36 protein-coding genes, 11 tRNA genes and 1 rRNA gene (1 of these 48 running past the window's edge) are annotated in these 57,671 nt (G+C 50.7%); all 48 read right to left on the bottom strand.

Going from position 1 to position 57,671, the window contains the following annotated elements:
• Positions 1 to 764 carry the 5' portion of an RNA polymerase sigma factor gene (locus tag K7P76_RS28500; RefSeq protein WP_232189468.1) on the bottom strand. The gene continues 502 nt to the left of window position 1, outside the view, so 764 of the gene's 1,266 nt are visible here — the first part of the coding sequence; it begins with the start codon at positions 762 to 764; the stop codon falls past the left edge of the window.
• Complete coding sequence (locus K7P76_RS28495; RefSeq protein WP_232189467.1) at positions 761 to 1,195, bottom strand: YciI family protein; 435 nt, start codon at positions 1,193 to 1,195, stop codon at positions 761 to 763. The genes K7P76_RS28500 and K7P76_RS28495 overlap by 4 nt, the downstream gene beginning before the upstream one ends.
• A gap of 319 nt (positions 1,196 to 1,514) precedes the next feature.
• Positions 1,515 to 2,990 carry a protein adenylyltransferase SelO gene (locus tag K7P76_RS28490; RefSeq protein WP_232189466.1) on the bottom strand — a complete coding sequence of 492 codons (1,476 nt, stop codon included), beginning with the start codon at positions 2,988 to 2,990 and terminating at the stop codon, positions 1,515 to 1,517.
• A 150-nt stretch (positions 2,991 to 3,140) separates the two neighbouring features.
• On the bottom strand, positions 3,141 to 4,769 hold the full coding sequence (locus K7P76_RS28485; protein WP_232189465.1) for a response regulator transcription factor: 1,629 nt from the start codon (positions 4,767 to 4,769) through the stop codon (positions 3,141 to 3,143).
• Entirely contained in the window at positions 4,750 to 6,531 is a 1,782-nt protein-coding gene (locus K7P76_RS28480; RefSeq protein ID WP_232189464.1) for a sensor histidine kinase, read from the bottom strand. The genes K7P76_RS28485 and K7P76_RS28480 overlap by 20 nt, the downstream gene beginning before the upstream one ends.
• 129 nt (positions 6,532 to 6,660) lie before the next feature.
• Positions 6,661 to 8,037 (bottom strand): ABC transporter substrate-binding protein, encoded by a 1,377-nt coding sequence (locus tag K7P76_RS28475; protein WP_232189463.1) that lies wholly within the window; start codon positions 8,035 to 8,037, stop codon positions 6,661 to 6,663.
• Between the two features lie 110 nt (positions 8,038 to 8,147).
• The gene (locus K7P76_RS28470; RefSeq protein ID WP_232189462.1) at positions 8,148 to 8,966 is read right to left on the bottom strand and encodes a carbohydrate ABC transporter permease; all 819 of its coding nucleotides are present in this window, start codon (positions 8,964 to 8,966) and stop codon (positions 8,148 to 8,150) included.
• On the bottom strand, positions 8,963 to 9,883 hold the full coding sequence (locus tag K7P76_RS28465) for a carbohydrate ABC transporter permease (RefSeq protein WP_232189461.1): 921 nt from the start codon (positions 9,881 to 9,883) through the stop codon (positions 8,963 to 8,965). The genes K7P76_RS28470 and K7P76_RS28465 overlap by 4 nt, the downstream gene beginning before the upstream one ends.
• A 186-nt stretch (positions 9,884 to 10,069) precedes the next feature.
• Positions 10,070 to 10,246, bottom strand: coding sequence for a hypothetical protein (locus K7P76_RS28460; RefSeq protein WP_232189460.1), 177 nt, complete (start codon positions 10,244 to 10,246; stop codon positions 10,070 to 10,072).
• A 31-nt stretch (positions 10,247 to 10,277) separates the two neighbouring features.
• Positions 10,278 to 11,999 carry a sensor histidine kinase gene (locus K7P76_RS28455; RefSeq protein WP_232189459.1) on the bottom strand — a complete coding sequence of 574 codons (1,722 nt, stop codon included), beginning with the start codon at positions 11,997 to 11,999 and terminating at the stop codon, positions 10,278 to 10,280.
• Positions 11,999 to 13,561 carry a response regulator transcription factor gene (locus K7P76_RS28450; RefSeq protein WP_232189458.1) on the bottom strand — a complete coding sequence of 521 codons (1,563 nt, stop codon included), beginning with the start codon at positions 13,559 to 13,561 and terminating at the stop codon, positions 11,999 to 12,001. The genes K7P76_RS28455 and K7P76_RS28450 overlap by 1 nt, the downstream gene beginning before the upstream one ends.
• A gap of 14 nt (positions 13,562 to 13,575) precedes the next feature.
• Positions 13,576 to 15,744, bottom strand: a complete 2,169-nt coding sequence (locus tag K7P76_RS28445) for a DUF5054 domain-containing protein (protein WP_232189457.1) — start codon at positions 15,742 to 15,744, stop codon at positions 13,576 to 13,578.
• Positions 15,728 to 16,819, bottom strand: a complete 1,092-nt coding sequence (locus K7P76_RS28440; protein ID WP_232189456.1) for a response regulator transcription factor — start codon at positions 16,817 to 16,819, stop codon at positions 15,728 to 15,730. Before K7P76_RS28440 ends, K7P76_RS28445 begins: the two co-directional genes overlap by 17 nt.
• Positions 16,816 to 18,546: a sensor histidine kinase gene (locus K7P76_RS28435; protein ID WP_232189455.1), complete on the bottom strand. Its 1,731-nt coding sequence runs from the start codon at positions 18,544 to 18,546 to the stop codon at positions 16,816 to 16,818. The genes K7P76_RS28440 and K7P76_RS28435 overlap by 4 nt, the downstream gene beginning before the upstream one ends.
• 44 nt (positions 18,547 to 18,590) lie before the next feature.
• On the bottom strand, positions 18,591 to 19,478 hold the full coding sequence (locus tag K7P76_RS28430; RefSeq protein WP_232189454.1) for a carbohydrate ABC transporter permease: 888 nt from the start codon (positions 19,476 to 19,478) through the stop codon (positions 18,591 to 18,593).
• A 21-nt stretch (positions 19,479 to 19,499) separates the two neighbouring features.
• The gene (locus K7P76_RS28425; RefSeq protein ID WP_232189453.1) at positions 19,500 to 20,390 is read right to left on the bottom strand and encodes an ABC transporter permease; all 891 of its coding nucleotides are present in this window, start codon (positions 20,388 to 20,390) and stop codon (positions 19,500 to 19,502) included.
• An 80-nt stretch (positions 20,391 to 20,470) separates the two neighbouring features.
• On the bottom strand, positions 20,471 to 22,162 hold the full coding sequence (locus K7P76_RS28420; protein ID WP_232189452.1) for an extracellular solute-binding protein: 1,692 nt from the start codon (positions 22,160 to 22,162) through the stop codon (positions 20,471 to 20,473).
• Between the two features lie 22 nt (positions 22,163 to 22,184).
• Positions 22,185 to 27,530: a discoidin domain-containing protein gene (locus K7P76_RS28415; RefSeq protein ID WP_232189451.1), complete on the bottom strand. Its 5,346-nt coding sequence runs from the start codon at positions 27,528 to 27,530 to the stop codon at positions 22,185 to 22,187.
• A gap of 172 nt (positions 27,531 to 27,702) precedes the next feature.
• Positions 27,703 to 30,939 carry a discoidin domain-containing protein gene (locus K7P76_RS28410; protein ID WP_232189450.1) on the bottom strand — a complete coding sequence of 1,079 codons (3,237 nt, stop codon included), beginning with the start codon at positions 30,937 to 30,939 and terminating at the stop codon, positions 27,703 to 27,705.
• A gap of 70 nt (positions 30,940 to 31,009) precedes the next feature.
• Positions 31,010 to 32,524 carry a DUF4978 domain-containing protein gene (locus K7P76_RS28405; protein WP_232189449.1) on the bottom strand — a complete coding sequence of 505 codons (1,515 nt, stop codon included), beginning with the start codon at positions 32,522 to 32,524 and terminating at the stop codon, positions 31,010 to 31,012.
• A gap of 30 nt (positions 32,525 to 32,554) precedes the next feature.
• Positions 32,555 to 33,436 (bottom strand): carbohydrate ABC transporter permease, encoded by an 882-nt coding sequence (locus tag K7P76_RS28400; protein ID WP_232189448.1) that lies wholly within the window; start codon positions 33,434 to 33,436, stop codon positions 32,555 to 32,557.
• A gap of 22 nt (positions 33,437 to 33,458) precedes the next feature.
• Positions 33,459 to 34,349 carry an ABC transporter permease gene (locus K7P76_RS28395; protein WP_232189447.1) on the bottom strand — a complete coding sequence of 297 codons (891 nt, stop codon included), beginning with the start codon at positions 34,347 to 34,349 and terminating at the stop codon, positions 33,459 to 33,461.
• Positions 34,350 to 34,360: 11 nt separating this feature from the next.
• Positions 34,361 to 36,058 carry an extracellular solute-binding protein gene (locus K7P76_RS28390; protein WP_232189446.1) on the bottom strand — a complete coding sequence of 566 codons (1,698 nt, stop codon included), beginning with the start codon at positions 36,056 to 36,058 and terminating at the stop codon, positions 34,361 to 34,363.
• Between the two features lie 349 nt (positions 36,059 to 36,407).
• Positions 36,408 to 39,146, bottom strand: a complete 2,739-nt coding sequence (locus tag K7P76_RS28385; protein WP_232189445.1) for a beta-galactosidase — start codon at positions 39,144 to 39,146, stop codon at positions 36,408 to 36,410.
• A gap of 72 nt (positions 39,147 to 39,218) precedes the next feature.
• Positions 39,219 to 41,351 (bottom strand): hypothetical protein, encoded by a 2,133-nt coding sequence (locus K7P76_RS28380; protein WP_232189444.1) that lies wholly within the window; start codon positions 41,349 to 41,351, stop codon positions 39,219 to 39,221.
• A gap of 96 nt (positions 41,352 to 41,447) precedes the next feature.
• A complete protein-coding gene (locus tag K7P76_RS28375; protein WP_232189443.1) occupies positions 41,448 to 43,532 on the bottom strand; it encodes a glucosidase family protein in 2,085 nt (694 codons plus the stop codon).
• A gap of 964 nt (positions 43,533 to 44,496) precedes the next feature.
• Complete coding sequence (locus tag K7P76_RS33805) at positions 44,497 to 44,667, bottom strand: helix-turn-helix domain-containing protein (RefSeq protein ID WP_373692542.1); 171 nt, start codon at positions 44,665 to 44,667, stop codon at positions 44,497 to 44,499.
• Between the two features lie 230 nt (positions 44,668 to 44,897).
• Positions 44,898 to 46,730: a glutamine--fructose-6-phosphate transaminase (isomerizing) gene (glmS, locus tag K7P76_RS28370; protein ID WP_232189442.1), complete on the bottom strand. Its 1,833-nt coding sequence runs from the start codon at positions 46,728 to 46,730 to the stop codon at positions 44,898 to 44,900.
• A gap of 176 nt (positions 46,731 to 46,906) precedes the next feature.
• Complete coding sequence (locus K7P76_RS28365) at positions 46,907 to 47,125, bottom strand: hypothetical protein (protein ID WP_232189441.1); 219 nt, start codon at positions 47,123 to 47,125, stop codon at positions 46,907 to 46,909.
• A 206-nt stretch (positions 47,126 to 47,331) separates the two neighbouring features.
• Positions 47,332 to 48,672: a phosphoglucosamine mutase gene (gene glmM, locus K7P76_RS28360; RefSeq protein ID WP_232189440.1), complete on the bottom strand. Its 1,341-nt coding sequence runs from the start codon at positions 48,670 to 48,672 to the stop codon at positions 47,332 to 47,334.
• Between the two features lie 74 nt (positions 48,673 to 48,746).
• Positions 48,747 to 50,084: a CdaR family protein gene (locus K7P76_RS28355; protein ID WP_232189439.1), complete on the bottom strand. Its 1,338-nt coding sequence runs from the start codon at positions 50,082 to 50,084 to the stop codon at positions 48,747 to 48,749.
• A complete protein-coding gene (gene cdaA / locus K7P76_RS28350; RefSeq protein ID WP_232189438.1) occupies positions 50,077 to 50,910 on the bottom strand; it encodes a diadenylate cyclase CdaA in 834 nt (277 codons plus the stop codon). The genes K7P76_RS28355 and cdaA overlap by 8 nt, the downstream gene beginning before the upstream one ends.
• Before the next feature lie 200 nt (positions 50,911 to 51,110).
• The gene (locus tag K7P76_RS28345; RefSeq protein ID WP_232189437.1) at positions 51,111 to 51,725 is read right to left on the bottom strand and encodes a zf-HC2 domain-containing protein; all 615 of its coding nucleotides are present in this window, start codon (positions 51,723 to 51,725) and stop codon (positions 51,111 to 51,113) included.
• A 97-nt stretch (positions 51,726 to 51,822) separates the two neighbouring features.
• On the bottom strand, positions 51,823 to 52,389 hold the full coding sequence (sigW, locus tag K7P76_RS28340) for an RNA polymerase sigma factor SigW (protein WP_232189436.1): 567 nt from the start codon (positions 52,387 to 52,389) through the stop codon (positions 51,823 to 51,825).
• A 9-nt stretch (positions 52,390 to 52,398) separates the two neighbouring features.
• The gene (locus tag K7P76_RS28335; RefSeq protein WP_232189435.1) at positions 52,399 to 53,319 is read right to left on the bottom strand and encodes an EamA family transporter; all 921 of its coding nucleotides are present in this window, start codon (positions 53,317 to 53,319) and stop codon (positions 52,399 to 52,401) included.
• Positions 53,320 to 53,395: 76 nt separating this feature from the next.
• Entirely contained in the window at positions 53,396 to 56,191 is a 2,796-nt protein-coding gene (gene ppc, locus K7P76_RS28330) for a phosphoenolpyruvate carboxylase (RefSeq protein ID WP_232189434.1), read from the bottom strand.
• A gap of 265 nt (positions 56,192 to 56,456) precedes the next feature.
• Positions 56,457 to 56,533, bottom strand: a tRNA-Pro gene (locus K7P76_RS28325).
• 63 nt (positions 56,534 to 56,596) lie between these two features.
• Positions 56,597 to 56,670, bottom strand: a tRNA-Gly gene (locus tag K7P76_RS28320).
• A gap of 14 nt (positions 56,671 to 56,684) precedes the next feature.
• A tRNA-Pro gene (locus K7P76_RS28315) sits at positions 56,685 to 56,761 on the bottom strand.
• Between the two features lie 26 nt (positions 56,762 to 56,787).
• Positions 56,788 to 56,864 (bottom strand) — tRNA-Arg (locus tag K7P76_RS28310).
• A 5-nt stretch (positions 56,865 to 56,869) separates the two neighbouring features.
• Positions 56,870 to 56,944: transfer RNA gene (locus K7P76_RS28305), tRNA-Gly, on the bottom strand.
• A 16-nt stretch (positions 56,945 to 56,960) separates the two neighbouring features.
• Positions 56,961 to 57,043, bottom strand: a tRNA-Leu gene (locus K7P76_RS28300).
• A 29-nt stretch (positions 57,044 to 57,072) separates the two neighbouring features.
• A tRNA-Lys gene (locus K7P76_RS28295) sits at positions 57,073 to 57,148 on the bottom strand.
• Positions 57,149 to 57,154: 6 nt separating this feature from the next.
• Positions 57,155 to 57,228: transfer RNA gene (locus K7P76_RS28290), tRNA-Gln, on the bottom strand.
• A gap of 24 nt (positions 57,229 to 57,252) precedes the next feature.
• Positions 57,253 to 57,328 (bottom strand) — tRNA-Val (locus K7P76_RS28285).
• A gap of 7 nt (positions 57,329 to 57,335) precedes the next feature.
• A tRNA-Glu gene (locus tag K7P76_RS28280) sits at positions 57,336 to 57,410 on the bottom strand.
• A 17-nt stretch (positions 57,411 to 57,427) separates the two neighbouring features.
• Positions 57,428 to 57,503 (bottom strand) — tRNA-Thr (locus tag K7P76_RS28275).
• Between the two features lie 41 nt (positions 57,504 to 57,544).
• Positions 57,545 to 57,661 (bottom strand): 5S ribosomal RNA (rrf, locus tag K7P76_RS28270).
• Positions 57,662 to 57,671: the final 10 nt, after the last annotated feature.

Below are 57,671 nucleotides of genomic sequence, written 5' to 3'. Positions count from 1 at the left end.
GGGCTCACCCGGGTTTTGAACCGAGACGATTGAATCTCCATCAGGGCAACCAGTCCATGAACTTCCGGCTCCGCGGTAGCGATTTCCGCCAAAATACGCCCAAGACGGAGCGCTTCTTGGCAGAGCAAAGGGCGTATCCAGTTTTCCCCAGCCGTCGCTGTATATCCCTCGTTGAACATAAGATAGATAACTTCGAGCACCGACGACAGACGATCCTTAAGCTCATCGCCCACAGGAACTTCAAAGGGAACCCGCGCGGCGGACAAAGTCTTCTTGGCCCGAACGATCCGCTGCGCAACGGTCGATTCGGCGACGAGGAAGGCATGCGCGATTTCATCGGTCGTGAGTCCCCCGAGCAAACGCAGCGTCAGGGCTACACGCGCTTCCTGGGAAAGAACCGGATGGCAGGTCGTAAAGATCAGACGGAGGAGATCGTCGCCGATCTCCCCATCCATCACCGATTCCAGATCGGGCTCGGTATACAAATCGCTGCCGCGCCCAATCTCTTCATATTTCCGGTCGCGCATCTTGTTCCTTCGCAGCAAATCGATCGCGCGGCGTTTCGCGGTCGCCATCAACCAGGCGCCGGGGTTGTCCGGAATACCGGTGTCCGGCCACTTCTCAAGCGCGATGACAAGCGCATCCTGAGCAAGATCTTCGGCTATGCCGACGTCGCGCACCATCCGCGCAAGGCCGGCAATGAGCTTGGCCGATTCGATACGCCAGATCGCATCGATCGTACGGTGTGCAGCGGTGTCCGTCATGATTTCTTCTTATACTCCATCCGTTCACGCTGCGTAGCTACCTGCGCCAGCGTTTCAGGATTCTGTGTCAATTCGGGCATCTCGAACACCTGCCTAAGTTCGATTTGGCCTTCGCCGAAACCGTTCGGATCCGGCATGCGCATCGCCCATTCGATGGCTTCTTCCCTTGATTTGACCTCGATGAGCGTATATCCGGCAATTAACTCTTTCGCCTCCGTGAACGGTCCATCGATGACCTTCGCCTTGCCGCCTGGTTCCGGATACGAAACACGGATGGCACTCGAGCTCGGATGAAGCCCGTCGGCAGCAAGCAGCACACCGGCTTTGGCCAATTCCTCATTGTACCGTATCATCGCTGCAAATAATTCCTCGCTGGGCTTATTGCCCGCCTCTGAATCCTGGGTAGCCTTGACAATCATCATAAACCGCATACTTATTCTCCTCCTGAATTTCGTATTGGAGCCCCGTTCTCGCGTTCTTGTATGATTCGCAAAAACTTGCCTCTGTTTAGGCGACGAACGGAATCGGGCAAAATCGACAAACTGATTAAGTTTTTCAATTCCCCCTCATTTAGGTTGCTTTCTGTAAAGTTCGGTATTGGATTTTAAAATCCTTCGGCTTTGAGTCACGCCGAAGGAATTTGTTTTATGTAAGAAAAAGAGCCGAGCCAAATCAGGATGAAATACCTGAATGTTACTCGACTCATGGCATTAAACTTGGTCTCATGAAGTAATCCCACTAACCGCTAAGTCAGGTTCCGCAAAAGGTTCGGTAAGGGCGGGTTGATAGCTCAGGCGGCGTGGAGTAATCAATCTGTTCAGGGGAGTGCTCGTAGGGCCTTGAAAGAACATCAAGAAGCCGCTCCATCACACTGTCGTCTCCATTTTCTACCGCAGCTTCTAGTGCTTCTTCTACCCGGTGGTTGCGAGGGATTACCGCAGGATTGCTGTTGCGCATCAACTGATGCAAGGAAGCTTGTGGTTCCTCCTGCCTGCCTAGTCTCGCCTGCCACAGCTCATTCCACTGAGCAAAATCCGTGGTGCCAAACAGGACCGTATCCTCCGGTTTATCAAAAGTTAACGCGCGGAAGGTATTGGTGTAGTCCGCACGATGCTTCTGCATCATACTGAGCAGGCCTTCAATAAGGGATTTATCCTCCAGCTCTTCGTTAAAGATTCCCAGCTTTGCCCTCATTCCCCTGAGCCAATTGCGGTTAAACAACTCGGAAAAATCCGAAAGCGCATCCTCTGCCAGTTTGATAGCCTGCGCCTCTTCGTCATGCAGCAGCGGTAACAGGGTTTCAGCAAATCTCGCGAGATTCCACCCAGCAATATGCGGTTGATTGCCATAAGCATACCGGCCATGAATGTCAATGGAACTGAATACCGTTGCCGGGTCATAGGCATCCATGAAAGCGCAAGGACCATAATCAATAGTCTCTCCGCTTATGGCCATGTTATCGGTGTTCATCACCCCGTGAATAAAACCAACAAGCTGCCATTTGGCGATCAGCGAAGCCTGACGCTTGATCACTTCCTGAAGCAGGATAAGATAGCGGTTCTCATCAGCATCCACTTCTGGAAAATGTCTTTGCAATGTGTAATCGGCCAGAGCCCGGAGATCCTCATCAGTGCCCCATTGTGCAACGTATTGAAAGGTGCCGACGCGCAGATGACTGGCAGCCACCCGAGTCAGAATTGCACCAGGTTGCTCGGTTTCGCGGATTATTGACTCACCGGTTGTCACCACCGCTAGGCTGCGTGTGGTAGCAATTCCAAGCGCATGCATGGCTTCGCTGATGATATATTCGCGCAGCATAGGCCCAAGAGCAGCTCGACCATCGCCTCGGCGGGAGTACGGCGTTGCACCCGAACCTTTAAGCTGAATGTCAACCCTCCCACCTAGAGGAGTGATCTGTTCGCCAAGCAGCAGAGCACGGCCGTCCCCTAACATGTTAAAATGTCCGAATTGATGCCCCGCGTAAGCTTGAGCAAGAGGCAAAGCGCCTTCGGGAATCTGGTTGCCCGCAAACACCGCTACGCCATCATTGCTTTGCAGCGCTTGGACGTTCAACCCCAGGGAAGTTGCCAACTTACCATTAAGAATGATCAACTTCGGTGACTGTACAGGGGTTGGGTCGAGTTTTGTAAAAAGGGATTTCGGCAGACGAGCATAACTGTTGTCGAAGTTCCATCCAGTTTCTATTATTGCTTTTTTCTCCGTCATTGTATCTCCTTCTTCTTTAGTTATCTGCTTTCTATATCAACACAAGGTAGACCCTTTTAGTGTTTACTTCTGCCATTTATTATACCCTTTCCCCACAAAAATGGCACCGATTGACTCTCAGCACGCGTTTTAAGGTAAGAAAGCCCTACACTAGGTTTTGACTCGTTCCCGTTCGCGGAACTCAAGCGGGGTGCATCCGATCCACTTTTTGAACACCTTGGAGAAATGCGCTGCAGTCGAGTAACCGACTTGCTCGCAAATTTCGTATACAGGCTCGTCGCTCTTCACGAGACGTACCTTAGCCTTGTCTAATCTCACCTTCGTAATATAATCGATGAAGGTAATATGCATATGCTTCTTGAATTGCTCGCTGAAATAAGTCGGATTCATCGCGTTCAGCTCGGCAACCTCGCGAAGAGAAATATCGGAAGCGTAATGGAAGCCGATGTACTCCACCGCATCGATGATGAACCTCGGCTTCTGCTGAACGCGGTGCTCTTGAATGGCTACCGATGCCCGCGTTAACCTCGACAACGTATAGGATTGCAGCAGTTCCCAGGTCGGGCACATCTCCAATTCTTTGCCGATCGAGAGCCAATCCGTCAGCTCGGCAGCCTCCGGCGACACCCCCATCTCCTCCATCATGGTGGACACTCGCATGAGCAATCTAACGATAAGCTCAAGGGAAGAGCCGGGTAATAGCTCCGCCTTCAGCATATCTCCGAAGAAACCTTTTACCTCATGGTTTAATCGATCCGGCGCCTCGGAGTGGACCGATGCGACAAGCTGGCGGAACGTATCCTTGCGTACGTTCCAATATTGGCTTAACCGTCCTAACGAGCGATAAGTAATGACCTTGTCCGTACCCAAGATGAGTCGGGCGCGTAATGTTTCATGTAGTTGTTCATTAAGCTGATTAATATCCGCAAGCCTTTCTTGCGTGCCGGACACCGCGATGGTCAGCGGGTACGATACGTGACTGCGGACGACTCCAAGCAAAGCTTCTAGGAAAGGGAAAATTACCGCTTCTACAGGGTCCCTTGATTCAGAGAATTCAGCTATCGGCATGAAAAACAAAAACCTTACCGTGCCCTCTTTCGACTGCATCACCACGCCGTCGATCGGATATTCCGCTAACATCTCTTCGGATGCCTTGCGGAAGAAATAATGGAACAGCGTCCGATCTCGCGCGCTTAACATATCATTCGGGCTCTCATCTACCACCAGGCCGGCTGCCGCATACCGATGGCTTCCATCGCTCGCACCGAATTCCTTGAGGATATAAGCCTCGCCCTCCTTGAGAGAACCAAGCGCTTTCTCGAACAATCCGTTCAAGATCGTATCCTGCATCACATTGCGTAGATGGGGAGGAACGATTGGCGAGGGAGCAACAGCGGCTTCGGCGATCGCACCGGTTTCGATCTTTTCCAATACTCGCTGCAGCTCTTGCTTATCTACCGGCTTAAGTAGATAATCCTCCGCACCTTCCCGCAACGCACGACGGACATAATCGAATTCCCCGTAGCTGCTGATGACGACTGAACGGATAGGGGGAGTAATCTCCTTCAACATTCGCAGCAAAGTCAGTCCATCCATGTTGTCCATGCGAACGTCCGTAATGACCACATCAACTGAAGGGCTTCCCTTACGGCAAAAAACCAATGCCTCTTGCCCATCCACGCATTCGCCAACGACACGATAATTGCCCCCGAGCTGACCGATGAAGAAGCTCAGGCCTTGGCGAATCATTTTCTCATCGTCAACGATTAGTAGATTCATACCCGATCTCCTCCGTTAATTGCAGTTGATATGGCAATCTGACACTCACGACGGTTCCCATTCCTGGCTTGCTGAAGATCGTAATGCCATAGCCGTTCCCCCATCGCTTGCGTAACCGTTCGTGCACATTCAACAGACCGACGCGGGTTCCGACTTCGGTATGCGCATGGCCCGATTTCAGTGCCAGCTCGACCTCCTCGAACCTCTTCGCCGTCATTCCCGTCCCGTAATCGGTCAGATCCAACACCAGATCATTGTCTTCGCGGAATGCCTGTAAGTGGACAACAATAGGAGCTCCCGATGGCCAGGCCGCATATCCGTGCTTGAAGCAATTTTCCAATAGGGGTTGTAAGGTGAGCTTCGGGACTCTGCACATCTTGACGGATGGATCCAATTGGATGGACAGCTGTAGTGGGCCATTAAGTCTGATCTCGTGTAGCATCGCGTATTGCTCGAATAAAATGGCTTCCTTTTCCAACGGCACCATCGACTCCGTATCCGTCGCCGCTCGGAACAGAATCGCCATCGCACGCAGCATTTTACCCGCATCCGGAGAGCCCTGCATCTCGGCTACCATCCGAATTGATTCCAACGTATTATACAGGAAGTGAGGATCGATCTGAGCTTGCAGAGCCTGTAACTCAGCATCCTTCTGCGAGAGCTCGGCCACATACACCTTCTCGATCATCTCGCTTAATTCATGGGACATCGAGTTGAACACATGGGTCAGCTCTGCCATCTCGTCTTTCCCTTGTACGGAAACTTGCGTCTGCAGGAATCCCTTCGACATCCGCCTCATTGCATTACGCAAAGACCATACCGGACGAAGTATGCTCCGCGCCAACAATAACGCCATCAGGATGGCGGCAACAATACAAGCGATTGCAGCTATCATCAGCGTGCGCTGAATTGGAATGATGCCTTCGCTCAGCTCGCTGAAAGTAACGTAGGTGACGACCGCCCAGTCCGAATCTAGCGGCGATGAATAGGTGACCAGTATTCTTCCTTGGCTGGATTCCCGCTCCAGCGACTCGCTTCTCTTGGGAACCAACTCGATCGGAAGCGTCCTCCACCAATCGCCCGAATCGTATAATACGGAGCTCTGTTGCCACAGGATAGCGGCCTCTTGCCCAGGCAACAGCGCCCTTCTCATCGTTATCGCGAGCGCATCCATCTTCACCTCGAACACGAGAATCCCGAGGAAGCGATTAGAGCCGGGCAAGTTGATTTTGCGAATCAGATAAAATTCCGGAGCATTCCCTTTCGGAGAGATAGGCTGCACCAACCACTGCATTTGGCTATCCATGACATCCTTCTGCATCTGCTCCAACGTTGAATTATCTATGCTAGCAGCGGTGCGCTTGGATTGGAATGTCTCTCCATTCGTTAGCCGAATGACCGCCATCTTGATATCCCGCTGACGATCCAGAATGTTCGTATTCAAATATAAGAGGATCTTCTGATTTTGCATATAATCGACATAATGGTCGGGTTGCCCTACGATATCTATTCGACTGGCTATAAGTGCAGTCATTCTCGAATCTTCGGTGATGCTATCCTGCTGCATGATTTGCGCGGACAAGGCGACCAGGTTGTCGAAATAAGCCTCCGCTTCATGCTGAACGAGCTGGACGCTATGTTCGACGGATTGGGCTACACGGTTCTCCATATTATTCTTGAAGATCGAATAAGAGATGATCGTGACGATGGTCAATGGGAAAACGATGAGGAATAAGTACGTTAATAGCAGCTTCTTGGCCATGTCATCCCTCCTGTTCCAATTATAGGAGGCGATATGGGCGAATACAACGATGAGCTTTCGGGGGGATATCGTTTATTTCGGTTCGTTAGGAGAAGAACGCGGCCGGAAATCCGACCGCGCTCGCCGCTATTATTTACCGTTCGATTTATCGATAATGGCTTGGACTTGCTTCAGACCCGCTTCAGGGGTCAGCTTGCCAATGAGCACTTGCGGAATGACATCCTTGAACAATTTGTTCTGAGCATCTTGACCCGCCGGAAGGTGGTCAACGATGAAGCCGTTCTCAGCCGCATCTGCATAGGCTCCCATGATGGCGTCGCCTTCTGGAGGAGTGTATCCCTTCGTGCTTGGAACAACGTCTTCACTGGAGAGCATCTGGAACACTTTCTCCGACGTCAAGAACTTGGTCAGCTTAACAGCGGCTTCCTTATGTTTCGTTGCGGATGAGACGACGACTAGGTTAGCTGCTCCGCCAAGCGTGCGGCTAGGCGCAATGCCCTTCCATGCCGGTAATACGTAAGCGCCGAGTTCTACGTCTGCTGGCTTATTGTCCGTCAAGTATTTGACGAAATTCTCAGGAACGACGATGTACTGGGCTAACTTCTGTTGAATGAACAACGCTTGCGATTCATCGATGCCATTCACGAGACCATTCGGATCGAACACTTGCTTAGACCACATATCTTTAAGCTTCTGAAGAGCTTCAACGAATGCAGGATCCGAGATCTTGGTCGTTCCCGTTACGAAATCATCCGGTTTAACGTCCCTTGCCGTCTGATCGATCAGAAGTCGGAACCACCAATCTCCCCAACCGACTTTGTTCGTATATGACATCGGAATCAATCCGTTCTGTTGCAAGGCAGCATTGTTCGATTCGAACTGATCCCATGTCGTAGGCGCTTGCAAGCCGTACTTGTCGAACAAAGTTTTGTTATAGATAACCGCAACGCTGATCGCTCCGAACGGAACGGCCCACACATGGTTGGCTGCGTCCGAATCCTTCTCGAAGCCCCCATTCATGTTCTCGATCAGTACGGGGTTGATCGTGTCCTTCCAAGGCGTATCTTTGTCATAGGCGGCCGTATCGAAGTCAGCCTTCAGATCCAGAATCTGATTCGCCTTTACTAGAGGGCTTAGGTTCGGATGTTGGGCGGCGAACACGTCGGGAAGATCTCCGCTAGCGGACAGCGACTTCACCTTGTTCGTGTATCCGTCACCGGGTGCCACATATTCGTAATCAACCTTAATTCCCGGATTCTCTTCCTCGAACTTCTTCAACAGATCCGGCGTGACGTAGGACCACCAAGAGATGAATTTCAACGTGATGTCTTCTTGCGGAGACGCTGGTGCGGAAGCGGACGATGCTGCAGCTTCACTCGCTTGCGGGCTTGCTGTTTGGCTGACTTGCGGACTGGCATTATTATTATTTCCTCCACCGCATGCGGACAGCATAGCCGTTAATGCGATGACCACACCCAGTGCGATTCCTCTAAAAGTCTTTCTCATATTACCCCTCCGTCATTTTCGCTGAGCGAATGTTTATTGAACGACCTCATTATATAATCACTCTAATATTTTTTAATGTTTCATTATTCTGGTTTATTGTCCTTTTTTCGTTATCCCTTCACCGCGCCATCCGTCAGTGCCCGCACGAAATACCGCTGGAGAACGATGTACAACAGGATGACAACGAACGTCGTAATGACCATTCCGGCGAATACCGGGCCATAGCCGAACACGAACTTCTTGGCTGCCAATTGCGTCATACCGACCGTGATCGTATACATCTTCGGATCTGTATTAGCAATAAGAGGCCACATGTAATCCGTCCATACTGAGATGAATTGCAATATGCACAGCGTTGCAACGGTAGGTAAGGTTAGGGGGAAAAGAATTTTGATGAACGTCCGCCATTCTCCGCATCCATCTATTCTCGCAGACTCGCTTAATTCGCCCGGGAGCGCGCGGAAGGCGGCAGACATCAGCAATACGCCGAGCGGTACCGCGCCGCATATGTAAGGTCCGACCATACCCATGTAGGTGTTGATGAGCCCAAAATCCCGATTGATGAAAAAGACGGGCATGAGCAGCACAGGAGATGGCACGAACAAAACGGCTACGAATAACGCTTGCCATGTTTTCCGCCCGACGAAATCGATCTTAGCAAACGCATATCCCGCCAAGATACATACCGCTAGTCCGAAGATCAAGCTACTAGAGGTAATGATCAAAGTATTCTTATAATATAACGCGAAATTCGCCTTGCTCCACGCATCTGCGTAATTGTGCCACACCCACTCGCGAGGTAACGAGAATTGGCTAGCGAAGAACTCAGCATCCCGCTTCAGCGATTGAAGCACAACCCACAATAACGGATATAGCGACGTAATGGCGAACAGGAGTACAACCAAGGTCATGACTAGCCGTTTGATCATCGGGATTCCCCTTTCTCGCTGCTGAAGCTTCTACGTTGTAGGAGAGCGATAAGAGCAACGAACACGATTACGACGACGAACACGAGGAAAGCAACTGCGTTGGCGTAACCATAATGGTTCTCCTGGAAGCCTACTTTGTACACGAACGAGGATGCGATCTCCGTTAAGCCCGCCGGTCCGCCCTGGGTCATGATCCAGACGATGTCGAAAGCCCGGAAATCGTTCGCAATCGAGATGACAGCGAGCAGAGCAATCGTAGGAATGGTTAGCGGGAAAATAATGTTACGAACGATTCGCATGCCCGAAGCCCCGTCGATTCGTGCGGCCTCTAATAGCTCACCCGGAATCTTGATCATCGCGCCGAATAGAATGATCAGATTGAACGGTAGAGTTCTCCATACCCAGACTCCGATGACGGAGCCAAGCGCGGTAGATGTCCCCCCTAACCACGTATGCTGTAGCGCTGTCAATCCAAGCTCGCCTAGCAATTGGTTCAGCAAGCCGATCGTCGGTTCATAGATGAGCGACCAGATGACAGCGGATACCGAGAGCGGAATGATGTACGGCAGGAACAAAATCACGTTGAACACATGCCAGCCGAAGATCCCTCTGAATAACAGATAGGCGAGCCCAAACGCCAGCACGGTAGAAACGATGAATTCCACGCCCATGAGCACAAAGTTGTTACGCAGCGCGCCAATGAAGGAACTATTGCTTATCGCCTCTTTATAGTTAGCCCAGCCTACGAAATCCGTCAGCGGACCGATTCCCGTATAGTCGTACAAGCTCATTCTGAATGCGATGACTAATGGGTAAATCAGATAAAGCACGAAAAAGAACAGCGCAGGGAAAGCCATAATATACGCGGTTGTTTGACGCTTCCAGCCCCCTCTTCGCCATAGTGCTCGTTGCTTCATGCAAACCCCTCCTTAAATGTGCTCTCATCTTACCGTGAGGGGTTGCCGAGAACAACGAAATGTCTTCGGAGTTCTTGCGTTATCTTCGGATTCCAATTTATCGCTCCAATGTGGCGGTCGAACGAGATAAAGCCCAGAGGAGTATCCCCTGAGCCTTCTAGCATAACGATGTGGTTAGCGCGTTGCTTACTGGAAGACTTGAAGATCGGTCAATTGGAGACGGTAGCCGCTTTCCGCGCCCACGCCGTTCAACTTGGTCGCATAGACCCTAACATATCGATAACTCTGTCCCGGGAAGAAGAAGATCTGTCCGTCCCCCGCCTTGGCTTCCGGATAATTCGATTCCGTTACAAACCCCAACATGAACTATTAATTTCATTTCAAATATTGGATTTTATTGCCGGTTTGCCGGAATGTTGATCGGGAATGAAATTCTCACCTTCGTCCCTTTTCCTGATCCGCTCGTTATTTTAATGACTGCCGCCGTACCATAGCACAACTTTAATCTCTCTTCGATATTTCTCAGCCCATATCCCCCTTGAACCAGTTGATGAACATTGCTCAGTGCGTCAGCACGCATGCCGGGGCCGTTGTCCTCAATGGAAAACTCGACAAATCCTCCTTTCAAGTATCCGCGAATCTTTAACAAACCTTTGTTATCATTTCTGTTATCGATGCCGTGCTCAATGGCGTTCTCTACAAGGGGCTGCAGGATCAAATGAATCATCTCGCAGTCTAAAATCTGCTCTTCCACGGAGAGTGAAAATTGAAAAGAATGGTCGTGCATCATCAATTGGATATCCAAATACGCCTTAATATTTTCCAACTCTTCCCGGATGGAGATGACGCCTTTGCCTCGGTTCAACGTTGTTCGGTAGAACTTCGACAGCGAGGTTGTCAACAGACTGATATCCATCGCCTTCATCTTGATTGCCTTCCAGTTAATAAGCGAAAGTGAATTGTACAGGAAATGCGGGTTAATTTGCGCTTGCAGCGCCCTCATCTCCGCCTCTCTCTGTTCTTCGTGGCTTTGCCGCACCGTAGTAATCAATTGATTAATATTGCTCAGCATTTGCGAGATTCCCGCAGCAAGCTTGCCGACTTCATCTCGCGACGGATCATGTATGATCACCTGAAAGTCGCCTTGACCGATCAGTTTGATTTTCTTGTTCAAGTATTCAATACGGCGGACGAGCGTTCTTGTGAACACCCAGATGAGCAGCATAAGTATGAGCAAGCATACGCAGACGATAATCATTAACGTCCCAATAAAATCTCCTGCATGAATCATGAACTCCTTAACCGGGTAAAAATATGTGATTGTCCAGCCCGCTTCGGGAATTGGATTGGATATCGTTATATATTGATTCTTCTGAATGCCGTCTTTGAGCACCAAGTGGGCATCCGAAGCATTCATTTCTTCTCTTGCGTCACTCCCCCCTGGCCACTCGTTATGGGGAAAAATCACATTTTCCTCTCCGTCGGTTATGAGGACACTGTACTCCCTTGATTGTCCGTTGTCCAATGAGCCGATTACGGATTCGTACTTTAGCTCCACATAGAGCAAGCTTACGGAAATGCTGCCGGGATCGATCATCATTCTCTTGATCCCGAACAGCTTGCCGTTCTCATATTTCCAATGAGTCCGATTGCTTTTTATAACTTCTTCGAACCAAAGCGCATTGCGAAGACGTTCAATCGATTGAATCGAGTTCATGCGCCCCGGCAAATTGTTGTCCGTATACAGTATAATGCGATTAATATCTTCATTGTAAGTCAGCAAATTTTCTACAAGCGGATCGTATAGTCCGGTCAACTGCAAATATAAGGTGAACACATCCGTGTACGGAATGTTGACGATATCGGCAATCTGCTTGTTGTACGAGATTGAATCCGCGATCGCACTGTATTTCTGAAATTTATAATTAATATCTTCCGCGGCTTTCCTCGCGTTATCGCTTAAAGCCAGCCGAATTTGCTCTAACGAATATTTCTGCGTCTGCTTAAAAGAATACGTCCCCAGAGCAAGCATAGGGATCAGGACCACGATGACGTAAGACCATACGAGCTTGTACTTGAAGCGGAGGTGCCGGAAGTAGATAAAAGGTCTCTTCATCACTGCCCCCTACCTTCCCTATACTTCACCGGACTCATACCGAACCTTCTGCGGAATATCATGCCGAAATAGGAGGTGTCGGTATAACCGACCTTCTCTGCGATATCCTTGATTTTCATGTTTGTCTCTCTCAAGTACTGTCTGGCCCGGCTCAACCGGTATTCCGTCAAATACTTGACGAAGCTCTCTCCCATCTCTTTCTTGAAGATAGCGCTTACATATCTCGGTGACAAATAGATCTGCTCCGCGACCGTATCCAGACAAATGTCATTCTGATATTGGGCATGCACGATATTCAGAATGAGGTTGATCGCTCTTTTATCGCTTTCTCGATCCGGATCACCGCTGTTTTCCGATGATGCGAAGAACGCGCGGAAGACGACGCTTCGCAGTTGCTGAAGCGTTTGACTTTGAAAGAGCTCATTCACATACAGATTAAATTGTGCTTTGCCCCGGTAATCTTCCCCGCTCCTCAGCCTTTTTACAATTTCGGTGCAAGTGTACTTCACATAAACATTGGAGTAACCCGACTGATATTTAAACCGATCGAAAAGCGATTCCAGCGCATCTTCAATCCGTTCCTTCCCTCCCTGCTGAATCTGTGCATAGACATTAAGCACCGTCTGTTCGATCGGTTCATCGTTGCCCTGTAGGATAGGCAAGGCGTGCTCACCATCATCCGCATAAGCGACAAAGCTCTGATCGCAAAAAAACTTGTACTCGCTCAGTTGCTCCAGGCGTTGAAGCTCAACCCGGGCACTTTCCCAACTGTGCAGCTTGCCTCCCACAGTTAAAAAGACCAGTTCACCGAAAACTTCGGTTATTCGGTCTTTAAGCCGCTGCCACATCGGCCGCCAACCATCCGGCTGCCGTTCATGAACAGCAGCCTTAATGAACAGGACACTCTGATATTCGTTCAAATTCAAATAATAGGCATCGTCGCCGAACGCAGCCCGCATTAATTTACGAAACGCCTCATCGCATGAGATGAAAAGAGAGGTCCGATAATCAATGAGGGCCATATAGAGCGGAAGCGTGATCCGTTCCCGAGCGGCCTCCGACAGTGTTTGCCGCGTCTGATCCGATGCGGCTCCATTCAATAAATCCAGCAACGCTTTATCCTGCTCGTAGCGCTGTACTTGTTCATAGCCTTCGAGGAGGTCGGCCTCCCTACTGTGCCGAATCTCCTCTTCTTCGCACTGTGTGATTACTTCATTCACTACGCTGAGAAAGTCCTCCAGCACGACCGGCTTCAGCAAATAATGCACGACCTGTAGATGAATCGCCTGTACTGCGTAGTCAAACTCCCCGTAAGCGCTGAAAATAATAATTTTCATGCCCGGTGACAGCTCCCGCGCATTTCGCGCTAACTCAAGACCGTTCATAAACGGCATCTTGATGTCCGTCAGCAGAATATCGAAGCGCTGCTGTCGCAGTAAATCCAGCGCTTCGTTTCCATTTGATCTCAACTGGACGATCAGCGGCAGCTTGTATGCTTCAATCAGATGCCGGATGCCTTCCCGCTCCATTCGTTCGTCATCCACGATCAGAATCGTTCTCATCCCGCCGACCGCCTTTACTTTGTTCCATGCATGGTCAAGACGAAGCGGAATTTGCTATCCTCTTCATACCACATGGGAAAATTCGTTCCCCAAACATTATTGTGCAGCAGAAAATGGAAACCGCCATCCAGTGAAGGGAATTGGTTGTCGAAGCTCAGCAGCCTTCTCTCGCCGGGTGCCAGCAGCGGAGCGTCAAGCGTGTCCAGCTCCAAGGAGCCATCCGCACCGAAATAAGTCAACCCTTTGCCAACGGCATGCAAATTCCGGTTGCCGTCCTTGACGACATCAAGCGGTGACAAGCGTTCCCCCATCTTGTCCATCCGCCATAGATTGGGATTGTCCACCGCGGGCGCGAAGGAAAACCAGGTCGCCTCCGGCAGACGGTTCGCTTCCTTCCCGTGCCAATGCAGAATAACCGCCAAACTGTCATTCCGCCGGGAAAACCGATATTCCAGTATATAGCTTGCAGCGGCCCCGTATTTCGTCACGGCTTCCTTAGGCATCCGCAGCCTGACATGAACGACATCGACTTCAACATCGATATCGGCATCACTGTTGATTCCGTCCTTTTCTCCCATACACAAAATCATATCTTCAACATACGGCACATACAGCCGGTTTGTAGGAAGCGGCTGTATATTCTCCATGCCCGGCTTGCCGAAGTCGGAATCCGCCCACATATAAGTCTCGTGAATGTTCTCGATGTATCTCTCATACCACTCGTTATAGTTTTCCACGCCAAAGGATTGATAGCGCAGCACGCCCAGCCGGTGATCCCCGTCCGCCCACTGCTTGCCCTTCCCATCGCGCATAAACTCTATTGAACCGTCAGCGGCGAAGCTGATCTCAAACCCGCCCAGCGTGACCGGAATGCCCGGAAGCAGCTTCGTTCCGACTGGGAGAATAGCAGTGGGCGGCACAGGCACAAGTCTACGCCATGCTTCTTCCACTACCAGACGCCGTTCGTTGGCAAGAGCATCGACAGCTTTGGTCAAATAAGCGCGCTGCTCCTCCCAGGACTTCTCGAAGTGACTGTAAGTTAATGCCGCCGCTTCGGTCTCAAGCCGCTCGGCCCGCAGTGCCTCTGAACCGAGATCTTCGGCATGCATGCGGAATTGCCCCAGATAACGGTACTTGTCCGGCACCGCTTTGCCGTCCACTCGATCGCGGCGGCGCGCCGCTGCGAATGCAGACTTCTCATAATGGACAAAATCCGCCAGCCACGTCTTCTCATCAAGCCCCCACGTATGCTCGGCAACCAGCAGCAGATTGTCCGACAATTCGTCATGTTCCTTGCTGCCCGGCAGAAGCCGCCCCTCCGCAAGCCATTTGTTCCGCAACCGCAGCAACTCGCGGTAGCGGGCGACCTTGAGCGGATCGGTCGCAACACCGTGAATCCAACTGTCGCCGATCTCTTCCGTAACGACAGGAAGTCGCTCCTTGAATCCGGAGAGCGCCTTCGCGAAAGCGTCCATGGTAGACGCGACAATTTCCGCTCCGGGAAAGCGCAGCGCAAGCTCCGCGAATTGTTTGGTGATCTCTTCCGGTGTCGGCGGCCCACAATTATCCCCCGTATGCGCGAATACCATGGCTTCCTGCAAGCCTTCGATTTCCAGCACGTTGCCATAGTTGTCCGCATAATTCACGATAATTTCTGCGCCGCCTTCGCCCCGCCATACAAATACCGCAGGCACAGCGGGAACTTTGGATGCCGGATTGACGCCGAGATGCAGGTAGCGGATTCCGCTTTCTGCAAGATGAGGGATCATCGCTCGAGTGTGTCCGGGAACGTCCGTCATCTTCGCAGAAATCGTTGTTGCGCCGAACTGCTCATCAAGCCGCTTCGACAAAGACAGACCGTACCGAAACAGACTGGCGTCCATCAACTCCGTATGCGATGTGAAGGGCAATCCGTGCCAGACGATAAACCCCCGGCTGATGGCATGCGCCATCGCAGCCCGTTGCTTATCATCCACTCTTTTGAAATATTCGTGAATCAGCCAAGATCCTGTCGTCCAGACGAAACGCGCGGTTCCGCCCTCCTCCTCAAGCTGCTCCGCTAGGGCAATAGCTTGGGGGATATACAAATCGATGTAGCGATTCACAACATTTTCCGCCAAATCCGTAAAACCGATATCCAGATGGGTTTTGAACAACACATGTACTTTAGTTATGAGGGACATAGAACTCACTCTCTTTCTGACGGTATTCCGACGGCAGCATGCCGACATGCTCGCGAAACGTCTTGCTGAAATACTTCTCATCCTCATAGCCGACATTCCGTGCGATCACATAGATCGGGTCCTTCGTCGAGCTCAACCGCTCCTTCGCCCGCTCCACGCGAACCGCTTTCATATACTCGCTGAAGGTACGGCCAGTCACATCCTTAAATACTTTGCTGAAATAGCTGGTGCTCATTCCGATTTCGCGCGCCACAGCGCCAATGGTGAACGAAAGCTGCTCCTGCCTGTGAATGTATTGAAGAGACCTCACAATCGCCTCCAGCGTATCCGCGAAATAGCCCGATTGCATGATCCTGCTTTCCATTAAATCCCTGCAGGCATACATGTCTTTCTTGAATTGCTCCCAGCTCCGGTCAGTTTCCCGACCAAACTGTAAATGGTCTTTCGGATCGATTACCCAATGCGGATGCATAATTTGGTTCCATCGCTTGATGATGGCTTCCATAATGCGCTGATGACAGACGTACGGCCAGTTGCGCTGAATCAACTGTTCCAACCGTTGATTCATCAGTTTTACCGATAACACCCAGTCCATTGCCGTCCAGCTCCGGCAGACCTCCAGTTCCTCTTCCACGCTTGGAGCGACGGTTGCCGCACTCGACTTTTCCTCCTTCTGCACGGCATCACGCTGATCCCTATCCGACATCCGCTGTCGAATCCTCGTTAAAATCCGCTCAATATTGTCCTGCTCCAGCTCTGTCTTAATAATGTAATCCACGGCGCCCAGACGAAGCGCATCCTGAATGTAACGAAATTCCTGATGGCACGTCAGCACGACGCATACGACATGCGGGTAGTGGATATTCACCTGTTCAATTAACTGAAATCCGGACATTAACGGCATAGTCAAATCGACAAACAGCAAATCGATGTTCCTCTCACCCAACAGTTGCAGCGCTTTCTTGCCCCCGGAGGCGTCAGCCGCAACGCTCATTCCGAACCGTTCCCACGGAAAAGTGCTGACTATGCCTCTTCTCACCAGATGCTCGTCATCGACAACCATGACCTGAATCATGTAGATTTCCTCCCCAGCGGAAGCCATATTGAGACCTTGGTGCCTTGATCGGGAAGACTTTCAATATGAAATATGCCGTCTGCGCCGTAGCAGGACTGAAGAATTTGAATGACATAGTTAAGTCCGATACCCAAGCCGCTCCGATGCTGATCCTGTATATTTTGCCCCAGCAGTCTGTCCAGTTCCAAGGGAGACATGCCCGGACCGTTATCCGATACGACGATTTGCAGTTGCTCCCGATGAACACGCCTGACCTCAAGCGCGATTTTCCCATTCTCATCGTCCATACCGTGATACAGCGCATTTTCCAACAGCGGTTGGATGATGAACCGAGGGATTAAATCCTGCTTCGTCTCCTCATCAATTTGAAAGTGTACTGCGAATCGATAGTCATACCGAATGCTTTGCAGCTCGATATAGTCCTGCAGCGCATCCAGTTCCTCCTCAACGGTTACGAAGCTGCCTTCTTTGCCTAGATTATAGCGGAGCACTCTTGTCAGCACGATCACAAGACGGTTAATCTCATCGTTGCCATGTATTTTGGCCAGCCATTGAATCGTATTCAAGGAATTGTACAGGAAGTGAGGTGAAATTTGATGCAACACCTTCTCCACCTCAAGCTTGCCCCGGAGCCGCTCCTTGTTCTCGACCTCAGTCAACAAGGAAGCTACTCTGCTCCTCATCCCGCTGAACCTGTTCAGAATCAGATCGAATTCCAATACGCTGGAACCCGGAATCGACTTATCGAAATGGGTCGCCTCCATCGCGCCAATCGCTTTAACGATCTCCTTCATCGGACGATAGATCATCCGCCACAGAAACCAGAAGAAAAGGAAAGACAGCATGACCGAGACGATCACGATCATTGAGAAGGAACGAAACCAGTTGACGATCCCCTTGCGGTATTCGTCCTCTTTAACACCCGCAATGACTTGCCAGCCCTGATCGCTGCTGCTGTAGAAGAAATGATAGTTCGGAAAGCTCTCCAAACCTTTCCCTGTGCCGTACGCGCTCTCGGTATCGCTCGCATTAAAAACGATGCGTCCTGCGGAATCGGCCAGCAGATGAATCGAGGTCATGCCATAGCGGCTGACGTTAAGCGTCGTCTGCAGCTTGTTGAAGTTCGACTCGATATAGACATAAGCAGGCTGCTGATCTCCGGCAACGGCGGGCAAGTGCAGTTGCTTGACGACAGAGAACACCGTGTGTTTGCCATAGCGGTATGCGGATCGGTGGGGTCCGAAAAATATCGCGTCTTTGCTTTTCATGAACACCTTGTTGTCGAAAGGATTGTAATCGTTCATGACCTCAATATTCCGAAACAGAAACTGCTCCCTGTTCGGAAAATAATATGCCATAACGCCCAACGATTTGTTCGTATAGTTGACCAGCGTAACGTTCTGCTCGATTTCACCGGCAATGCGCCGCTTCTCGACCTGGTCCTCGCTGCGGAAGTATTCGCTCATCTTCTGGCCAATGCTGCCCTCGAAAGACAGCTCCAGCGAAGCGTAATCCAGGCTGCTTAACGTATCCTCCAAATCTTTGCGCACCTGAACCAATGTGTTCTGTATGCCCTCGTCGATATTATTTATAAGCATGGAATAGATGGTAGAATAAGACGCATAGCCGAGCAGCGAGAGCGGAATGATGACGCCCAGAAACTGAAGGACGAACAAACGATATTTAAGCGATTTGGATTTGTACTTCACCCAACGCAGCACTGACATCGCCATGCCCTCCCAATGGTGTCCTCATGTCTCCGTAACTCTCTCTATTCTTTCACCGATCCCAATACAATGCCATGAATAAAATACCTTTGAAGGAATGGATATACAATAAGTATCGGAATCATAGAAACGAATATTTTGGCGGCGTTCAGCGTCTTGTTGGATATTTCCATCAGCTTCCTAGCTTCCTCGGCAGTCATCAGGCTTTGCGTATTCAATTGCACGACAAGCTGCTGAATGTACGTTTGCAGCGGATAATTGCTCGGATGGTTCATCAGAATCAAGCCGTCGAAGAAGGAATTCCAGTGTCCGACGATACTGAATAGCGTCACTGTCGCCAGCGCGGGCAGTCCGATCGGAATATAAATCTGCAGCAAGGTGCGCCATGGGCCTGCGCCATCGACGAAAGCCGACTCCTCCAGTTCCTTCGGAACGCCGCGAAAAAAATTCAACAGCAATATCACGTTGAAAATCGGCACCGCTCCGGGCAGCACCAACGCCCAAATGGAATCCAGCATGCCCAATTTACTGATCGTCATATACCACGGAATCAGCCCTGCGTTGAACAACATCGTGAACACAAGCACCCAGGTGACGACATTTCTCCCCGGCAACTGGCGCGCCTGCTTGGAGAGCGGATAGGCCATCAGAATCGTCAGCGCAAAATTAATGATGCCACCGAGAGCAACCCGCTTCAGTGAAACGTAAAAAGCGTCAAAAAATTTGCTGTCCTGCAGCAGTTTCTCGTAGGATGACCAAGTGAATTTGACCGGCCACGCATAGACGATTCCGGCTGCCGCCGCCGATTTGTCGCTGAGCGATACCGCCAGCGTATGCCAGATCGGCGCCAGACACAGCAGAGCCGTTAGCGCCAGGAAGCCGATCAATACACCGTTCGCCGTTCTGCTGACCCAAGTTTGGGATCGTACCATTGCTTATGCACTCCTTGCTTGCTAGAAAATACGATAGTTGGCGAATTTGGCCGCCAGTCTGTAGGAGATGACGATCAGAACTAAACCGATAACGGATTTCAGCAGTCCGATCGCAGTGGCCAATCCGTACTGTCTGTCTACCAGTCCTACTCTGTATACATAAGTGTCGATAATATCGGCGGTTTCATAGACGAGCGGGTTGTACAAGGTGAACACCTGCTCAAATCCGGCGTTCAGTACATTTCCCAAGCTTAACGTTGCCAGCAGAACGATCGTTGGCCGAATGCCCGGCAAAGTCACGTGGTACAGCAGTCGAGTACGGGAAGCGCCGTCAATGACCGCCGCTTCGTACTGAACGGGATTGATCGCCGTCAATGCGGCCAAGTAAATTATCGTGCTAAACCCGAATTCCTTCCATACATCACTGATAATTAAAAGGGGTCTGAACCAAAAGTTGCTGGCCAGGAACATGACCGGCTCTGCACCGAACCAAGACAAGATGGCGTTGATGACGCCATCCAGAGTCAGCAGATTAATGATCACCCCGGACAGAATAACCCAGGACAGAAAGTGCGGCAAATAAACGACGGTCTGTACAATCCGCTTAAAGAAAGCAAGCCTGATCTCATGAAGCATAAGCGCAAAGGCAAGCGGCACAATAATTCCCGCAATGATTTTCAGAACGGCAATGAGCAGCGTGTTGATAAAAATTTGCTTGCTGTCTGGAAGCTGCAGCATATAGGTGAAATTATCCCAACCCACCCATGGCGATCCGCCAATGCCTTTCGCGGGTATAAATCGTTGGAAGGCAATGACAACACCGATCATCGGTACGATGCTAAACAGTGTGATGAGACATAGTCCGGGCAGCAGCATCAGGTAATAGTGCATCGTATTTCTGGTATTCTTCATTGCAATCACCACTTCCGCCTAATTGAAATGAAACAGAAAGGGGAGTTCAAATTCCTCTCCCCTTCCGGCACATTGATCTCTTAGTTTCCTACGGCGGCATTCACTTCCGCTGTAATTTCATCCCCGCCAAGCTTTTTCCATTTGTCCACGAAGGTGTCGAACTCCTCAGTACCTGAAGTTCCCAGAATAATACGCAGGAACGTTTCGCTTTCCAGCTTGTCCAGTACGCTTGCTTTGGTCAACATCGTTTCTGTCGTTCCGTAAAATTCGCTGTAGTGGAGGTTCATTGGCTCGGCCATCGCAGGACCGGACGAATTGACGACAACCCAATGCGCCCATGCATTCGTATCCTTCTTCGGCTCGTTCTTCTCTGCCAGCGCCATATCGTACCAAGCTTTGGCCGTCGCAACCGTTTTAAGGGCATCCGTCGTTTTGTTGCCTTCAAGAACATCCTTGGCCAACAGCGCGTCATCTTCAACCTGATTGAAATAGGCGATGGACAGATTGAACGGGAAGTTCGTCCAACTGGCGCCGATTTCTTTATATTTCTGTGTTTCCGGCGCTGCGGTGTAGACAGGGTCTTCTCCGACGACGGCTCTCTGCTGAACATTCAGCACCTTCATGACAGCCTCAGGATGCGCATAGCCTTTCCGAACGACAATGTAGCCATTATTAATCGGCGGCATTGGCGTATTAAATACACCGTTGCTGTCCTGAGGAAACGCGTACGCTGCCCATTCCGCTTTCGGATTGTTCTTGACCGTATCGTTCAGCGGCCACCACGGAATCCACCATGGACCGAACATTGCACCGGACTTGCCTCCCGCAATCAGTGCATTCTCCTCTTCCTGCTTATGAATGGCGAACTCTTTGTCAATGAGGCCTTCCGCATAAAGCTCGCGCAGCTTGGCTAGCGCGGTTTTCATTTCCGGCGCGACGGAACCGTAAGCCAGCTTGCCGTTTCCATCTTTCACCCATTGCTTCGGATAGGCGCCGAATGCAGCGAACAACGAATTCCACGTATGCAGCTGATTGTACTGCACCAGATTGGCATCCCCGGTCAAGCCGACGGAGTCAGGCACATGCTGCTTGAATGCCCGGAGAACCTCGGCAAGCTCGTCAACGGTCTTCGGCGCTGCCAGCTTTAAATTGTCCAGCCAATCCTGACGCAGCCAGAGCAATTGCACGCCGTTCGCCTTGACGTTCAGATCAGGCAAAGCCATCAGCTTGCCGTCGAAGGTCGATGTCTTGAAAGCAATGCCGTCACCCGTGGATTCATAATAGCCCTTCAGCAGCGGGGAAGCGTACTTCGCATACACATCGCTCAAATCTTCAATCAGATTGGCTTCCACAAGGCTGCGGAGATCCTTCTCCGTCGGCACGAACATGACGTCCGGCAGATTGCCGCTGGACAAGCTCAGGCTGAACTTCTGGTTGTAAGCGTCCCCTTGCGCGGTCCAATCGTGCGTAATTTTCACATTCAAGGTTTGCTCGATATAACGCGTATACCAGTTGTTCTCCAGCGTATCGCCTTCCGGCAGCTTGTTGTCTGGCGTATCCGGCTTGGACATCGTGAAGCTTACCGGGGTTTCGAATTTGCCGTAAGGATCAATCTGTTCCTCCTCTTGAGACGGGCTTGGGGAGGATTCCGCTCCACCGCTTGCGGAAGGAGACGAAGCCCCCCCTTCCTTGCCGGAATTGCCGCTGCATGCGGAGAGAACAAAGAGAAAAACCAGTAGAACAATCATGAGCTTGCCAAACGGTTTCTTCATGTGGTGTTGACCCCTTTAATGTTTATTGGTTTAATTGCTGTACGAAATTGAGCATTCGATAAATAATAACCGCTGCCTCCGCCCGGGTGACGGCGTCTCCCGGAGAGAACTTACCGTTCGCCCTGCCGTTCATCAGACCTGACTGCGCCGCCAGTTGAACGTCACCATCAGCCCAGCCGCTAATGTTGCTGCTGTCACTCCAAGTCTTGTTGGGACTGCTTGCACTTGCCTCGAAGCCATAGTCTTTCAATACTCTTGAGATTAACACCGCCATCTGCTCCCGCGTAACCTTACCGTCAGGATTAATAACCCCGGCGCTCACGCCTTGCGTCCAGCCGAGCATTAATGCGGAATACACATATCGCGCACGCCCGTCGCTCTCGTCCAGATCGGAGAAGCTTCCTTGACCATCAGAAGCGCTTACTGTTTCAGGACTGAAAGATTTGAGCAATAGCACCATCAGTTCGGCACGCCCTAACGGGGATTGCGGAGACAGCTTCCCTTCGTCTCCTACATCAATGATTCGGCTGCTGGCAAGAAACGCAATTTCCTTCTTCGCCCAGGAGCCTGCGATATCGTTGATTTTACGTCCGGACTCTACAAAGCCGTACGTCCCGCTTCCTCTGATCATCAAGGCCGTCTTGCCGTCAACGTTGGTGGAACGAACATAGCCGTAAGCTCCATCAGGCAGAAGGAGAACGGGAACGCCAGTCATCTTCTCATTCAGCTCCAGCAGCATGACTGCCGACTTTTTCTTGAAGGGGATATTGACTGATTTTCCGCCGACATGCGCGGTTATGCTGACAGTCAGGCCTATCAGGTTTTGCTCCACGCTTACTTCCAGTTCATATGCATTTGCTTCCGTGCCGAAAGCAGTCGTCGCAGCGCTCAGATCCAGTTCTGCGAGCGGCAATCGGTACGTATGTCCTTGCTCCTTCACAACGAGATCGGTCTTGTCGCCTTCACCGGTTATTATTGTTGCCGCAGGCACCCTCACTTTGACAATGCCATTGCTGCCTGTGGCATCAATGAGCAATTCCTTGCCCTGTTGCCCATTGGAAGGCTTGACCGTGTAAATCTGTATGGTACGGCCGTTTTGCGTCTCCTGGCTTTTCTCGAAGCCGTTGTTTTGCGGATTCGCTGAAATCACGCCTCCTCCGCCTGTCCCGCCGCCGGGGTTTCCCTCGCCAGTGTTTCCTCCCCCTGACGTTGCGGTTGCCCGGAGGGTGGCAGAAGACAATGTCGTCTCCTGGCTATCCAGCACTTTGAGCTTTAAGTAGAAGCCTTCGACATTTTGCGGCAGCTTCAGCTTCGTTTGCACTGTTTTTACCGCGTTGCCGTCCACGATTGCCGACTGCTGGCTATTGTTCTGTTCCACGCCTGCCGCATTGTACAGAATTGCGCTCACCGTCACAGCTTGTGCCTGCGGCTTGCGATTCGTAAGCTGGACTTGCGCAGTCAGCGCAACTCCTGGCTGCAAAGCGCTTACGGCTTGGCCGGCTGCATTGACGTAAGTGAAATTGCCGGCTGACAGCGGATCGGCATTCACCAGCAGTGCTTTGCGCAAGCCGACAACATAATCTATCGTCTTGTTGCTTCCGCGATCCGCGACTATGGATTCCTTCTGTACGAATGGCTTTAAGCCCGGGAAGGAAAATTCGAGAATCGCATGACCGTAATCCGCGCCTCCGCCGACAACCGTATCAACGTTTAGCTTGACATAGCGGGCGTTAACCGACGGGAAGTCGATCGTTGCCGGTGAACCGTCCCCATCCGTAACCGTCGCGACCGTTGTCCAATCGCTATTGTTGACGGACACGTCAATCGTGTAATGGGAAGCGTGGTTTCCCTGAGCTGGCACATAACGGACCTGATCAACGGGGACAATTGTTCCCAAATCGACAGTCAAATCCCAAGGCACATTGCTGCTTGATTGCGCATACGTACCCAAATCCCCGTCAATCGCCTTACTTGCCACATGCTGATTGTAGTATGGCGTCGTATTCATGGAAGCTGCCATTCGAATACTCAGCAAACTCTCGTCCAACTTGTAGGTTTGAATGACGGGCGCATCGCCCTCTTGATTAACGACGATAAGCTCGTCGCGGCGATCGGTATCGGCGTCGATTGGCGCGATGCGCAATTTCGCCGCGTTCGACAGACCGGAAAGCTCCGTAGAGACGACCGAACGATCGGATTTAATATTCAGAAACAGCTTGCTGTTTTTGGAAGTTACAACGACGAGGCGATCTGTATTTCTCGTTTGATCCGTGAGCTTGTACGATTCTGTACGTATGCCCACCGCTTTGACGAAGCTGGATGCTTCCAGCATCCCAGGGGCCAACTGTCCGTCCAACAGCGCCGCACTCTGTCCATACGGCACCGCTTCCAACTGGAATTGCAGCAGGGAATCGGACCATTTCACGCTGTAGATCCGGGCATTAAGCGCACTGTCTCCGGCTCGGCTGCGGAACACAATAATTTCATCAGGGTCGCCCTGCTTGTTAACCTCGGCAATCAGGTTTGCCGTTGCAATGCCGACAAATTGACCATCCGCATTGTCCAAAGCGATGCTGCTGCCCGTACCGAGCAGCCCGCTGTTGACGGAATAAAACTCCATCGACTTTGTTCCGCCATTTTGCTTGAGCAGGAGCAGTTCGTCGATACCGTCGCCATGCAAATCAATGCGCAGCGAGTCCAGCACGTTGCCGCTGAACAGATAGGGATGATAACGATTGGCATTATTCTCCTGCCAACTGCTCATTCCCGTATACTTGTCCAAATAAGTCCGCTGCTGATCGCTCCAGCCGGCCGCCAATGTACTCTGCCAGTAATTCAGCGGTGCATTGTCCACCTTGTTGGCAATAAACTTCTCCTGGTCCTCGTCAAACCATGCCTTCAAATCCGTTGGCGGATTGCCCGCACTGCCGGGATCAAGCAGCATTTGCTTCAGCCGCTTCATGGCCAGCCGCTCCGAATAATCGGCTGCCTGCTCGTAATTGCCCCGATAAGGCGCAGCATACGGAATATTCATATTGAAAAAATACCAAGGCGGCTCGAACTGGATGATTGCCGCTCCCTCGGCGAGCCCCTTCAGCGCATAAGCGCCCATCAGTTCTACAGGCATGTTATTTTCACCAAACAAATAATATTTCTGGTTGAGTGAATTGTTCATTTCATGCCAAAACCAGTTTTGAACCGACATCCCCCATTTGGCGGCCGTTCTGTTCTTGAACGGGAATTCCGTGAAAGGCTGCTTCCACTGCAAGTAATCGTAGAAGTCTTCTCCGATCTTCGCATCCCAATAACCCAGCATGGCCGTAGGGTGATAGTTGTTATTGGCCCAGTTGAAGATCATATGATCTCCCAGCTTCTGCTCGGCGTAGTCTTGCAGTGAGCTGTAAGGCGCCGTTTCAAAATAAGGCTTGTTCTGTGGATCGTATACATAGCGCTTGCTGCTGCTGTCTGCGGGAAATTTGACGAGCCAGCTGGAATCGCTCCAATCGACCTTTAAGCCTTTTTCGGCAGACGCATCAATGAATGCGCGCACAAGCTCCTCGTCGAATTGGAAGCCGCCTTGTCCTTTGTTCACCCGCCATACCAGATCAGAGCCATAGGCTTCATGGAGGCGGATACCCGCCATTGCCTGCGGATAAGCATCCTTCAGCCCCTTCAAGGTGTCTACGTCCATAGACAAGCCGATTCTGCCTGGCCCGTTCAAAGACGCATAGAGCGGAGGGGGTGGCAAGCTCGCCAAAGCGCCGTTCTGATTCGTCGCGATGCCCGAGGAGTAGATTTCCAGATAGACCTTGATCAAGCCGCCTCTATCCTCGAAATATTGCAATGTATGCTTCAACGCAGCGTCAATCCGGTCAAGCGGCTGAGCGTTGCCTGAGCCCCACCCCTCACGCTTGTAGTGATGCGTCGGATATAATAGAACCGCTACGTCATACTGATCCGACAGCTCGTTGAGGCTGCCGTAAATATTGCCGAGCGCGGCGTCAAGCTGATTGAAATCATTTTTGTACAAGGATACCAGCTCGTTCTCACCGATGCCTTCATCGATTTCAAACAACAACGTCTGCTTCGCCGCTTCGGCAGCGAACTGCACCGTGTAGGTTGCAGTCGTTGTTTCATCCGCCGCCGTCACATGAATGGAGGCGGTCCCGGGCAGCTGCGCCGCCTGTGTTACCGTCACGACCGCTCCGGCTGCTGCGGCGGTTGCGCCCACAACCGGAAAAGGCTGCGATTGCGACGGCGCCTTGATCAAGTAACGCCCCTTTTCCGGTTGGAAAACAGCTAACGGAACACCGGCGACCGTAATTTCGCTAAGTCGGGCATCAGCGGCAGGCACACTCTCCCCATAGTAGAAACGAACGTTATACGTCTTCGTACCGCCACCCCCGGTTATTCTGATTTTCCCCATACCCGGTACTGAATCCGCTTGTACAATAGTGATACTATCATTTGCAGAGGCGGATGACGCCTGAATGCGCGGAATCATTGCAGCATCTTCAGCAACTTCGAAGTCATAGTCGAGCACTACGGGATCATACCCTGGGAGAGCCGTCCCGTTAATCCGAATAGATTGCAGATCAAGCGCAATGCTTTTCGGCACTTCTCTGGTGACAATCCCAGCCGACTCATTGCCGCTTTGATCAACGGATTTTACGGTCAGCGCATACTCCACACCATTCGTTAAGCCGGTAATATTAGCGTTACGTTCTCCTTTAGCAATAGTCTCGATGAGTGATTCATCCTGGTCATAAATCCGAACCTCTTTGAAATCGGCGTCCGGCGGATCCATCCATTGCAGAGAGAGCATTTCGTTGCCTGGAACGGTGGCAAGCTGCGTCACTTCCTCCGGAGCAAAAGTATCCACTGCCACACCATACACTTCCACTTCTTTTATCGCTTGATTTGGATTGCTAATAGCCGAAACTTCAATATGCACATAGCGGGCTTTCACCGGTGCAAAATCGTAGGTTTTTCCTGCTTCTACACCAGCGTTTTCTTGAGCCGCCGTGTGCCAAGCCGTCTCGTCCTTCGACGTTTGTACTATGAAAACAGTCGGATATGCGCTCGGGTGGGGCTTCATTACGACCCGATCGACGACATAAAGCGCTCCCAAATCAATGGTCAGGCTCCATGGATCATTGGACTCCACCTGCGACAGCGTGTTGTCGTCTCCATCAGTCATATGCGCCGCGACCTGCCCCCAAGATGCTGGCTTGCTCATCGTAACCGTCTTGCCCAAAGCCAAATTCACGGGAGCCGCTTGGGCAACCCGCTGCTGTCCCCCCAGTGCGGAAAAGCTGCCTGTCACCATGATCAGAATCAATAACCATAGGCTGCTTTTTCTTCTCATCTCGTTGAAGTACCTCCTTCGCTGCTCTATTGATCTCTACGTCCCAAGTATAGCAGTCAAGCCCAGAATGACAGGTCAGAATAACCTCTAATGCTACGTCGAATTACATCTCCTGTTTAGACGGCAAAAGCGGGGATTTCCCCCCGCTTTTCGCTGAATGCACGATGACACGTTATGGATTAATCTCTATCTCGCTGATCGCGTAATGCGACCAGGTTGTATAGGCCGCATTGATCTTCAAACGTACATACCGTTTGTTCTGAGCCGTAAACGAGGACAGCTTCATCTCTCGCGTATCATTGTTAGTACTCCAACTCACGTCTCCTGAAGCATACACACTGCTCCAGTTCGTATTGTCCGAGGATACTTCAATGTTCCAGTTTTTGAGGCCCTGCCCCTGCGCATAAGCAGTGAACAGCTTAATCTGGCTGAATGCTCTGGCACGTCCGAAGTCGAACGTTACGTACTGCGGGAAAGACGGGCTGTCGCTGCTGACGAAGGATGATCCCAGATCCCCGTCCTTGATACCGATCAGCGGAAAGCTGTAGCCCGTTCCGGAATACATCAGCATCGCTTGCTTGGCCAGATTGGCGGAGGACATATCATAAATACCCAGCTCACGGATTTCATGGCCGGAATTCGCGCCGCCGCCATTAACCGATGTAACGTCAAGCTTGACGTATCTGGCAGTGACGGGTATAAAATCAATGATTTTACCTGGCTCGCCGTAGGCATTGGCTACAACCGCGACACTGGTCCAAATCGTATTGTCCGATGACACGAGAACCTCATAATCCTTGGCGTAGCCCTGCGTTGGCTCGTTGTAAATTTCAAATTCGCGGACAGCGTGTCCCCAGCTGGCGCCGCCGCCAACCTCAACTGTAACATCCAGCTTCACATACCGTGCCGACACGGCGCCGAAGCTGTAGGCTTTGGCCGAACCCGTGCCCGTCGTCTCGGTCGCGACAGTCGTCCAAATGACATTGTCTGTGGAAGTTTGAATTGTATATTGGCTGGCATAGCCGCCGCTGTCCGGCTTGACTACGACTTTGTTGACCATCTGCGCGCTCCCCAGATCTACAGTCAAATCCCAAGGAACGTCGCTGTTCGACTGCGCATAGGTCGCGCTGTTGCCATCAATTGCCGCGCTGGCGGGATGTCCGCTGTACGCCGTCGTATTCATGACGGCCGTCTTGCCGATGGCTATGTTCGTGCCTCCGGCATCCAGCTCATTGCCTGTCGTCAGAACAAACCTATCGAATGTCCGCGCCGATCCGAGATCGATCGTCAAATCCCACGGTGTATTGCTGTTCGAGATGGCGCCTGTCGCTTCATCTCCATCAATCGCGTTGGCAGCTGGTCGTCCAGCGTACGCTGTTGTATTCATGGATGCAGTCGCTCCCGAGACAAGATTGGCCTCTTGTGCCTCATCGTCCTTGTCATAGATACCGATTTCATGAATGGCGTGTCCCCAGCCAGCGCCGCCGCCAACCTCTGCCGTGACGTCAATCCATACATAGCGGCCACTTGTTTGCATGAAATTATACGTTTTGGGAGTCCCGTTGCCGCTTGTTTCAGTCGCCACAGTCGTCCAGTTGATCTGATCGTTAGATACTTTAATGGCATATTGGCTGGCGTAATTGCTGGTATTCGGTCTCAGAACAACTCGATCGAACGACTTAGCGGCCCCCAAATCAAGCGTCATGTCCCAAGGCACATCACTGTTCGACTGAGCATAAGTCGATGTGCTGCCATCATTGGCATGGGAAGCCGGATGTCCGCTATAGTTGGCCGTACTCATCGTCGCCGATTGATTTAGCGCAAGATTGGGCGCAACGCTCAGTCGGACGACTTCATAGGGATTCATCGCAATGGCGTAAGTCCCGTTGCCGTTATCGGTCAGCTCCTTGTTCTTCAGCGGCATCCAGCTGCCCTTGCTGTCATACATGCCGGACTCTGCCTGGATGATTTCTCCCTCGAAGGTGAATGTGCCGGACTTGGCGCTCATCAGCGCAATTCTGTTCCGGCGGATCAAATCCTCCGTGAACGCAATGCCGATTCCGGCATTGGAAGTGTCGTATTTAATATTGAACCCGGCAACCGGCAGCGTAGTGCTGGAGGAGGCCAGTGTCGTACCCTCGGCATTATAGTACTGAATTTCATTCGTGCTGTTGTTGTTCTTGCGGAGCGTAAGATAGAACAGCGCTTTATTCAGCATTCCGAACGTGCTGCGCACCTCTTGCGTATGCGCGTAATTGTCTTTGCCGTTCACGTCCAGCAGCGCGATGTCAGTCGTAACCGTCGCCATTGCCAGACGGTATATCTCCGCGCCCGCGCCGTTAGCCGCCAGCACATCGATTATTTTCTGCCGGCTGTCGGCTGCGGAGCCATCCTGCTCCGATAGATGGGGCAAATTGCCGCCGGTGGAGAAATAGTTCGTCAGCCGATTGTATAACGTCGCCTGATTGACGCCATACGTGTCATATCCAATGAAATCTACATTCGGGGCGAGATTTCGCATCTTCGTAATATCCTCGTCAACCGACGTATATGGGCTGATGAAATTAACTCTTGTAAACATTTTCTTCGTGGAGTTCTTGAACCAGCCCGCAACGCGATTCAAATAAATGGCCAGACGATCTTCGCTAAAGCGAACCGCATTCGTATATCCGCCTGCCGTATATAGGCTGTTGGAAGCCGCGCTGTAATCGCGATCCGTCTCCGCCATCGTCGGTTGATGCTGCATAATGGTGGGCTCATTCTGCACTTGAATACCGATTACGACGTCGTCTGGATCATTGGACTCCAGATAGTCCATCAGATGATTGATGGCATTCTCCTCCGCCGCATGCGTATCGGGGTCTTCCCGGGACAACGCGATTTTATTGCCGTCCCCCCAGGTAGAATAGCCCGCTCCCAGTATGCTGCCGTCGCTCTTGAGAATTCTGTCGTACACTGCGGTATTGGTCAAATAATCGGGAATCATCTCCGACCAGGCCGAACCGCCGACATCAGATCCGAACCATAGCAATTCCATCTTCAAGCCGTATTTTTTGGCTTCGCTAATGGACCAGGCCACGTTGGTGTAATCGAAAACATTTTGGCTCGGCTCAACCTCTCGCCAGGCAACCGGAACCTGAACGACGTTCACATTCAATAACCTCGCCCAGCGGAAGAGCCCTTTGTCGCTCATCTGAGCATTCGTCAGTCCGGCATACCTTCTCCACGAATCCGTACGGATCTGCACGCCGTCCGTTATATAAGGCTCACCGCCGACGCTGATCACTTTCTTGCCGTTCTCCAGCGTAATTATTTCCGAAACTGTTTCGTTTGCGAAAGCAACTGCGGGCGTCACGGCAACACAAGCCATGATGCTCACCATCAGACAAATCAGCATTGTTCTGGACATTTTGCGTCTTGACCTCTGATTCCCCTTCATACTTTCCCTCCCATTTTCTTCACGTATCATTTTTGATTGCTCAAGGACGGACAAGCTTGACAACCTCATACGCATGCAACGCAACGACAGCTTTGCCATCGACAATCTGACATGCCTTTTCCATCGTCTTCTTCCACTCCCCGCTGGAGGCGAAATGGCCGTTCTCAGCACGATTAGCTGTAAAACTCGTGATCGCGAAGCTCCCGCGCTTATAGCTCATCAACACGATATCCCCTTCATTCAGTAAAGAAATGCCGATGCCGCCCTCCTTGCTGTCGTACGAAATTTCGTAATCTCCCAGCACTTGTGTCCCGCTGAACGCCGGATTCGTCTGCCCTTCGCCGTTAAAAAACCGGATTTCGCTGCCGACGCTGTTTCTGCTGCGCGCCAAGGCTTCATTGGCTTTGTTCAGCATGCCGTACGTTAGTCTTACTTCTTCGCTCCAAGGCCGCGCATCCTTGCCCGTCGGGTACAGCAAATAGTTGTCGTCCGCATCCACATATCCCGCGAGCTGATAAACCGAGACGCCGACACCGTTTGCTGCGAGCAAGTCCATAATTTTCTCCGCACAGCCATGAAGCCCGCCTTCCAGCTCTCCCAAGTGAGGCGCATTGCCGCGCTTAAGAGACAAATCGCCGGTAAGCAGTTCATAGATTTCCGCTTGGCTTTTTCCGTAGGTGTCATAACCGACACAGTCAACATGCGGCGCGTTGCGCAGCACTCTGTCGGTATCTTCGTCAAACCCGAGATCCAGATAAGGATGAATCCAATTGACGCGTGTAAAAAGAGGGTGTGACGATGCCTTGACAAAGCTCGCCACGGTGTCCAAGTATCCGGTTAAGCTGTCTTTGGAAAAATCAAACGCGTTGTCATAACCTCCTTCCTTATACAAGCTGTTGCAGCGGGCGCAATGACAGCGGTCCGTTTCATGCAGCACCGGATTGTGCTGAACAAGAGACGGCTCGTTCTCAACTTGAAAGCCGATAACGATCCCTTCCTTGTCATGTTCATGCAAATAGGCCATCATTGACGTGATCGTATGGCGCTCCGCCTCCAGCAAATACGGATTTTCCACGCAAAGTGTATATTTCTGGCCATCTGAAGGATGAATCGTATCTGCGCCGAGGGCAGTCCCGTCCTGAAAAAAAATTCGGGTATAACGCTCAGGGTCGCCGGTAATCCAGTCTGGCGTCATACTGTGCCAGCCTGCTCCGCAAACATTGGATCCGAACCAGACAATTTCCAGTTTTAATTCATATTTGCGGCATTCAAGCAGCATCCAGGAGAGTGCCGACCATTCAAATCGCCCTTGCGCAGGCTCAATTTCTTTCCAGCAGAGCGGTATTTGCACCGTATTGCAATTGAGCTTCTTGGCCCAGCCGACAATGCCGATCTCGCTTAGTCTCTCGTAGGTCCAACCTGCCTGAATAACCCAACGGTCAATGCGGATTTGCGCGCCGAGCGTCAAGAACGGCCTTCCATCCACGATCAGCGCTTTTTTTCCGTTATCCAGCATCTTGCATTCGGTTATCGGCAACCTGAGAGATTCCTTCATGCCAACAGCTCCTATGCGCAGTCTCCACGCTTATTCTTTTACAGACCCAAGCACAATGCCCTTCGTAAAATACTTTTGCAAAAACGGGTAGATGGCCAAAATGGGCAGCATGGAAATCAAAATTTTTGCCGTGTTCAACGTTTTGTTGGAAACCTCGGACAGCCGTTTAAGCTCTTCTACCGTCAAGTTGGCGAAATTTCGTTCCGATACGACAAGCTGCTGAATGTACGTCTGCAACGGGTAATCCTTCGGGTCATCCATCAGGATCATGCCGTCGAAGAAGGCGTTCCAATGGCCGACGATTGTAAACAAACCGATCGTTGCCAGTGAAGGCAGCGAAAGCGGTACGTAAATTTTCATCAGCAGTACGATTGGGCCTGCCCCGTCCATGCCTCCGGCATCCTGCAGCTCCTTGGGCAGCGCGCGGAAGAAATTGATCATCAGAATAACATTAAAGGCGGCTACCGCGCCGGGGATGACGAGCCCCCAAATCGTATTCGTCAAATGAAGCGTCTTGATCGTCATGTACCAGGGGATCAGCCCGCCGTTAAAGAGCATCGTGCTTACAATGATCCAAATATAAAGGTTTCTGGACCGGAATACTTCCGTCTCCTTGGACAACGGATACGCCATGAGAAGCGTCAGTATCATGCTGAGGCTGCCGCCTAGCAGTACCCGCTGCACAGAGATCAGAAACGACTTGAAAAATTGGACATCATTAAGCAGCAGTGTATAAGCGGACACGGTAAACTTCACCGGCCAGAAAAAGACGTAGCCTGCCGCTACCGATGACTTGTCGCTGAACGAAACTGCAATGGAATGGATGAATGGCGCAAGGCAAAGCGCTGCGGCCGCACCGGCGACCAAATACAACAATCCATTTCCCAAGCGGCTATCAAATCTAGAAAACACATGCTTTCCCCCAGCCCAAAACTCAGAAAATTCTGTAATTTGATAATTTACGAGCCAGCATATAAGAAATTATAATGAGCAGGAACGCAACAATGGATTTCAGCAAGCCGACAGCTGTGGCTAAGCCGTACTGCATTTCAACAAGCCCTACCCGGAACACGTACGTATCGACGATATCCGACGACTCATAGACAAGCGGATTGTACAAATTGAAAATCTGATCAAAGCCCGCATTCAGAATATTGCCAAGACTTAAAGTAGAGAGCAGAATGATCGTCGGCACGACGCCGGGCAGCGTGATGTACATCAGTTGCTTGAATCTTCCAGCACCATCGATGACTGCCGCCTCGTATAAATTGGGATTAATGCCTGCAATGGCCGCCAGATAGACGATTGTACCGAAGCCGAACTCCTTCCATACGTCCGTCCCGATCAGAATCGGTCGAAACCAGAAGTTGCTGGCCAGGAACATGACGGGATCGACGCCGAACAGACTCAGCAATTGATTAACAATACCGTCAAGGGAGAATAAATTCGTAATGATGCCCGCCAGGATGACCCATGAAATAAAGTGCGGAATATAAACAATCGTCTGAATTGTGCGCTTGAACCATGAACTGCGCAGCTCGTTCAGAACTAACGCGAAAATGATCGGTACGGCGAGACCCGCGACAACTTTCATGGCGGCGATAATAATTGTGTTCAGGAACACCTGCCTGCTGTCCGGAATCTGGAACATGAAGGCAAGGTTGTCCATCCCAACCCATGCGGAATGCAGTACGCCTTTGGCGGGAACGAATTTCTGAAAGGCGATTACGATTCCTGCCATGGGAATGATGCTGAACAGAAACAGCACAAGCATGCCCGGCAGCAGCATCAGGTGATAGATTAATGACTCGCTTCTGTTTCTCATAAAGCGGCTTTCTACTGAGCCGCCGCAGCGGCGACTTCCTGCGTAATTTCATTTCCGCCGAGCTTGTTCCATTGCTGTACGAAATCGTCGAATTTCTCTACAGGCATATCGCCGATGACGATTTTGATGAGCGTCTCGTTCTCCAGCTTCTCCAGCGTTGCCCACTTCGTTTCCATCGTTGCCGTTCTGCCGAAGAAAACCGGGTCCACCTTCGTTAACCCATCGGAGAAGGTCAGCGCTTCTCCATCGTATCTGGCTGTCGCTTCAGCCCAGACGGTGGGGTCTGCGCCGGGATTTTCAAGGTTTTTCTTATAAGCTTCATACATCGCTTTGAAATCGTGGCGAAGATTGGCATCGCTGCCGGTATCGATCGCTTCCTTCAAGCTGGTGTACGTTCTGTGCACCGCATCTTCATAATCGACCTGCAATTGAATCGGCCAGTACCCGTCGGTCCCCTGGTTTTTCAGAATCATATCCAGCGCATCGGGATCAAGGCCGTATCTGGCTTGATTTTGCACATTCAAAAACTTGATGGCGGCTTCCGGATGAGCGAACTTTTTGCTGACGACCAAGAACAGATTGTTCGGATTTTGGGTGTACACGCGCAGCTTTCCATTCTCATCCAATGGAGCCAGAAACGGCTTCCAGTCCGCCTTCGGATCGTTCTTGAGCGCATCCGATAGCGGCCAATACGGTCCCCACCACGGGCCGAACACGAGTCCGACTTTGCCTGAAGCAATTATCGCGCCGGCGTCTTCGCCTGGCTTGCGTACAGCAAACTGTTTGTCAATGATGCCGTCCTTGTACAGCTTGCTGACTTCCGTCAGCGCCGCTTTCATCTCAGGCGCGGTAGAACCATAGATGACATGGCCTGACTGATCCTTGATCCACTGCCGCGGATAGGCGCCATATAGACTGAAAATCGTGTCCAGCCCGTGAAAAGTATTGTAGTAGCCTGCGATACCGGGATCGGCAAGCAGTCCGAGAGTATCAGCCTTATTGTTGCCGTCAGGGTCTTGACTGATGAATGCCTGGGCAATGCCGACGACATCCGTCAGCGTTTGCGGAGGCTGCAATTGCAGTTTGTTCAGCCAATCCTGTCTTACCCAGAGCAAATTGTGCTGCCCGCCTACTTGCGTGCCCGGCAACGCCATCAGTTTGCCGTCGAAGGTTGCCGCATTCATGATCCGCCCGTTGTAAGAGGCATATTGCTCCTTCAACAGCGGGGATGCCGTCTGCTCATAGATTTTGCTCAAATCCGCGATGAGGTCAGATTCCACTAGTTGATTCAGCGTCTTTTGATCAACGACGAGCACATCCGGAATATCTCCGCCAGCCAACGAAATAGCGACTTTCTGTTGATAGGCGGACGCATCAATTTCCCAGGCCGGCTCTACCTTGACATTTACTTTGTTCAGAATAAAACGGGTAAACACGTTATCTACAGGCGTATCCCCTTGCGGCAGCTTGGAGTAATCGCCTTTCGTCAGCCCCATCGTAAACGTGACCGGCTCTTCATATTTACCGAACGGTTCGAAATTCGGACTCGGCACCACATTAACGGCAGTTTGCGTTTCAATAGCGGCTGCCGTCGGAGTCGAGGCTGGTGTCGTGCTTGCCTTACCTTCATTTCCAGTGCTTGCGCAACCGGACAATAGCCCTGTCAGCAACGCGCCTGCAAGTAACCATTTGCTTGACCTGAATTTCACTTCAGCGCCCCCTTGAATAATGTGTCTTTCAAAGCACTTTCAGTATAGATAATTCACAAGCAGAGCGAATATCTGAACATTTCGCGATTTCTATGAATATTTCCGGCTAAATGCCAAAACCGCCAGAGTCACATCTGATGGTCCCCCGACAAATCGCAGAACAGGTTGCACAAAATAGCGAGAAGCCCTCCCTTATGCGAAAAAGACCATCCCATGCCGGGAGGGCCTTCATCTTTATATCGCTTGTTCCTGCTCCTCGAACAATCGTATTTGTAAGATCACTTAGCTAAGTCCGTTGAAGAGAACTTCCGCTCTTTCATTCCGCTTTGGCAGGCGTTTCAAATACGAATCAGGCCCGTTGTTCTGTCGGAACGACATCCAGCGGTTTCTCGTATTGCTCCTTTCTCCTCCACTCGCTGGTGCTGACGATGACTGCGCCCGTCGGAATCTGACCGCTCTCGTCGAAAAGCAGCAGCGTATTGTTCGGCTGAAACCAGCACTCGGGTAAGTAATAGTCTTGCTGAGGCGGCACATTCCAATATCTCCCTACATTGTGTCCATTGAAAAAAATTTGTCCCTTCCAGCCATGGTTTAATCGCAAATAGGCCGGGCCTGTTCTTGGCCATTCGCTGAAATCGGCACGGTACCACGCCGGAAATCCATCTCCTGTATGATCAACCGCCAATGTTGATTGCGGTTCTAGCCATGGTGAGAACGACCATTTGGCCTGCGTCGTCAGGGCGTCCGCCAATACATAAACCTTCAGCGAATCCAAGGCGTCGCCATTCGCTTCTCCCCAGAGCAGTATTTCAATCCGGTTGTGATTGTCCAAGAGAGAGGCCGGAATGAGAACATCCCCAAACCCCCTTCCCGGATTCTCATAAAATCCGATGAACGTTCCATTGCATTTAACCATAACAGGATGTTCAACAGTAAACATCAGTTGTACCGGTTGAGGTGTTGCCAGGTCCAAAGTATACTCCGCAACACTGAGACGCATGAGTTCCAGTTCGGGAATGCGGTGATTCTGATTCAAATGACCCGGCATTTCGGGAATCCAACTTCGGTCGAATACCCCCTCCCGCCACTCTGGTCCCTCCATAGTGATCTCATGGGATTCGAACAAATGATTCACGATCCCTTTCGGCTCGCCTATTTTCCAACTGTGCGTCATTCTGCCCAGATTGTCCGCGAGCGCCACAATCGTATTCGCACCTTTCTGAAGCTGCAGGGGAATCCCTTCCAGCGTTGCGCCTTCGCCATAACCCCAGACGCCGACCGCTTGTCCGTTCGCATAGAGTATTATCCGATCTTCGCTATGGGGAAGACGAACATTCAGTTTGCGTGGGCTCTCTGTTTCAAACTCTATTTTATACCAACCATAACCGTACAAAATGTTCAGTTCTGTCAATCCGGTCGGGCCTTCAATCGGCATCCATTCAGCGGCATTGCCGAACGGTTCCGAGCATCGCTCGATGCACTTCCATTCGTCAAGTGTCAACAGAAGTTCGGATTTGTCTGGCCGCTCACCGATTACATGCCGCAACAAGCTTCCATCAGCCCGAATCTCGGAGTAGCTTATTATGCCGGCGCCCAAACGAATATCGTTGTAGTCTGCTCCGACATAAGCAGCGCCAACGATCAGAGAACCGTCCAACCACCAAGTATGCTCGGCAAGCTCCGTAGAAAGAATGATTACCGTCAAATCGTCGATGCGATGAATCTCTGGAACGTCTCCCGAAGGCACCACGTCTCTGAATTCCGTCCCGTTAATGCAGACAACCGTGTCCCATTCTGGAGGTCCATGAAGAACCAGCATGTTGGGAAACCATCCGAACGGCATAAGATTAGTGTAATTCAGATATGCAGAATCCGTCAGTTGCAGCCCGTATGGAACGATCACCGCTCCGTAGGGCTCCAATGATACAAGCAGGGCGGTCCCGTCAGGCATCGAGACCCCGATTTCCTTCGCATCGTCCCTCTCGCCCCTGGTCGCCGTAATCCATCCCCCGCCGCCGCCCTTTATCGGCAAAACGGTAATACCTTCCTGGACAGTTACTTCCTCGGGATGAATCCGCTTATCGGCAAAAAAAGCACCCATGGAGCTTGCCAGTGTCGTAACCAGTTTTGTGCCATAATACTTCGGCGTTAGTTCTCCGCCTTCGGCCAACGGGGAGTCCATGTCATAGCTTGTTATGATGTGAAAGAACGGTTCATATTGAAGGCGCCCGCCCCAGAAAGCGAAATTTGTCCCTCCATGCCACATATAATATGTGTTTTGTGAGCCGCAGCCGAGAATCTCGATCGATTTTCGAACAACATCCCTAACCGGCTTGGTGACGTGCCCGCGCCCCCAACTGTCCAATCCCCCCGACCAGAATTCCGTTACTAAGAGTGGAGCATGCGGCTGATGCCGTCGCATGTAGAGAAGATCTCCGATCGGATCGTCCCACGTGTTAACACATTCGATCGTTCCCGTTGGTTCGCTGTCCACAAACCGGTTGCAGTTGATGATCGGGATCCGGAATCCCGCTTCCCTGAACGCTTGATCAATATCGTGAAAATAAGACAATCTGCCGGGAATTTCCGGCATATGATGTTCGTTCTCGTTCTGGATCAGAATGATGTTGCCGCCGCGAGTCGCGTCCAGCGCAGCGAGGGGCGGCAGGGCGCGCGCAAAGTACCTTTTATAATAGATAGAGTACGTCGGTTCGTTCGTCCGGTAAAGAATGCCTTCCTTGGAGGAAAGCCAGGCCGGATATCCGCCGAAATCCCATTCCGAGCAGATGTATGGCCCTGGCCGCAAAATAATATACAAACCAAGCTCACCGGCCAGTCGTATAAAGGCTTCGACATCCAAATCCCCGCTGAAATCAAATTCGCCCTCAGAAGTTTCGTGCATGTTCCACGGCATATATGTGGATACACAATTCAAGCCCGCTCTCTTGGCCTTCAGCAGCCGGTCTTTCCACAGAGCCGCCGGAGTGCGAAAATAATGCATTTCCCCGCAAGCCAACCAAATGCGTTTTCCATCAATTATATAGCTGGTATCGTCATAAACAACTTCGTGTTTGTTTCCCTTAGACATCCTTGGTTTCCCCCAGTCTCAATCAAACAGCCCTTCCCAAGTGACAGTGACATTTGACGATGCATCATCCATCTACGAACGTAAAAGTCCTACTGTGCAAGCTTTATGCGGTGCAATGGCTATGTAATACCCATCATCCCTTGGTTTCACATAACCAGGATTAAAGTATTCTTTCTCGTAAAGCGAATATTCCTTGATTTCCTTTATATTGAGAGTACCTTTAACCGCAAACTGAGAGTTGCCTGTCGTACCCGTTTCCAGATTTCCCAACAGTATAGTAATTTCTTTATTTTCGTATCGCCAGTATAGAAAGCATATAGGCCTTTGCCAATCATCATTCACCCATTTGATTTCCTCCGCTCCCCAGCCAAACTGACCAAAGGATTCTGACACCGCAGAATAGGTTTGCGGACTTCCTATAGATTTGGGAGTAAGATGCAATTCTTGAGGTGTACCCCACTCAGGAGTTTCCCAGATCAAGCACGGCTTATCCTTATGTTTCGCCAATACCGCTCCTCCCAGACATTTAATCAATGAAACCCAGCTCTCATTTTCTTTCATAGAACGCTGATGTTGATTGATCTGTAATCCATATGTGCCAATCATTCGTCCTAGGGATTCCTCAACAGTTGCAGCTGATGGCAAATCACAAGTTATTATCTCTTCTTCTATCTCTAACGAGAGAGCCTCTCTTAAACTCTCACCCAGTAATCCAGCCTGTCCGGTGAATAGTATGGGATTACCCGCGTTCATTTTCTTTAGCAGCACAGCACCTAAAGTATCATCTATGCAAGCAGGTGCCGGGAAAATATAGGCATCTGCTTCCACTCCATCAAGCCATTCGCTCCTTGTGATGGATAGAACGGGAATTCCATATTTCTGCAGCATGGAAACCCAGTCGTCCATTTCTTCCCCCCGGCTGTATTTCTCCGGCTGATTCATTAGATGCTGCAATCCTTTACGATGATAGACCAGACAAGGACCACCAGGTACAGGATTTCTCAACAAATCTGCAGCACTTTCGTTCATCGTAGTGCAAAGATACTGGATCGTATCGTCGGGAATCATTTCATGCCCTCGATTCATCCACGAGATATAGCAGCCTGCAGAAAGTGCCGATCTCTTGCCTGACAACCTCAAGGTTGCATGACTATATGCCCATATTTCCCATGCGACCTTGCTTGGGTATTGGTGTATACTATCCCACGGTTCCCATGCATCGAAGGTTTCAATGAGAAACATATGTTTACAAGGAGTATTAGCCAACATAGCCAAATTCACCAGCAGGTTTGAAAGCTGAAAGCTGTATCCCATGGAGTGCGCGGGCCAGTAATCCTGCCAAGCGGAAGCCCAGGTCTGGGTGATCCACAGATCCAAATATCCAGAATTAGCAACTTGTTCCAGATCGAAGCCATGCGAACGCCATTCTTCCATCGAAGAGGTTCCCGAATCATACCCGATAATAATAAATCCAGGTAATTGCGATTTAATTCTGGCAAATAGGTCGATGAAAGAAGTATTCAAATCCTGAATATCTTCAGGTTTCATATAGCGATTACGATTACCTCTACTATATGCAGGCGTAAAAACTGAATCTCTTAGTATCACTGCATCAATCCCAGTATTCCTGCACATATCACAAAGCTTATCCGCAAAATACTCTCCAAAGGTAGGTTCCTCTAATTTACATACCGTTTCATTGGTCGGAACAAGAACCTTGGAGCCAAAGTAGAATATCCCATACCGTTCACGGTCGATTTCCGGGTGTTCATAAAACCATTTGCCCTCAATGTTATAATGTGCTCTCTCCTTAACTTCCTCCGTTCGTCCACTCCAACCCTCACAGGTCAATTCCGCATTGTAAGTCATGGTCTCGCCGCCAAGAAGAATTAATCCTACGTTGAATTGGGAGATGTTTCTTAATGAAGCCTCTCTTTTTACAGCCGCAATCAATTCCTTTATTCTATAATAGGTCCAAGGTTCATAAGTGGGGGACTGACAAGTAGCCACACAATCATCCAATCTGCCATTCCAATACAGGACTGAATCGTAAAGCCAGCCTACGCATAAGGATAACCCTTTCCTAGCGTCAGGTTCCCTGGTCCATAATGGTGTTAACCTGTCAAACAACTCCTTCACCTTATCATCGATCTCGCCGCCTTGAAACCAATACAAATCCATCTCCGTCCAACATTCATTGTTCATTTTCTCTATCCCCCTTCGGTGTATCCATCATGTCTCTCATTTCAACTCATTTCCAATCCTTGCAGGTGCGTATTTTGACATGAATAGTCCTCATACTCAAGCACTACCTTCAAAGGATAAAATTTGTCCATGCACCTTCACATTTGTTAAGTGAATCCGCCCGATTCCATCAGGCAGTTGAGGTTTGAACAACGGCTTGCCCTGCTCCAGGGTCAACCCGCACATACCGAAGACCACGGCTTGAGCGAATGCAAACGCACTCCGATCAATGGGCTGCTCCCAATGACTGTAAGCGGGCTTCGAAGCCCAGATGCTCTGCGGCCAGTATGGATAAGCATCTGCCCACCATAATAACCGTCGCATGACGTCCCAGCCCAGATCAGCCTCGCCAAGACGGAATAATGTTTCCGCACTATTGGCCGGATCACCGACATAACACCCTGCCCCGCTCCAATCTACATCCCCCGTATCGTAGTGAAGCGCATCGGACTTGGATATGCTGTGAACGCCGTATTGCGAAAGAAACTCTCGTTCATTAAGCCTTGATATGATGCGTCTGATTTGGTCCGATGATAAAATTCCGGTATCGATAATATCGAAAATTTGTATAGAATAAACCTGTTCGCGTGTTCCATTGGGATATATGCTATCCATCCAGCCATCCTGCTCGTTCCATAAATTCAGTTGCACCGCAGCTGTTGTTTCCGACGCCTTTCTCCGATAAATTTCTGCTCTTGGCGCATCGACAGTCTCCAAGAGCTCTGCAAGCCTTTGATAGGTAACGACTCTCTCGGAATTTGGGCTGGGAACAATATGCTCATAACCTTTTGACCGCATCTCCAATAAGTGGTGATGGTCGCCGAAATCTAGCAGACCAGGTATCGGCTCTTCGAAACAAGCCTCGAACCGATCAAGTGAATTGGCCAATCGCTCGACAAAGGCTACCCCGTTCTCATCAACCTCCGATAGAAGCGACACATCTTCCGTCCACCGCACATATTCCACCACCGCCTGCACAAGCGAGAACCCATTATAGCTATAAAAAGGGCCTACCCCTTGACCGCTGATTGGCTCAAAAGCATAGTGAGCTTCGATACCCATGTTTAAATGCGCGCGCAGCGTAGGTTTCCAATCGCTGCCGAGTGACAGCGCCAGCAGCTTGGACGCATAGGCCTCGCCCCATAAATAGTTGCACAATGCGCCTCCATTTAATCCCGCCTCCGCAATATGCGGCCTGACAGCCAAATGCGGACTGTCCCATATACACAGAAACAACGTCAACGCGGCGTGCCTGTAGGCCTTTACCAAGCCGCTATGATCCGCTTCCAGATGAGGCATGCTCCGCCAAAAATCGTGCCATGATTGCTCCCGCAATTGCAAGGTATACTCTACATGCTCGAATAAGCAGTGGCTATCGGGCAATGCATTCGAATCTGTATTTTGCCCATCATGCGTCAATGAATGGTTCGGGATACTGAGTCGAACTTGCAACACAAAAGAAACATCGCCTTCCGCTTCGCAACTCCAATCCATTCCATCTCCAATCAGGCGAACAGATTTGCTTTCCCGATCATTTGGAGCAGGCCCGCCCGGGCTGCTGGAAGACCATAATGTTTCCAGCCTAACCCCTCCGCCTTCATATAATCCAGGCACTTGCGGTTGAAGCTGAAGCTCATCCGAAGGTGCGCCCCATGCCCATTCAGATGGTTTAGCTAGCTTAGCACAACATTTTGTCCAGTTGATGCGAACACTCCCGCTGAGAGGGGACGTAAGTCTGTTAGTCAACTTAACCCTCAGCAGCACTGAATCATCCGTCACACTGGGAACAAGCAATGTTTCAAGCATAAAGCTGACCAATTGCCCTTCTGCGTCCGTATGGTGAAAGTGACCCTTCCGCTGAATGAAACTGGGATGCCAGATTTCTTCTTGCAAAAGCAGTTGACGCGGTATACCATGTCCGGTCAATGCTGAATCGCTAATGGTAATCTCCTTGTCCGGCAGTTCAAATTGGAGACTAAACGCGAGCTCACCTGCGGAGATTGGCGGACAGAAGATTCTTCCTACACCAGTCACTGATTGTGGAAGATAACCGCAGGCTACTCTACCGCTCCCTACACGCACATGATCATTCTTATGCGCTATTCGATTGATATCTCTGGCGAAATCACTTAGTGTAACCATCCATCCTCTGCCCCCTAATTCCTTCTCGAGCCCAGTGAACAAACATTTAAAAACTTAAGTTTGAAAGATGGGCACGTTGCCTTCCAGATCTCCACGTTATAAGTATAGCAGCGAAGCCGCACGAGACAGGTCAGAATAACCTCTACTCCTACGTAGAATTACATCTCCTGGTCAAGGGGCTTTATCAGGTGCTAAACTTGCTCCCTCTATTAACATGCTGGTACTATTTTATTAACATCGTGGCTCTCACTTATTATCTCAACGACTCTATTGCACCGAAATATTCACACGATCCAGTTGATCCTTCAATCTATTCTGACACCGGAAGATATCTGGTTCGTTGGGTTGGAGACGAAGATAAAGCCGTTCGCCTAGGCTCCCTGCCTTGGAGCAAGGGGTTCTCATTAGTGGAGACGCGCCAGTTTACTTGCAAAGTGGCTTTTCAAAACCGAATTTGGCGTGGGTCAAAGATTCATCTGTTTTAATTTTTACATACTAAAAGACCCTCCACTATAGAAGGGTCATCATGATTTGTTATGGTGGAGATTAGTAGGGTCGAACCGCTGACCTTGCAAACCATGCAAGTGCTCTTCCAGTCGATTTTATTTCCATTGTGAACCTCCATGTTTGCTTTCAATACTCGGCAAAAATTGAATCCGCTCCACGTCTCGACAATTGGAAAATATACTTAGAAAAGGATCACTTCGTTCACTATAATCGCGTAAAAGTCCGCCACCATTTGAATTACGAATATCAGATAGGTTAAGTACCCTAACATATTCCCACCCATAATGACTCATTAACCTCATTAACCTCATTATTGTATCCGATACGATAAAGCGCCCTTTTATGTGATACTGTCTTTTAAGGGTCTTTGCCGGTATAAACATCACATCACCTCAGAAAAAGATAAGTCATAGAAAAAAGAATCCATTGTCTGGACTGTTTTATTTTGCATGATCCTTCAATCAATATGTAAAAGCCAATTCAGATCAATCTGAAAATGCTTTCTGAGCTGAATTAATGTATCCGCAAATGGTTTCGTTTTATCTTGTTCAATTTCACTTAATCTACCTTGAGATATTCCAATCCTCTCAGAGAACTCAACTTGGCTCATTTTGTGTTTTTTCCGTATTTTTTTTTATCTTACTCCGATTGTCTCCATGGGTTTACCTCACTTATAAAAATGGTCGTCCTGAATAATAATCTTCAGGACGACCCAAGGTGATTTGCTTTTTCAACTAATTAGCCATTAGAAACCAACTCTAATGTAAAGGAACTGACTTTGTTGTAAAGACACCAACTATAATGTCTAGGCACTATCTTTAATGTCACTGAACAACTACAGAAATAGCCGACGCCAACCTACTCCACAGTAACGCTCTTAGCCAGATTCCTTGGCTTATCCACGTCATGCCCAAGCGCTAACGAGGCATAGTACGATAGCAGTTGCAGCGGCACCACGGACAAAGCCGGAGTCAGCAGCGGCAAAGTCCGCGGGATCGCAAACTGGCGATCGACCGACTTCGCGACTTCAACCTCATGCCCTTCGTTGATAATGCCAAGAACGTCGGCTCCGCGAGCTTTCGTTTCTTTAATGTTGCTAAGCATTTTCTCGTAGAGGTCCTCTTGCGTGAGGAGCGCGATGACCGGAGTTCCTTCCTCGATCAATGCCAGCGTACCGTGCTTCAACTCACCCGCGGCATACGCCTCGGAGTGGATATACGAAATCTCCTTCAACTTCAATGAACCTTCCATCGCAACCGCGTAATCGATACCCCTGCCGATAAAGAACAAGCTGCTATGATGAGAGATCGACTCCGCAACTTCCTTGATCACTTCGGATTGAGCAAGAATGTGTTCCACCTGCTCCGGCAAAGACTGCATCGCGGAGAGCACATGAGCGACTGTCTCATCATCCTGCGAGCCGATAGTCTGTGCCCAGTACAAGCCGAACAGGAAGAAAGCAATTAGCTGCGAAGAGTAAGCTTTGGTGGAAGCCACCGCAATCTCCGGTCCAGCCAGCGTGATGATCACATCATCGGCTTCACGGGCAACGGAGCTGCCTACCACGTTGGTGATTGCCAGCACCCAGGCACCGCAGCGTTGTGCTTCACGAAGCGCCGCCAGAGTATCCGCCGTTTCCCCTGATTGGCTTACGACGATAACTAATGTTTCCGGCGTAATGATCGGCGAACGATAGCGATACTCCGACGCTACATCCGTTTCCACCGGAATACGTACCAAGTTCTCGATGACATTCTTACCGACTAAACCAGCATGCAAAGCAGTCCCGCACGCCACGATATGAACGCGGTTGACCCCCCGCAATTGCTCCGCAGTAATCTTAAGCTCCGGCAACGCTACGGAACGTCCGTCTTCGCTGATCCGGCCTAGCATCGTATCACGGTAAGCTTTCGGCTGCTCATGAACTTCCTTGAGCATAAAGTGGTCGTAACCGCCCTTTTCCGCAGTCATCAAATCCCAATCGACATGGAAAATTTCCTTAGTAATAAAGTTGCCTTCAATCGTCAGCAACTCAACGCCGTCCCGCGTCAATACTGCCATTTCCCCATCGTTAAGGATGTAAATATCTCGCGTATGCTCGAGGATAGCCGGGATGTCCGACGCGATATACTTCTCCCCGTCGCCGACTCCGATTATGAGCGGGCTCGCATAACGTACCGCCACCAAACGATCCGGCTCATACTCCGTCAACACGCCAAGCGCGAACGCTCCGCGCATTTTCTTAACCGCGCGCTGAACGGCCCTGACAATATCCCCGTCATATTCGACAGAGATCAGATGTGAGATCACTTCCGTATCCGTCTCCGACAAGAAGCGATGCCCTTGGTGCATAAGCTCTTCCTTGAGCTCCAGGTAGTTCTCGATAATCCCGTTGTGCACGACGGAAAATTTCAACGAATTGTCCGTATGCGGATGGGAGTTGACGTCCGACGGTTTGCCGTGGGTAGCCCAACGTGTATGCCCGATTCCGACCGTCCCGCGCAGAGGATCCCCGCTCAGCCTATTTTCCAAATTAACCAACCGGCCGACTGTTTTCGTTACTTCCAAGCCGTGCTCCGTATAGACGGCAATGCCCGCCGAGTCATACCCGCGGTATTCCAGCTTCTTAAGCCCTTCCAACAATATGGGCTGCGACTCTCTAAACCCGATATATCCAACGATTCCGCACATATTTATATAAGCCTCCGTTTTGGGTTCTCATGATTAACTCCGAGAGCCCGCAACCAAGCCGAACAAGCGTCACAGCCGTAATCAAATAAGGGGTTTCCGCTCTCCCCCAACATCCCACGACATGCCCGCCCACGCGACCGGTTACAGGTCGTCGTCGGACATCTCTAAATGGTATCTCACTTCAAAACATCCGTATTCACCGTTATCGGAATTTTGTACGCCCGGTTGCCCAAGCGGTTTGTGTTCCGATTGTCGACTTCGATGATAAGCCGGGAGGTCCCCGCCGAATATTCCGAACACCTCCACCTCGTCAACTTGCCGCCCGCACAAGCAACACCATCGAAGTTTTCCGCTCGGATCAGCTTTCCCGTTCCTGATCCTCGCCCTTCGATCATACCCTATGCTTCGACAAGTTCTGGCGCTTTTCTTGCCTTTTCCCCTCTACCCTGCCCTTCCATTCCAGAATCTATACCTTATCTTATTCGTTTTGAAAATGGCTTGCAACCATTACGGGATTATTTCCTCGGAAATGACAATATTCGCAAAAAAAAGCGCCGCAACGACGGTCTTTCCCGTCCCGACGGCACTCCCCATTCTCTGCTTAAACCAATTCAGAGCGAACGACTTCGACAATCGCCGCCACGTGACGCTCGATCTCTTCCCGCTCCGGCCCTTCGGCCATAACGCGGATCAACGCTTCCGTGCCCGAAGGCCGCACCAATACGCGCCCATTGTCGCCTAACGCTTCTTCCGCCGTAGCTACCGCCTCCGCGATTGCCACATTGCCTGGATAACGCGATTTATCCGCTACGCGCACATTCACCAATACCTGCGGGTATTTGCGCATCATTCGCTTCAGTTCGCCAAGCTTACGCCCGGAACCGACCACGGTGTCCACTAACTGCAAGCCTGTCAATATTCCATCGCCTGTCGTGCTATGATCAAGGAAAATGACGTGTCCGGACTGTTCCCCGCCCAGATTGTATCCGCCATTGACCATCTCTTCCATCACGTAACGATCGCCGACAGCCGTCTTTGCCGTCCGCAAGCCTAGCTTCTCCGCAGCCTTGAAGAACCCAATGTTGGCCATTACGGTAGTCACAACCGTATCGTGCGCTAACCGCCCGGAGCGCCTCAACGCATCCCCGCAAATACAAAGAATAAAGTCGCCATCCACTTCCTCGCCGTTCTCGTCGATCGCGATCAACCGATCCGCGTCTCCATCGAAGGCAAGTCCAAGATCCGCCCCATGCTCCTTCACTTTCGCAGCAAGCATCTCCGGATGCGTCGAGCCGACACCTTCGTTGATGTTCAATCCATTCGGCTCCGCTCCATAAGCGATGACCTCGGCTCCAAGCGCGCGAAACACTTCCGGGGCCAACTCATAGGCCGAACCGTGCGCGCAGTCCAATACCAATTTAACGCCGGCGAAAGAGTTCTCGACCGTCGTCTTCAAATATTCAATATACTGAGTTTTCGCCCCATAGTTCGTCGTGACGGATCCGATGCCCCCGCCGACCGGGCGAGGAAGCGTATCTTTCGGTGCATCCATCAAACGTTCAATTTCCGCCTCCGTCTCGTCCAGAAGCTTAAATCCATCCCCGCCGAAAAATTTAATCCCGTTATCTTCAACCGGATTGTGCGATGCGGATATCATGACCCCGGCATCCGCGCCCCAAATCCGAGTTAGGTAGGCAACCGCAGGCGTACTTACGACGCCAAGACGAACGACATCGGCTCCGATGGATAAAAGGCCTGCCGTCAATGCGCTTTCCAGCATTGGCCCGGATATCCGAGTATCGCAGCCTATCAGAACCTTCGGTCGCTCCGAGCGCCCAGCCAACACTACGCCGCCGCAACGACCGATTTTGTAAGCCAATTCCGGCGTTAACTCCTGATTAGCGATTCCTCGCACGCCGTCTGTTCCGAAATATTTTCCCATAGGTAACTTCCTGCTCCTTCATCCTGTGCTTCCTCGATCTTGATCGATAGCATAGTATAGCATTCATAACATTCTTATTGTGGTGGTGGAGCTTGCCCGTCGCCTGAATCATCGACGACACCTCCGGCCCCGGCCCCAGCCCCAGCCCCAGCGCCATCCCCCTCGGGAACGGCACTCGCCGGAACATCTGCCGTAATCTCGACGGTAACGCTGCTCGTTCCCCCGGCTTGTTCCATGAAGCGCTCCAGATTAACGACGAGCGGTACCGTATAAGTGCCAGGCCCCCTGCCGCTGAGATCAACAACCACTCCCACATCGCCCGGCTTCAGCCGATCCAATATCGCGGGTGCCCCTTTGATCGTAATATCCGCCTTGCCTGTTGATGGATCGATTATTTTCACGGTCAATCCATCGCCAAGCCCGCTCCAAGTGATCGGCAATCCCTCAAGCGACCTCGTTCCCGACAACAACACTTCGATATTAATATCAATTTGCTTCGGCGAAATTTCAATGATCGGCGCAACGATTTTGAGCGGTATCGACACTTTCCCGGAATTTTTAAGATCATCCAATTGAACGTCGACTTCGATAAACTCAATCTTATCCAGCGCTTCCTGCGGACCGTACACCGTCACTTGTTCAACATCCGCCTTAAAGGACGCGATGCTTAGTCCGGTCGGCATATGCCCCATTAGCTTGAACTGCAATGGAACGGTTTTGAACGGATTCGTGATCGGGACTTCCACCTCTACGACGGCAGGGTCGATAATCGCGTTCTCGATGATATTTCCTTTATTATCGTAGACTGCAAGTTTAACGCTTTGACTCTTGAGTGTTTGCTTATCCCCGTCGATGGAAATCGTTGCGCCCACTCGCTCGACCTTGGCCAATTCGTTCTTAGGCAAAGTAACATGAACGCGGTTGCTCGGTTTAATGATCGGCGTACCGACTTTATAACCTTTGGCCGGATTGCCCTCCGTACGAATATCGACTTCGAACTCCTTGATCTGCAGCGCCTCGATTTCAACCGTTACCGTTGCTGGAGTCATCTCCACCAACTGAATGCCACGCGGCAAGTTCTCATCTAAATTCAGTGTATGCTTCCCTTCGCCCACTGTTCGCAAATCCACTTGAATACGATAGTCTTTGGTTGCGGCGGCGAGCAGATCGCTTCGGGTCCCTCTTACTTTAAGCTTAACCGTCTTCGGCTCCATGCCGAGCAGAACGTAGTTTCTCTCGTCCAGTCCGTAAGGCTGAATGTTGACGGCATCGATCACCCTTGTTTCGAGCAAGGAAGCTACGTTGTTAGGCGACGATTCAGCAGGATCAAAGTGCACGACCGCCCACATGAGAATGCCGAGTGCGAGCGCAACTAACTTCGCGGCAGTCGGGTGATTTAACCATTTATCCACGGCTGCCACCTTCTTTCCGCTTCCAGAAAGCTTTCCACTCCGTGGCCTTCGCTTTGAATTGCGGACGCAATTCCTCGAACAACTTGGAAATAAGCGACTCTTCCTTAATATCGCGCACGATTTGACCGTTAATAGCCAGCGATACTTGTCCCGTTTCTTCAGAGACGACTACCGAAATCGCATCGCATACTTCAGTGACGCCGATAGCCGCCCGATGGCGAGTCCCCAACTCTTTGCTGATAAAAGGGTTCTCCGATAACGGCAAGTAACAGCCTGCAGCCATGATCTGATTACCCCGGATAATCACCGCCCCGTCATGCAGCGGGGTGTTAGGTATAAATACGTTGCTGAGTAGCTCCGAGCTAAGCTTGGACTCCATCTTAATACCCGATTCGATGTAATCGTTTAGCCCGGTATAACGCTCAAACACAATTAACGCCCCGATTTTTCGACGCGCTAAATAATTAACAGACTTAATGACCTCATTGATCTGATGGCTTACATCCTGCTCTTCCGGCGAGGAACGCGTAAACAGCTTCCCTCGTCCTAACTGCTCCAGAGCCCTTCTAAGCTCCGGTTGGAAAATAATCAGAACCGTAACTACGCCGAAGGTGAACATCTGGTTCATGAGCCACTTCAGCGTGTACAAGTTAAGCCAAGTGCTCAAAGCCCATGTAATAACAAGCAGGAAGATACCCCGGAGCAATTGAACTGCCCGAGTGCCCCGTACCATGATGATTAATCTGTAAATGATGTAGCTCACGATAAGCACATCGACGATATCTTTAATGGAATTCTTAAGTGTCAGCCCGGCAAAATAGTCCAAGACGCGACCCCCCCGTCCCGGCGCTGGATTAGTTGCGACGAATATTGTCGGAATTGTACGTAGTTTCTATCTTAATATCTTTCTCTACTCTTGCCAAGAAATCCTGTCTTTTACGCAAAAAAAACCTCTCTTTGACCCAGAGAGGTTCATTTACTCGATTCGGCACGCACGAGAGGTGTCCCGAAAATTGTCGAACCCTATCAGGACCCGTAAGCCAGCGTTCCGAACCAAGAGCTAACCTTATACCACATCCAATCGACAGCTCTGTCGATCGTCTTGATCTCGCCCGCAATATGGGCGGTAGAAGCCAATGGAGAAACGTTGCCATCAATGACTGTCAAATTCCCATCCAGGTCGCCAAGCACCTGTACGTCTCCGTTAACGACGGTCAAATCGCCGGAAAACTTCTGGCCTTCAGGAACGATAACCTTGTTGCCTTCAATGACGACATGTTCCAAATCCGGGCCCGTAACGGAAAGCTCCTGATCCTGATTCCACATGGCCACGAAGCTAGACAGCATGACGACCATGAATATCGCGGCCGCGGATACCGCCGGATGACGACGAACCCATGAGGTCCAAGCAGCCGGACGCCGCGGACTAGGCAGCGACTTCATAATGCGATCGGCTAAATGTTCAGGGGCTTTTTCTATAGGTAGAGTTCTTACGAACGCATCGGTGCGTTCCAACGATTCATAACGGGCATAACACGACGGACATTGACCCAGATGCTCCTGCAACTGTTTCGCCTCTTCGCGCGCCAAGTCTCCATCCAGATAATCATGCATGAACACGACGGCGACGTTACACTTCATATCAGCCATCCCTTTCCTTAACGGAGATAAACTCCGTAAACGATGCTTATATACAGTACGTGTGACAGTGCGGCCCGGTTTCAATTTTTTATAAGGCTTACAGCTTATGCTCCAACTTCTTGCGCAGAAATTCCCGTCCGCGATGGACTCGGGTTTTCACTGTCGTAACCGGCATATCGAGCACATCGGATATTTCTTGAAGCGATAAGTCTTGCAAATACCGTAAGATCATAACGGATTTGTATTTCACGGGCAACGTCGCGATCGCCTCGTGTATAAGCCTTTGCGTCTCCGAAAGAAGCAGTTCGCTTTCCGGCGTTCGATCATCGCTAGGAAGCATCGCATATCCGTCCAAGCCCTCGTGATCCGACGATTCCGCATCCAGCGAATAAATCGCCCGTCTTTTTCTTAGACGGTCTATACTTAAATTCGTTGCGATCCTATAAATCCAAGTGGAGAACTTCTGGTTCTCGTCATACCTATCCAAGTTCTTATATACCCTGAGAAAGGCTTCCTGTACGACATCTTCGGCTTCCTGGCGGTTTCCCGTCATCCGGTAAGCGAGGTGATACAGCTTGTCTTTATATAGATCCACGATCTCCGCGAAAGCACGCTGATCGCCTTTAAGGGCTAATCGTGCCAAACGCGTCTCCAATGGCTTCAAAGTTACTCCTCACCTTCCTTTGCCGGTTGTGACGGTGTGCGTCGTTTTCCACTGCGCCGCCATGATGCCTGCAATAATTAATCCGCTGCCTGCCGCCTGCCATGCCGATAGAGGTTCGCCTAATAGGACGTATACGCCTATTATTGCTGCCGGCAGTTCCATTGAACCAAGCAAAGCCGCTAAACCGCTGCCTATCTTGGGTATTCCATAATTAAAACAGAAAAAAGGAAACGCCGTTCCCAGAAATCCGAGTAACAATCCCCAACCGATCAATGAGCCTTCGATAGCACCGCCGAAAGTCATCGGAACCTGCAGCACAATAACAAAAACGAGTGAAGCGGTCGACATGATTGCCGATTTGGCAATCGGGTCCAATTGGCTGGGCAGAAACCCAGTCAGGAAAAAAAACAAACTGTAAGTCACTGCGGACAACAACCCGTACAGCACGCCCAAACCGTCCACTCGGCTGAAATCCTGCTCTAGAAGCCCTACGGCAAGAACCGTTCCAACGACAATGAAAGCGACAGCTATCCATTCTTGCCGTGATGGCCATTTCCGCTTGCGAATGCTTTCTAGCAGAATCGTAATCCACGTAAATTGAAAAAGCAAGACAATCCCTAAAGAACCGTCTAAACGTGCCAATGCTTCATTGTACAATATGGTCGTCAGCGACAGTCCCACGATCCCGATGATAGCAAGCTTAAGCCACGCTCTCCAAGTACCAGTAAGAGAAGGCTTTCCCTTTCGTAATCGAGTGACTCCTAGAGTAAGCCATAGCATAACCGCACCCGATAATACTTGGTTTAAGGTTAATTGGTTCACGCTCCAACCGTCGGCCAAAGCGAGCTTATAAATTGCCGTAAGCAAGCCATAGCTCGTGGAACCCAGAAGTACGAGTACAATCGCTAACAGGCGGTTGGTTCTATTCATTGTTGACCTGCTTTCTTGTACAAAAGGACCCGGGTCGCGACCCGGGCCCCCATCGATTCGTCTCTCTAATGTTGCCTCAGCCCGTATTACGCAGGCCGGCGGCAATTCCGTTAATCGTGATAAGCACTTCGCGCAGCAGCTCCGCGTCGTCCTCGTTGTTAGCTCGCAGGCTGCGTAACTCTGTTAGCAATTGAACCTGCATATAGCTTAGAGGATCAACGTACGGATTGCGTAAGCGAATCGACTCTTGGATAACCGGAACATTGTCGAGGATGTCCTCTTGGCCGGTAATCGTTAGAATCATCTCTTTCGTTGTCGCGTATTCTTCTTCGATTTGCGTGAAAATCCGTTCCTTGATCGTATCATCCTCAATCATGGCTGCATATTGACGGGCGATGATGAGATCCGCCTTGCCAAGCGCCATCTGCAGGTTATCGACGAGAGAACGGAAAAAGGAATATTCGCGATACATCGTGCGAAGGGTTTCCAGACGTCCGGCATTCCCGTTCACGTACGACTTGAACGCCGTTCCCGCCGCATACCATGCCGGGAGCAAATAACGGCTTTGCGTCCAAGCGAATACCCATGGAATCGCCCTTAAATCCTCAAACCGATCGCTTCCTTTGCGTTTGGAAGGGCGGGAGCCGATATTCAGCTCGCCGACTTCCGGAAGCGGCGTAGATTCCTTGAAGAACGTCATGAAGTCCGGATCGCGGAAAATCAAATCCTGATATTTGGTTTGCGCATCGACGGAAATTCCGCGCATGATGCCTTCCCATTGAGTCTCGATCGATTGTTCTTGAGCAGGATTGCGCGATAAGTAAGCTCCCGTTATTAATGCACCCGTCGCCTGCTCTAAGCTTCGATAAGCGATCCCCTTCATCGAGTAACGGGAGGACAACACTTCCCCTTGCTCGGTTATCTTGATTCCCCCACCGATCGTGTGCGGCGGCTGCGCGAGGATGCTGCGGTTAAGCGGCATTCCGCCCCGACCGAGCGCTCCTCCGCGGCCATGGAAAAATTTCAAGCGTACGTTATGCGCTTTGGCTGTCCGCGTCAGGTCATTAAGGGCTACGCGCAGTTCCCAGTTGGCCGTAACCATTCCGCCGTCTTTATTGCTGTCGGAATAACCGAGCATAATCTCGTGCAAGTCGCCCATAGCGGATAGGCATTCACGGTAGATCGGCAGGTTAAACAAGGTTTCCATAATGGCTGGCGCTTCGTGTAAGTCATCGATCGTCTCGAATAGCGGCGCAGCCTGAAGCGTGCTCGTGATCGTACCGTCTTCATTGCGACGGAACAAACCTGCTTCCTTGGCGAACACCATGACCTCTAGAAGATCGCTCGCTCCTTGCGTCATGCTGATCAAGTAACTCGTGATACAGCCTGTTCCAAATTCCTGTTGCGCCTTATAAATCGTATGGTATACATCCAAGCACTCCTTGCTGGAGTCGCTTAGCACTATTGATTCATTGAGCAGCTGCTTCCCATTTCCAAGCAAACCGTGCAATAGCTCGATTTTCTCTTGTTCAGCCAGCGCTGCATAGTTATCCGATACTCCTGCTTTCGCAAGCAACTCCGTCATCGCATTCTCGTGCTCTTTGCTATGCTGACGCACATCCAAGGCCGCGAGATGGAAACCGAACAACTCCACTTGGCGGATAAATTTCTTCAAATGGGAATTCGCCACGAAATCCGCAAAGTGATGACGCAAGCTGCGGTCGATAAGCTCGATGTCCGCTATTAGATCCGCTACCGTATGGTAACGTTGCTTCGTTCCCTTGTACTTGTCTTCCCTCATGTTCTGCAGCTTCTGCAGCATGTATCTTAACTTAATGCGATAAGGTTCCTTCTCATTCGTCCAAGGCTCCACCGTTCGCAGTTCCACATTGGCGTTATCCTCGCGTATGGAATCGAGAAGTTCATTCGTTACTTCTACGATTGTCGTGCTGAAGCTCATCTGGCGACTTAGCGCGCGAATGATATTCTCATACTTATAGATAACGAGGTTACGCTGCATATTGAGCGTTATCCAAGTAACGTCAGCTGTTACGGATGGGTTACCGTCGCGGTCCCCGCCAATCCAAGATCCGAAACGCAAATAAGTGGGCACATGCCACTGTTGTTGTTGCGGATAGAACTTCTGCAGGCAGCGCTCAAGCTCCTCGTATACGTCAGGAAGAACTTCAAACAACGTTTCATGGAAAAAATACATCCCGTTGCGAACTTCATCGATAACGGTAGGCTTGCGGTCGCGCAGCTCATCGGTCTGCCACAGGGTTAACACTTCGTTTAGCAGCTTCTCGCGAAGCTTTTCCCGTTCACGGTAAGTAAGCGACGGATTATCCAATTCCATAACCTCGTCCGCAATCCGTTTATGAATGTCGAGTACGTCACGCCGCGTTGCTTCCGTTGGATGGGCCGTCATTACAAGCTCAAGGGAAATATCGGAAAGCATGTCCCGAACTTCATCAGCGGACAGCTTCTTTTCCTTAAGGCTTTGCACCACGCTCTCGATAGAGCCTGGCTGCACAGCTTCCCCGGTCGAACGTTCATAGTCGCGTTTACGACGAATCCGGTGATTTTGCTCGGCAATATTGACCAATTGAAAATAAATGGCGAAAGCCCGAATGACCTGGTGTCTGATTTCAGGCTCCAAGGTTTTAATGGTGTTAATAAATCCTTCGTACAATTCCGGCAAAAACTCCGCACGCAACGCTTTGCTCATCTCGCGAATTTTCTCAACTTGTTCCAGCAATTCCCGACCACCCTGATGCACGAGCACTTCTCCCAGAATGTTACCTAGAAAGCGCACATCTCTACGCAGCAGATGATTGGACGTAGAACGTTGGCTTGCAGCCAATTCCGTCATCTCTTTCACCCCAAACCCTACATTTCAAGTAAAATGGCTTCCCAATCCTAAAGATGGGGATAAACATTTGTACCGAGCGATCAGATGAAGTAAGCCGATAAGGCTTAAGGTATATGATCGTTCAACAAAAAAGCCCTTCCTGTTATCATACTACATTGATCGTCGAAAATCTCCTTTTAATTCAGCCGCCCATTTAGAAATCTTTGGTTTTCAACAAAAAAAGCCCTACAATAGTAAGGCTTCCGATTACGAATATGGGATGAGATGGTCGGGACGACACGATTCGAACATGCGACCCCCTGGTCCCAAACCAGGTGCTCTACCAAGCTGAGCTACGTCCCGACAATATGAAGATTATGACTTCTTAAAAAAAAGCCCTTTTGAGAAGGCTTAAGAAAATGATTATGGAGCGGGTGATGGGAATCGAACCCACGCTATCAGCTTGGAAGGCTGAAGTTCTACCATTGAACTACACCCGCATGAAGAAAATAGATGGTCGGGACGACACGATTCGAACATGCGACCCCCTGGTCCCAAACCAGGTGCTCTACCAAGCTGAGCTACGTCCCGACATTACAAGTATGCTTTTGTAAAAATGGCGCGCCCTGAGAGATTCGAACTCCCGGCCTTTTGATTCGTAGTCAAACGCTCTATCCAGCTGAGCTAAGGGCGCAAATATGGAGCGGAAAACGGGGCTCGAACCCGCGACCTTCTCGTTGGCAACGAGATGCTCTACCACTGAGCTATTTCCGCATTCCTGTGGTAATAATGGTGCGCGTAGAGGGACTTGAACCCCCACGGTCGCCCGCCAGATCCTAAGTCTGGTGCGTCTGCCAATTCCGCCATACGCGCATGAGATAAAAAGTAATCCACGTTGAAGGTGGTGAGCCATGAAGGACTCGAACCTTCGACACCCTGATTAAAAGTCAGGTGCTCTACCAGCTGAGCTAATGGCTCAAAATATGGCTGGGGATCAAGGATTCGAACCTTGGATGACGGAGTCAAAGTCCGTTGCCTTACCGCTTGGCTAATCCCCAACGGTAAGCCAATCTTAAAGAATATGGTGGAGGCTGACGGGATCGAACCGCCGACCCTCTGCTTGTAAGGCAGATGCTCTCCCAGCTGAGCTAAGCCTCCGAATACTTGGTGACCCCTAGGGGATTCGAACCCCTGTTACCTCCGTGAAAGGGAGGTGTCTTAACCGCTTGACCAAGGGGCCGTGAATGGGTTAGGAAGTGGAGCTCTCAACCGGGATCGAACCGGTGACCTCATCCTTACCATGGATGCACTCTACCTACTGAGCTATGAGAGCATGGCCCCTATACCTATCACAGCAGACATACAATTAATCCAGCCTGGCAACGTCCTACTCTCCCAGGACCCTGCGGTCCAAGTACCATTGGCGCTGGAGGGCTTAACGGTCGTGTTCGAGATGGGTACGCGTGGAACCCCTCCGCCATTATTACCAGACCAGATCAAC

The sequence above is a fragment of the Cohnella silvisoli genome, assembly GCF_021190915.1.
In the GTDB taxonomy this organism is placed as follows: Bacteria; Bacillota; Bacilli; order Paenibacillales; family Paenibacillaceae; genus Cohnella; species Cohnella silvisoli.
The sequence above is the reverse complement of the archived record's forward strand: the minus strand, read 5'-3'. Positions and strand labels throughout refer to the sequence as shown.

Bases quoted from the DNA above. Each gene is read 5' to 3' on its own strand.
- K7P76_RS28435 (WP_232189455.1), bottom strand. From the start codon at position 18,546: ATGTCAGTGCTGCGTTGGGTGAAGTACAAATCCAAATCGCTTAAATAT.
- K7P76_RS28410 (WP_232189450.1), bottom strand. From the start codon at position 30,939: ATGTCCAGAACAATGCTGATTTGTCTGATGGTGAGCATCATGGCTTGT.
- K7P76_RS28375 (WP_232189443.1), bottom strand. From the start codon at position 43,532: ATGGTTACACTAAGTGATTTCGCCAGAGATATCAATCGAATAGCGCAT.
- K7P76_RS28490 (WP_232189466.1), bottom strand. From the start codon at position 2,990: ATGACGGAGAAAAAAGCAATAATAGAAACTGGATGGAACTTCGACAAC.
- K7P76_RS28335 (WP_232189435.1), bottom strand. From the start codon at position 53,319: ATGAATAGAACCAACCGCCTGTTAGCGATTGTACTCGTACTTCTGGGT.
- glmS (WP_232189442.1), bottom strand. From the start codon at position 46,730: ATGTGCGGAATCGTTGGATATATCGGGTTTAGAGAGTCGCAGCCCATA.
- K7P76_RS28460 (WP_232189460.1), bottom strand. From the start codon at position 10,246: ATGTTGGGGTTTGTAACGGAATCGAATTATCCGGAAGCCAAGGCGGGG.
- K7P76_RS28345 (WP_232189437.1), bottom strand. From the start codon at position 51,725: ATGAAGTGTAACGTCGCCGTCGTGTTCATGCATGATTATCTGGATGGA.
- K7P76_RS28365 (WP_232189441.1), bottom strand. From the start codon at position 47,125: ATGATCGAAGGGCGAGGATCAGGAACGGGAAAGCTGATCCGAGCGGAA.
- K7P76_RS28425 (WP_232189453.1), bottom strand. From the start codon at position 20,390: ATGAAGAATACCAGAAATACGATGCACTATTACCTGATGCTGCTGCCC.
- K7P76_RS28470 (WP_232189462.1), bottom strand. From the start codon at position 8,966: ATGATCAAACGGCTAGTCATGACCTTGGTTGTACTCCTGTTCGCCATT.
- K7P76_RS28440 (WP_232189456.1), bottom strand. From the start codon at position 16,819: ATGATTCAGGTCATGGTTGTCGATGACGAGCATCTGGTGAGAAGAGGC.
- K7P76_RS28430 (WP_232189454.1), bottom strand. From the start codon at position 19,478: ATGGTACGATCCCAAACTTGGGTCAGCAGAACGGCGAACGGTGTATTG.
- K7P76_RS28485 (WP_232189465.1), bottom strand. From the start codon at position 4,769: ATGAATCTACTAATCGTTGACGATGAGAAAATGATTCGCCAAGGCCTG.
- K7P76_RS28420 (WP_232189452.1), bottom strand. From the start codon at position 22,162: ATGAAGAAACCGTTTGGCAAGCTCATGATTGTTCTACTGGTTTTTCTC.
- K7P76_RS28455 (WP_232189459.1), bottom strand. From the start codon at position 11,999: ATGAAGAGACCTTTTATCTACTTCCGGCACCTCCGCTTCAAGTACAAG.
- K7P76_RS28495 (WP_232189467.1), bottom strand. From the start codon at position 1,195: ATGCGGTTTATGATGATTGTCAAGGCTACCCAGGATTCAGAGGCGGGC.
- K7P76_RS28380 (WP_232189444.1), bottom strand. From the start codon at position 41,351: ATGAACAATGAATGTTGGACGGAGATGGATTTGTATTGGTTTCAAGGC.
- K7P76_RS28475 (WP_232189463.1), bottom strand. From the start codon at position 8,037: ATGAGAAAGACTTTTAGAGGAATCGCACTGGGTGTGGTCATCGCATTA.
- K7P76_RS28405 (WP_232189449.1), bottom strand. From the start codon at position 32,524: ATGAAGGAATCTCTCAGGTTGCCGATAACCGAATGCAAGATGCTGGAT.
- K7P76_RS28385 (WP_232189445.1), bottom strand. From the start codon at position 39,146: ATGTCTAAGGGAAACAAACACGAAGTTGTTTATGACGATACCAGCTAT.
- K7P76_RS28415 (WP_232189451.1), bottom strand. From the start codon at position 27,530: ATGAGAAGAAAAAGCAGCCTATGGTTATTGATTCTGATCATGGTGACA.
- K7P76_RS28480 (WP_232189464.1), bottom strand. From the start codon at position 6,531: ATGGCCAAGAAGCTGCTATTAACGTACTTATTCCTCATCGTTTTCCCA.
- glmM (WP_232189440.1), bottom strand. From the start codon at position 48,672: ATGGGAAAATATTTCGGAACAGACGGCGTGCGAGGAATCGCTAATCAG.
- K7P76_RS28450 (WP_232189458.1), bottom strand. From the start codon at position 13,561: ATGAGAACGATTCTGATCGTGGATGACGAACGAATGGAGCGGGAAGGC.
- K7P76_RS28395 (WP_232189447.1), bottom strand. From the start codon at position 34,349: ATGAGAAACAGAAGCGAGTCATTAATCTATCACCTGATGCTGCTGCCG.
- K7P76_RS28445 (WP_232189457.1), bottom strand. From the start codon at position 15,744: ATGTCCCTCATAACTAAAGTACATGTGTTGTTCAAAACCCATCTGGAT.
- K7P76_RS28465 (WP_232189461.1), bottom strand. From the start codon at position 9,883: ATGAAGCAACGAGCACTATGGCGAAGAGGGGGCTGGAAGCGTCAAACA.
- ppc (WP_232189434.1), bottom strand. From the start codon at position 56,191: ATGACGGAATTGGCTGCAAGCCAACGTTCTACGTCCAATCATCTGCTG.